This window comes from Paenibacillus germinis, from assembly GCF_013141785.1.
Taxonomy (GTDB): Bacteria; Bacillota; Bacilli; order Paenibacillales; family NBRC-103111; genus Paenibacillus_E; species Paenibacillus_E phytorum.
The window spans coordinates 115343-172103 of the sequence record NZ_WHOC01000198.1 but is presented as its reverse complement, the minus strand read 5'-3'; the positions used below and the strand labels follow the sequence as shown (position 1 = coordinate 172103).

Annotated in this window: 59 protein-coding genes and 1 riboswitch (1 of these 60 only partly in view); of the genes, 34 read left to right on the top strand and 25 right to left on the bottom strand. The window is 46.6% G+C overall.

Going from position 1 to position 56761, the window contains the following annotated elements; all coding sequences use genetic code 11:
* Positions 1 to 281 precede the first annotated feature (281 nt).
* The 3 genes from GC102_RS38660 (at position 282) to GC102_RS38650 (ending at position 1550) form a co-directional block, all read left to right on the top strand.
* Complete coding sequence (locus GC102_RS38660; protein ID WP_171694225.1) at positions 282 to 845, top strand: DUF1003 domain-containing protein; 564 nt, start codon at positions 282 to 284, stop codon at positions 843 to 845.
* Between the two features lie 103 nt (positions 846 to 948).
* Positions 949 to 1113 carry a DUF1328 domain-containing protein gene (locus GC102_RS38655; RefSeq protein WP_029196203.1) on the top strand — a complete coding sequence of 55 codons (165 nt, stop codon included), beginning with the start codon at positions 949 to 951 and terminating at the stop codon, positions 1111 to 1113.
* 56 nt (positions 1114 to 1169) lie between these two features.
* Entirely contained in the window at positions 1170 to 1550 is a 381-nt protein-coding gene (locus tag GC102_RS38650) for a YflT domain-containing protein (RefSeq protein WP_171694224.1), read from the top strand.
* Positions 1551 to 1678: 128 nt separating this feature from the next.
* On the opposite strand, the gene GC102_RS38645 is transcribed toward GC102_RS38650, so the two are convergent.
* Positions 1679 to 1879, bottom strand: coding sequence for a cold-shock protein (locus tag GC102_RS38645; protein WP_082562262.1), 201 nt, complete (start codon positions 1877 to 1879; stop codon positions 1679 to 1681).
* 65 nt (positions 1880 to 1944) lie between these two features.
* Positions 1945 to 2145 carry a cold-shock protein gene (locus GC102_RS38640; protein WP_029196201.1) on the bottom strand — a complete coding sequence of 67 codons (201 nt, stop codon included), beginning with the start codon at positions 2143 to 2145 and terminating at the stop codon, positions 1945 to 1947.
* A gap of 227 nt (positions 2146 to 2372) precedes the next feature.
* Positions 2373 to 2469: riboswitch (purine riboswitch) on the top strand.
* A gap of 60 nt (positions 2470 to 2529) precedes the next feature.
* Here GC102_RS38640 and GC102_RS38635 point away from each other — a divergent pair.
* Positions 2530 to 3885: an 8-oxoguanine deaminase gene (locus GC102_RS38635; RefSeq protein ID WP_171694223.1), complete on the top strand. Its 1356-nt coding sequence runs from the start codon at positions 2530 to 2532 to the stop codon at positions 3883 to 3885.
* A 64-nt stretch (positions 3886 to 3949) separates the two neighbouring features.
* Here the strand turns inward: GC102_RS38635 and GC102_RS38630 are convergent, their stop codons facing one another.
* The 3 genes from GC102_RS38630 to GC102_RS38620 form a co-directional block, all read right to left on the bottom strand.
* Positions 3950 to 5548: a copper amine oxidase N-terminal domain-containing protein gene (locus GC102_RS38630; protein ID WP_171694222.1), complete on the bottom strand. Its 1599-nt coding sequence runs from the start codon at positions 5546 to 5548 to the stop codon at positions 3950 to 3952.
* A gap of 177 nt (positions 5549 to 5725) precedes the next feature.
* Positions 5726 to 6112 carry a hypothetical protein gene (locus GC102_RS38625; RefSeq protein WP_171694221.1) on the bottom strand — a complete coding sequence of 129 codons (387 nt, stop codon included), beginning with the start codon at positions 6110 to 6112 and terminating at the stop codon, positions 5726 to 5728.
* A 122-nt stretch (positions 6113 to 6234) separates the two neighbouring features.
* A complete protein-coding gene (locus GC102_RS38620; protein WP_171694220.1) occupies positions 6235 to 7800 on the bottom strand; it encodes a copper amine oxidase N-terminal domain-containing protein in 1566 nt (521 codons plus the stop codon).
* Positions 7801 to 7998: 198 nt separating this feature from the next.
* On the opposite strand from GC102_RS38620, the gene GC102_RS38615 reads away from it, so the two are divergent.
* The 3 genes from GC102_RS38615 to GC102_RS38605 all read left to right on the top strand — a co-directional run bounded on the left by GC102_RS38615 (position 7999) and on the right by GC102_RS38605 (position 11698).
* The gene (locus GC102_RS38615) at positions 7999 to 8526 is read left to right on the top strand and encodes an NfeD family membrane protein (protein ID WP_171694219.1); all 528 of its coding nucleotides are present in this window, start codon (positions 7999 to 8001) and stop codon (positions 8524 to 8526) included.
* Between the two features lie 36 nt (positions 8527 to 8562).
* Positions 8563 to 10008 carry a flotillin family protein gene (locus tag GC102_RS38610; RefSeq protein WP_171694218.1) on the top strand — a complete coding sequence of 482 codons (1446 nt, stop codon included), beginning with the start codon at positions 8563 to 8565 and terminating at the stop codon, positions 10006 to 10008.
* Between the two features lie 1162 nt (positions 10009 to 11170).
* On the top strand, positions 11171 to 11698 hold the full coding sequence (locus GC102_RS38605; RefSeq protein ID WP_171694217.1) for a YfiT family bacillithiol transferase: 528 nt from the start codon (positions 11171 to 11173) through the stop codon (positions 11696 to 11698).
* A gap of 28 nt (positions 11699 to 11726) precedes the next feature.
* On the opposite strand, the gene GC102_RS38600 is transcribed toward GC102_RS38605, so the two are convergent.
* Together GC102_RS38600 and GC102_RS38595 are read right to left on the bottom strand one after the other, a co-directional pair.
* The gene (locus GC102_RS38600; protein ID WP_171694216.1) at positions 11727 to 13040 is read right to left on the bottom strand and encodes a hypothetical protein; all 1314 of its coding nucleotides are present in this window, start codon (positions 13038 to 13040) and stop codon (positions 11727 to 11729) included.
* Entirely contained in the window at positions 13027 to 13593 is a 567-nt protein-coding gene (locus GC102_RS38595) for an RNA polymerase sigma factor (RefSeq protein ID WP_171644405.1), read from the bottom strand. The genes GC102_RS38600 and GC102_RS38595 overlap by 14 nt, the downstream gene beginning before the upstream one ends.
* A 425-nt stretch (positions 13594 to 14018) precedes the next feature.
* On the opposite strand from GC102_RS38595, the gene GC102_RS38590 reads away from it, so the two are divergent.
* From GC102_RS38590 to msrC, 5 genes are all read left to right on the top strand, one after another.
* Positions 14019 to 14372, top strand: a complete 354-nt coding sequence (locus tag GC102_RS38590) for a methyl-accepting chemotaxis protein (RefSeq protein WP_171694215.1) — start codon at positions 14019 to 14021, stop codon at positions 14370 to 14372.
* A 132-nt stretch (positions 14373 to 14504) separates the two neighbouring features.
* Positions 14505 to 14954 (top strand): hypothetical protein, encoded by a 450-nt coding sequence (locus GC102_RS38585; RefSeq protein ID WP_171694214.1) that lies wholly within the window; start codon positions 14505 to 14507, stop codon positions 14952 to 14954.
* A 221-nt stretch (positions 14955 to 15175) separates the two neighbouring features.
* Positions 15176 to 16405, top strand: a complete 1230-nt coding sequence (locus GC102_RS38580) for an S-layer homology domain-containing protein (protein WP_171694213.1) — start codon at positions 15176 to 15178, stop codon at positions 16403 to 16405.
* 140 nt (positions 16406 to 16545) lie between these two features.
* Positions 16546 to 17238, top strand: a complete 693-nt coding sequence (gene araD, locus GC102_RS38575; RefSeq protein ID WP_312883504.1) for an L-ribulose-5-phosphate 4-epimerase — start codon at positions 16546 to 16548, stop codon at positions 17236 to 17238.
* Positions 17239 to 17875: 637 nt separating this feature from the next.
* Entirely contained in the window at positions 17876 to 18367 is a 492-nt protein-coding gene (msrC, locus tag GC102_RS38570; RefSeq protein ID WP_171694212.1) for a free L-methionine (R)-S-oxide reductase MsrC, read from the top strand.
* Here msrC and GC102_RS38565 read toward each other — a convergent pair.
* The 5 genes from GC102_RS38565 to GC102_RS38545 form a co-directional block, all read right to left on the bottom strand.
* Entirely contained in the window at positions 18360 to 18809 is a 450-nt protein-coding gene (locus GC102_RS38565; RefSeq protein ID WP_171694211.1) for a PilZ domain-containing protein, read from the bottom strand. The genes msrC and GC102_RS38565 overlap by 8 nt on opposite strands.
* Positions 18810 to 18902: 93 nt before the next feature.
* Positions 18903 to 19958: a polysaccharide deacetylase family protein gene (locus GC102_RS38560; protein WP_246321362.1), complete on the bottom strand. Its 1056-nt coding sequence runs from the start codon at positions 19956 to 19958 to the stop codon at positions 18903 to 18905.
* Positions 19959 to 20116: 158 nt separating this feature from the next.
* On the bottom strand, positions 20117 to 20389 hold the full coding sequence (locus GC102_RS38555; protein ID WP_171694210.1) for a response regulator transcription factor: 273 nt from the start codon (positions 20387 to 20389) through the stop codon (positions 20117 to 20119).
* A gap of 108 nt (positions 20390 to 20497) precedes the next feature.
* Positions 20498 to 21139 (bottom strand): thiamine diphosphokinase, encoded by a 642-nt coding sequence (locus tag GC102_RS38550; RefSeq protein ID WP_171644398.1) that lies wholly within the window; start codon positions 21137 to 21139, stop codon positions 20498 to 20500.
* A gap of 93 nt (positions 21140 to 21232) precedes the next feature.
* Positions 21233 to 21466, bottom strand: coding sequence for a hypothetical protein (locus GC102_RS38545; RefSeq protein ID WP_171694209.1), 234 nt, complete (start codon positions 21464 to 21466; stop codon positions 21233 to 21235).
* Positions 21467 to 21589: 123 nt separating this feature from the next.
* On the opposite strand from GC102_RS38545, the gene GC102_RS38540 reads away from it, so the two are divergent.
* A complete protein-coding gene (locus GC102_RS38540) occupies positions 21590 to 22330 on the top strand; it encodes a DUF554 domain-containing protein (RefSeq protein ID WP_171694208.1) in 741 nt (246 codons plus the stop codon).
* Here the strand turns inward: GC102_RS38540 and GC102_RS38535 are convergent.
* Positions 22327 to 23028, bottom strand: coding sequence for a response regulator (locus tag GC102_RS38535; protein ID WP_056833708.1), 702 nt, complete (start codon positions 23026 to 23028; stop codon positions 22327 to 22329). The genes GC102_RS38540 and GC102_RS38535 overlap by 4 nt on opposite strands.
* Positions 23029 to 23348: 320 nt before the next feature.
* On the opposite strand from GC102_RS38535, the gene GC102_RS38530 reads away from it, so the two are divergent.
* Together GC102_RS38530 and GC102_RS38525 are read left to right on the top strand one after the other, a co-directional pair.
* Positions 23349 to 24260: a sensor domain-containing diguanylate cyclase gene (locus GC102_RS38530; protein ID WP_171694207.1), complete on the top strand. Its 912-nt coding sequence runs from the start codon at positions 23349 to 23351 to the stop codon at positions 24258 to 24260.
* A gap of 129 nt (positions 24261 to 24389) precedes the next feature.
* A complete protein-coding gene (locus GC102_RS38525; RefSeq protein ID WP_171694206.1) occupies positions 24390 to 26030 on the top strand; it encodes a glycosyl hydrolase family 18 protein in 1641 nt (546 codons plus the stop codon).
* Between the two features lie 593 nt (positions 26031 to 26623).
* Here the strand turns inward: GC102_RS38525 and GC102_RS38520 are convergent.
* From GC102_RS38520 to GC102_RS38500, 5 genes are all read right to left on the bottom strand, one after another.
* On the bottom strand, positions 26624 to 27073 hold the full coding sequence (locus tag GC102_RS38520) for a spore germination protein GerPE (protein WP_171694205.1): 450 nt from the start codon (positions 27071 to 27073) through the stop codon (positions 26624 to 26626).
* Between the two features lie 3 nt (positions 27074 to 27076).
* Positions 27077 to 27259, bottom strand: a complete 183-nt coding sequence (locus GC102_RS38515) for a spore germination protein GerPD (protein ID WP_376769442.1) — start codon at positions 27257 to 27259, stop codon at positions 27077 to 27079.
* 3 nt (positions 27260 to 27262) lie between these two features.
* Positions 27263 to 28015 carry a spore germination protein GerPC gene (gene gerPC, locus GC102_RS38510; RefSeq protein ID WP_171694204.1) on the bottom strand — a complete coding sequence of 251 codons (753 nt, stop codon included), beginning with the start codon at positions 28013 to 28015 and terminating at the stop codon, positions 27263 to 27265.
* Positions 28016 to 28078: 63 nt separating this feature from the next.
* Positions 28079 to 28288, bottom strand: coding sequence for a spore germination protein GerPB (locus tag GC102_RS38505; protein ID WP_171694203.1), 210 nt, complete (start codon positions 28286 to 28288; stop codon positions 28079 to 28081).
* A 40-nt stretch (positions 28289 to 28328) separates the two neighbouring features.
* Positions 28329 to 28553, bottom strand: a complete 225-nt coding sequence (locus GC102_RS38500; RefSeq protein WP_171694202.1) for a spore germination protein — start codon at positions 28551 to 28553, stop codon at positions 28329 to 28331.
* A 130-nt stretch (positions 28554 to 28683) separates the two neighbouring features.
* Between GC102_RS38500 and GC102_RS38495 the strand changes: the two genes are divergently transcribed.
* Entirely contained in the window at positions 28684 to 29142 is a 459-nt protein-coding gene (locus GC102_RS38495; RefSeq protein WP_171694201.1) for an Hsp20/alpha crystallin family protein, read from the top strand.
* 95 nt (positions 29143 to 29237) lie between these two features.
* Here the strand turns inward: GC102_RS38495 and GC102_RS38490 are convergent, their stop codons facing one another.
* From GC102_RS38490 to GC102_RS38480, 3 genes are all read right to left on the bottom strand, one after another.
* Positions 29238 to 29756 carry a C40 family peptidase gene (locus GC102_RS38490; protein WP_171694200.1) on the bottom strand — a complete coding sequence of 173 codons (519 nt, stop codon included), beginning with the start codon at positions 29754 to 29756 and terminating at the stop codon, positions 29238 to 29240.
* Between the two features lie 222 nt (positions 29757 to 29978).
* Entirely contained in the window at positions 29979 to 31346 is a 1368-nt protein-coding gene (locus GC102_RS38485; RefSeq protein WP_171694199.1) for a sensor histidine kinase, read from the bottom strand.
* Positions 31343 to 32107 (bottom strand): response regulator transcription factor, encoded by a 765-nt coding sequence (locus GC102_RS38480; RefSeq protein ID WP_171694197.1) that lies wholly within the window; start codon positions 32105 to 32107, stop codon positions 31343 to 31345. Before GC102_RS38480 ends, GC102_RS38485 begins: the two co-directional genes overlap by 4 nt.
* 203 nt (positions 32108 to 32310) lie before the next feature.
* Here GC102_RS38480 and GC102_RS38475 point away from each other — a divergent pair, with 203 nt between their 5' ends.
* A complete protein-coding gene (locus tag GC102_RS38475) occupies positions 32311 to 32634 on the top strand; it encodes a hypothetical protein (protein WP_171644381.1) in 324 nt (107 codons plus the stop codon).
* An 82-nt stretch (positions 32635 to 32716) separates the two neighbouring features.
* Here the strand turns inward: GC102_RS38475 and GC102_RS38470 are convergent, their stop codons facing one another.
* Positions 32717 to 33682, bottom strand: a complete 966-nt coding sequence (locus GC102_RS38470; RefSeq protein ID WP_171644380.1) for an aldolase catalytic domain-containing protein — start codon at positions 33680 to 33682, stop codon at positions 32717 to 32719.
* Between the two features lie 185 nt (positions 33683 to 33867).
* Here GC102_RS38470 and GC102_RS38465 point away from each other — a divergent pair, with 185 nt between their 5' ends.
* The 7 genes from GC102_RS38465 to GC102_RS38435 all read left to right on the top strand — a co-directional run bounded on the left by GC102_RS38465 (position 33868) and on the right by GC102_RS38435 (position 39224).
* Positions 33868 to 34182, top strand: coding sequence for a flavin monoamine oxidase family protein (locus GC102_RS38465; protein ID WP_171694195.1), 315 nt, complete (start codon positions 33868 to 33870; stop codon positions 34180 to 34182).
* A gap of 50 nt (positions 34183 to 34232) precedes the next feature.
* Entirely contained in the window at positions 34233 to 34475 is a 243-nt protein-coding gene (locus GC102_RS38460; protein WP_171694194.1) for a hypothetical protein, read from the top strand.
* Entirely contained in the window at positions 34370 to 34597 is a 228-nt protein-coding gene (locus GC102_RS40845; RefSeq protein WP_171694271.1) for an FAD-dependent oxidoreductase, read from the top strand. The genes GC102_RS38460 and GC102_RS40845 overlap by 106 nt, the downstream gene beginning before the upstream one ends.
* A gap of 75 nt (positions 34598 to 34672) precedes the next feature.
* Positions 34673 to 35623 carry an inositol monophosphatase family protein gene (locus GC102_RS38450; RefSeq protein ID WP_171694192.1) on the top strand — a complete coding sequence of 317 codons (951 nt, stop codon included), beginning with the start codon at positions 34673 to 34675 and terminating at the stop codon, positions 35621 to 35623.
* Between the two features lie 65 nt (positions 35624 to 35688).
* Positions 35689 to 36105 (top strand): hypothetical protein, encoded by a 417-nt coding sequence (locus tag GC102_RS38445; RefSeq protein WP_171694191.1) that lies wholly within the window; start codon positions 35689 to 35691, stop codon positions 36103 to 36105.
* Between the two features lie 811 nt (positions 36106 to 36916).
* Positions 36917 to 37693 (top strand): hypothetical protein, encoded by a 777-nt coding sequence (locus GC102_RS38440; protein WP_171694190.1) that lies wholly within the window; start codon positions 36917 to 36919, stop codon positions 37691 to 37693.
* A 175-nt stretch (positions 37694 to 37868) separates the two neighbouring features.
* Positions 37869 to 39224, top strand: coding sequence for a dicarboxylate/amino acid:cation symporter (locus GC102_RS38435; RefSeq protein WP_171694189.1), 1356 nt, complete (start codon positions 37869 to 37871; stop codon positions 39222 to 39224).
* Positions 39225 to 39277: 53 nt separating this feature from the next.
* Here the strand turns inward: GC102_RS38435 and GC102_RS38430 are convergent, their stop codons facing one another.
* Positions 39278 to 40537, bottom strand: coding sequence for a BaiN/RdsA family NAD(P)/FAD-dependent oxidoreductase (locus GC102_RS38430; protein ID WP_171694188.1), 1260 nt, complete (start codon positions 40535 to 40537; stop codon positions 39278 to 39280).
* A gap of 269 nt (positions 40538 to 40806) precedes the next feature.
* Positions 40807 to 41703 carry an FAD:protein FMN transferase gene (locus GC102_RS38425; protein WP_171694186.1) on the bottom strand — a complete coding sequence of 299 codons (897 nt, stop codon included), beginning with the start codon at positions 41701 to 41703 and terminating at the stop codon, positions 40807 to 40809.
* A gap of 270 nt (positions 41704 to 41973) precedes the next feature.
* On the opposite strand from GC102_RS38425, the gene GC102_RS38420 reads away from it, so the two are divergent.
* The 10 genes from GC102_RS38420 to GC102_RS38375 all read left to right on the top strand — a co-directional run bounded on the left by GC102_RS38420 (position 41974) and on the right by GC102_RS38375 (position 56191).
* Positions 41974 to 43989 (top strand): glycosyltransferase family 39 protein, encoded by a 2016-nt coding sequence (locus GC102_RS38420; protein WP_312883506.1) that lies wholly within the window; start codon positions 41974 to 41976, stop codon positions 43987 to 43989.
* 28 nt (positions 43990 to 44017) lie between these two features.
* On the top strand, positions 44018 to 44986 hold the full coding sequence (locus GC102_RS38415) for a glycosyltransferase family 2 protein (protein WP_171694184.1): 969 nt from the start codon (positions 44018 to 44020) through the stop codon (positions 44984 to 44986).
* A gap of 14 nt (positions 44987 to 45000) precedes the next feature.
* A complete protein-coding gene (gene galU / locus GC102_RS38410) occupies positions 45001 to 45903 on the top strand; it encodes a UTP--glucose-1-phosphate uridylyltransferase GalU (protein ID WP_171694183.1) in 903 nt (300 codons plus the stop codon).
* A 164-nt stretch (positions 45904 to 46067) separates the two neighbouring features.
* Positions 46068 to 46751, top strand: coding sequence for a response regulator transcription factor (locus tag GC102_RS38405; RefSeq protein WP_171644367.1), 684 nt, complete (start codon positions 46068 to 46070; stop codon positions 46749 to 46751).
* Entirely contained in the window at positions 46748 to 48250 is a 1503-nt protein-coding gene (locus GC102_RS38400; protein WP_171694182.1) for a sensor histidine kinase, read from the top strand. The genes GC102_RS38405 and GC102_RS38400 overlap by 4 nt, the downstream gene beginning before the upstream one ends.
* A gap of 723 nt (positions 48251 to 48973) precedes the next feature.
* Positions 48974 to 50062, top strand: a complete 1089-nt coding sequence (locus GC102_RS38395) for a hypothetical protein (protein WP_171694181.1) — start codon at positions 48974 to 48976, stop codon at positions 50060 to 50062.
* A 344-nt stretch (positions 50063 to 50406) separates the two neighbouring features.
* Positions 50407 to 52035, top strand: coding sequence for an efflux RND transporter periplasmic adaptor subunit (locus GC102_RS40225; protein WP_281367752.1), 1629 nt, complete (start codon positions 50407 to 50409; stop codon positions 52033 to 52035).
* 35 nt (positions 52036 to 52070) lie between these two features.
* Complete coding sequence (locus tag GC102_RS38385; RefSeq protein WP_312883503.1) at positions 52071 to 52796, top strand: ABC transporter ATP-binding protein; 726 nt, start codon at positions 52071 to 52073, stop codon at positions 52794 to 52796.
* Positions 52793 to 53971 carry an ABC transporter permease gene (locus GC102_RS38380; protein WP_171694180.1) on the top strand — a complete coding sequence of 393 codons (1179 nt, stop codon included), beginning with the start codon at positions 52793 to 52795 and terminating at the stop codon, positions 53969 to 53971. Before GC102_RS38385 ends, GC102_RS38380 begins: the two co-directional genes overlap by 4 nt.
* 21 nt (positions 53972 to 53992) lie before the next feature.
* Positions 53993 to 56191, top strand: coding sequence for a hypothetical protein (locus GC102_RS38375; RefSeq protein WP_171694179.1), 2199 nt, complete (start codon positions 53993 to 53995; stop codon positions 56189 to 56191).
* 456 nt (positions 56192 to 56647) lie between these two features.
* Here the strand turns inward: GC102_RS38375 and GC102_RS38370 are convergent, their stop codons facing one another.
* On the bottom strand, positions 56648 to 56761 hold the final stretch of the coding sequence (locus tag GC102_RS38370; RefSeq protein WP_171694178.1) for a metallophosphoesterase family protein. Its footprint extends 873 nt past the window's final position; the window shows 114 of its 987 coding nt (coding positions 874–987); the start codon falls outside the window, past its right edge; the stop codon is at positions 56648 to 56650.

Below are 56761 nucleotides of genomic sequence, written 5' to 3'. Positions count from 1 at the left end.
GCTATTTCACGCTTCAGAGGTGTAAAAACTGCAAAAACACCAAAATAGCGTACATACGTTCCGCATAAGGGCTCAATATCAACATTTTAGCCGAAATAGCGTCTCCTCGTTCCCCAAGAGCCTCAGATCAGCAGTTTAGTACCTAAATTTTGAAACTACATTGATTTATGGATCTACAACCTCCAATAAAGGAGCACGTCCCATAGGGTTGTTTCATCAGCAGCGGGGAACGTTTAAATATAAAGCAGCTTGTACTTTAGAAGCAGAAAGAAGGGAAACGAATGGAAGAAGATATCGATGAGAAGAAATTTAAAGGTGATTGCACGCCTGAGCAGTTGTTTCAAGAACTGGATAACGATCCGAGCAGCAAGCTAGATAATGACCAGTTAGATCGCATAACGGCCATGGTGAATGAGTATCAAGGGAATATTAAGTCCCATTTGATTGAACAACAGGAGAAGAAGTCTTCAAGGGCTGATCGCCTTGCTGATCGAATTGCCTCTTTTGGCGGCAGTTGGACATTTATAGTGCTGTTTTGCGCTTTTTTGGGGATTTGGATGATCATTAATCTGATGAGCTTCGCATTTGATAAGCCGCCATTCATCCTGCTTAATTTGATTCTATCGTGCATTTCGGCTTTGCAGGCACCGGTTATTCTGATGAGTCAGAATCGTCAAGCGGCGCGAGATAAGCAGGAGGCGATCCTTGATTTCGCGATCAATTACCGAGCCGAACAAGAGAATATGGAGCTAAAGGCACTGCTCGAACGTCTAGATAAAAGGATGGAAAGAATTGAACAGATGTGCTTAACACGGCAATCTGAAAGAGAAGATAACAATGGATGAGATCCTATTTTTCAGCTGAAAAGTGTTTCATTACTAGGCGAAGTGGTTAATAGATAACATAGCAAGAACAACCCATATTCGATGAGAAGAGAGGGTGTTTCCTATGTTAGGTTGGGCAATTATGTTTCTAATCATTGCGCTTGTAGCCGGTGTTTTTGGATTTTTTGGGATTGTCTCGGCAGCGGTAGGGATTGCCAAAGTCTTATTCTTCGTATTCCTGATTATGTTCGTCGTATCCTTGATTTTCGGAAGACGAAGAGGCTTTTAGCAAAAGGTTCATACATCACTAACCCAATAAATAATAGCCAAAGAGGAGGAAATACCATGAATACTTATACCAGAGTGAGTGTGACATCGAATCTTCAAGAGGCACAGAATAAAGTGCAGCAATTGTACAGAGAAGGCTTTGAGCGAGAGCATATTTATGTGCTGACCCATAGTGCTGAAGGTACTGATTACGTCGCTAACTATACGGGCGCTGAGCAGATCACCATGGCGGAAGAGGGTGTGCTGACGTCGATCGCTAATCTGTTCCGTTCTCGCGGCGATGAGCTGCGTGCGAAGATGAGAGCACTCGGAGTGCCAGACGTGGAGGCCGGTCGTTTGGAAAGTGAGCTGGATAAAGGGAAAATCCTTGTTCTGGCCACCCCTTCAAACGAGGTTAGAGCATATAATGGCGAAGACTTTCAACGTACTATTTTATAAATAAAGGGGACTCCTTCCATCAAGGAGTCTCTTTGCTGTCTTCATTTAACAGTAAAAACAAAAACCCTAAACGCCTCCATTCGGAGACGCAAGGGTTTCTCGTGAAATCAATTGCTACCTTCTTGCATTCATCGCCTGCTGCTTGTGTTCGATAAGGTTGGGAGCATCTTTAAATCCTTGACCATGGATGAATTGCAAATTGGACATGCAGGACTATCAGCGAATGAAAAGTTATCTCTCATCCAGCATGAGCACTGTTCGGTGCTGCAGGTCCAGATGCTGGTTTGCTCCTCGGGGACAGGCTCCAACGATTTCTTTGAAAAGTACAATCGAACTCCTCCTTGTCATAGTAGACTCAGACTCGCAAGCAGTTAAAGCAATATGTGGTGAAGGACTACAGCTTGACTACATTTTCAGCTTGCGGTCCGCGGTTACCTTGAACAACTTCAAACTGTACGCTTTGGCCTTCATCCAAGCTTTTGAAGCCTTCCCCAGTAATAGCGCTGAAGTGAACGAAGACATCTTTGCCGCCTTCCATTTCAATGAAACCAAAACCTTTTTCTGCGTTAAACCATTTAACCGTGCCTGTTTCCATGTATACAAAAACCTCCAACAATAATTTGTGCCTGCGCTACTGTTTCCGAAGACCACGTAGATCCCGATAGCTTGTTAACGCAGCTTTGATAATATATCCATTTATAGGGGAGCTTATTCCATTTTTACTAAAAATTCATTTATCGAAAAATTTATCACAAAGTTGTTTGGTCGAAAAGTATTGACTTACCGCCATTCTCCGCTCTATACTGGTGCTAATTGTAAGCCGCAAGACACAACTTCATAGTTCGTATAACCTCGATAATTCGGTTCGGGGGCTCTACTGGGAACCTAAATCCTAACTACGAACACAATATATGCTCATATATTGTGTTTGTTGTTAGGATTTTTTTGGTTTCCTCATTTACGTTGAGGAGGAAGAGGAATGGGTTCATTGTTGATTCGTGGTGCAAAAGCAATTGTAACGGTGGATGCGGAGGATCGTGTGCTGGAACAGGCGAATATCTTGATTGAAGACAATCGGATAGTGAAGATGGGGAAGGACTTGTATGAGGCAGAACAGGTGATTGATGCGTCACAGATGTTCGTATATCCCGGTCTCATTAATGTGCATCATCATTTGTATCAAACGTTCACGCGGAATCTGCCGCAGGTGCAGAGGCTGGAGTTATTTGACTGGCTGCGTTATCTCTACGAAATTTGGAAAGGGATTACGCCGGACGCCGTGTACCATAGCTCGCTTACGGGGATTGCTGATCTGATGAAGAACGGTTGTACGACAGTTTTCGACCATCATTATGTGTTTCCACAGCAAAATAGTGCGCATTTTATAGATAAACAGTTCGAAGCCGCGGAGCGCCTTGGTATCCGTTTCGTTGCTTCGAGAGGATCCATGACGCTGGGCAAGGATCAGGGAGGACTGCCTCCCATGAGCGTTGTTCAGGACATAGAGACGATTTTAGCCGATAGTGAGAGGCTAATTGATCTCTACCATGATGCCAGCGCAGGTTCCATGCGGCAGGTAGTGCTCGCTCCGTGTTCGCCGTTCAGCGTATCCGCGGATATCATGCTTGAATCGGCAAAGCTCGCCAGGTCGAAGGGTGTGCGGCTGCACACGCATCTAGCTGAGACGAAGAACGAGGAAGCCTACACGCTCGAACGTTTCGGAATGAGGCCGTTGGCCTACATGGAAAGTCTCGGCTGGTTAGGCCCTGATGTGTGGTATGCGCATGGGATACATTTTAACGATGACGAAATGAAGCTGCTTGCACATACCCAAACAGGAATTGCGCATTGTCCGATTTCCAACATGAAGCTTTCGTCCGGCATTGCCAGGGTTCCCGAGATGCTTGCGATGGGGATTCCCGTTGGCTTAGCTGTTGATGGGAGCGCCTCAAACGATGGCTCGAATCTACTAGAGGAACTGCGCGTTTCGTATCTCTTGCACAGACTTCAGTCTAGCAGTCAGGCACCGACCGGATATGATCTCTTGAAGGTAGCAACCAGAGGCGGAGCAGAAATATTAGGAAGAAGCGACATTGGTTCGCTGGAGATTGGCAAGGCAGCAGACTTGTTCATGGTGCGTGTAGATCAAATTGATGCTGTAGGGACTCTGACTGATCCCAAGTCGTGGTTAGGTACGGTAGGACTCAAACGTCCGGTCGATTATACAATTGTGAATGGGAAGGTTGTCGTCGAGAACGGCAGACTGGTCGGAACGGATGAGGAGAAATTAGCTAGAGATTGTCAGGATTCATTCGAAAGATTCATTCAGCAATGAGAAAAGCTCGCTCCACACCAGTCATATAGACCGAATGAGAGCGAGCTCTTGGCTTAGGAGCAGGCTATTCTCTGGTAATGGTTACACTACCTGTTTTATCATCGAAACCAACCTTACAGCCAAGCTGCTCGGCTATAAAACGAAGCGGTACGAAAGTGGAGCCATTCTTCAGGATCGGGGCGCTTTCCAATTGGACAGATGATCCGTTAACGCTCGCTGTTTTACTGTTAAGTGTCAGAATAATCGTTTTGTCGCTAAGTTGGTCTTTCACTGTGATTTGATTTGAGGCTGCATTCCACTTCACTTCAGCTCCCAGTCTCTCCGAAATGAATCGAACGGGCACCATGGACACTTGATCGTCATTGATAAAAGGATGGGAGGAATCGAACTCGTAGTCGTCATCGTCCTGGCTCATCAGCAAGTGAATGTCTTGTTTGGCTATTTTCAAATCTTCTCTCAAAAAGGAATAGAACTTAGAGTCTTTGTTGAAAAAGGTTAGGAAGGAATCGTTGTTGGCTGATACCTCGCTCAGGTTCAATACCCCGCCAGAGGTATCAATTACACTTGCTGTAACAGGCTTATTGATATTCCAAATTTCACTCGTGTAAGTAAATTTAAGTGCACTGATTCCAGTACTAACCTCTGTGATGGGGAGAGTAAGTTCTGCATTTACTTTGCGAATCTGTTTATCGTTATCGATGAAGAAGTCTGTCTTAAGTACGGTTTTATCACTCAGTAATGCCTTCACTTGGGTGTCGGATACAGAAGAAAGTGTGTCTTGCATGTTTTTATCCCACTCATTGAGAGCTTTCCGAAGAAATTGCTGAATGGTTGTGTAAACAAACTCAACAGCTAACGTCTTGTTATCAAGGTAAGCCATCATAAGGTCTGGTAATTCAGAACTTAACCCACTCTTAGAAGGAGAAGCTTTCATTTCTTCTTTAATAATAGGCACCAATGCATCATAGAGCTGACCAATCAATTCCTTCATTCCCTTTTCATCAGCGAGGATGTTCGTTAGGAATGCTTTCAGAAGGCCTACGAGCTCATTGCCTTTAATCTCTATGTGGGCATTTTGCATAGAAAGTGTTTCACTATTCACAGGCTCGGATACGGAAGATACGGCGAAATGTTCCGGATTCGGAGCATTGGTTAAGAAGAATTTGAGCAATGCAGGCCATAATTCTTCTGCTTTCTTGAGTAACTGCTGCTGCATATCGGAAGATAGCGCGGCAGAAGATGAGCCAGCTAAGCCAGCTTGCGCCGCCATCAGATCAAAGAAAAGTGGTTTCTTAGCACCTTCAATATGTATAGTGAGCTTCGTCCCATTTACGCCCAGCTGGAAGGGAATAGATCCCTTGCTGTAAGTAAGAGCACCGTCTACAGAGATGTGCTGCTTATCTTGCATCTTAACGCTCTTCAGCTCTAAGTTCACATGATGCAAGACGTCAATCATCCGTTTCTCGTCAGCGGACAAGCCATCGGTGTTACCTGTGATGATGTCCATTTGAAGTGACCCTTTGGATTCGGCGGATTGAATGGAGGCACTATTTTGAATAGCTTGTCCCAAATCTAGCCCTTGAACAGCCTGACACCCCGTTAACACCAAAAGCATAATAACTAATGCAGTGGAAATCCACCAAGTCAATTTCTTTCTTTGCATCTACAAATCTACTCCTTAGATATAATAGCTAGTAAAAAATAGCAGTGATAGATTATACGCACAAAAAGAGGGGAAGATGTGCTTTGATTAGAAAAATTTTACAATGCTTTAACATTCGCTAATAGAAAAGCTCGCTTCTCAGAGGTCTTAATGACCTGATGAGAGCGAGCTTTTGTCTTAGGAAAGCAGTACAATAACCAATAGTTCGAAGAGGACAAGTGTCAGGATTTGGTTGTATTGAGCTGGCGTATAGATGGGTCTATGCTGACCATGAGGATGCCCATGCGGGTTCACTTGTAAGTATGCATGGTGCCCATCAACGTTAACCAAGACACCTTCATGCGTATGTCCTTCTAACGTTGTGACACGAATGGTGCGACCGATATGAGGGTGGAGTGCACCTAAGATTGTATCTCTTTTCTGCCTTAACATGTGCTGCCAGTTCGGATCTGCCTGAAAGAGAACATGATGCCCGTGATGACCAGGGTGACCAGGATGAACAGGGTGAACAGGATGAACAGGATGAACAGGATGACCAGGGTGATGCGATGGATTCGTATACATATGGTTTCGCTCCTTTTTCGTGCGGCTGCGCTTAGCAGCAGGCTTTTTGCCTAGGTTCACTACTAGACTATTCAGCCGCCCAAAAAAGGTGCTATCGACCACTTGCGTCTAATTCTAACTGGTTAGTCTCGTTTAATCGTGACTACACGGGTATCGTCATTGAAGGAGACTTTGCCTCCGAGCTGCTCCGCAATGAATCGAATCGGCACGAAGGTGGATCCGTTATGGAGCGTAGCCGCACTTTCTAACTGGGTAGAAGTGCCGTTCACACTTACGATTTTACTGTCTAGCTTCAGGACAATCGTCGCACCAGTTAACAAATCTTTAATGGTTACTTGCTGAAGATCCCCGTTCCAGCCAACCTCAGCGCCAAGCTTTTCGGAAATAAATCTCACAGGCACCATCGTTTTGTTATCTGAATTAATAAAAGGCTGTGGGGTATCGGATTCAGCCCCGGAAGCACCATCGTTCAACTTCAGATTGACTTCTTTTTTCGTTACTTTCAAATCTTCCTTGAGAAGCTTGTAAATGAGAGACTGCTTATCTAGGTTATTCAATAAGCTGTAGATAGAAGAAGCTTCAAGACCTACATTTAGCGCACCACCAGAAATGTTGATGGTATTCGCCGTGACCGGTTTATTGATATTCCACGTCTCACCTACATAAGACAGCTTGAGGGCAGCAATGCCTGAGCTCGTATTCGTAAGAGGAACATTCAACGCAAGGCTTTGCTTGCGAACTTGCTTATCAGCGTCTGTGTAAATATCTGCTTGAAGGGCTGATTTGCTGTTAAATAAATCCTGAATCGGTAGAATGCCCGGCTCGCCCGAAGCATCCCCGGCAATCATTTTATCCAAGGACGCAGCTGTTTTCTTCAGGAAATCTTGAACAGGTGGGTAGACAAGTCCAACAGCTAACTGTTTATTACTTAAAATCTTTAGAGAAAAGTCGGTAGACCCGCCCTTGATTTGCTCCTCAATAATAGGTGAAAGGGCATCGTACAATTGGCTGATCAGTTCTTTCAATCCAGCTTCATCAGCGAGAACATTACTAAGCAGCTTTGTGAGAAGGGTAGCCAGTTCCGTGCCGCTAAGCTCGATATGAGCTTTTTGCAGAGAGAGGGACTCGCCATTTACTTTGTCCGTGACAGGTGTGACAGATATGTTCGACGGATTAGGCGTATTAGCTAAAATAAGTCCAATAATCGCAGATTTAATATCTGCAATTTTGTTGCCGAACTGTTCTTGCACAGCTGCGGGTAACAGTTTAGTAAACGATAAATTAGAACCTCCTAAGACATCGAAAACAATCGGTTTCTTCGCGCCCTCGACACTCAAAATGAACTTGGTGCCCTGAGTTGCAAGTTTGAAAGGAATTGTACCTTTACTGTATGTAATCGTACCATCTGCCGAAAGGTGCTGTGCATCTTGTGTTTTCACATTGGTGAGTTCGATTTTCACGTTTTGCAGAGCGGTGAGTGCCTTCTGCTCCTCAGCGGATAGCTTAGAAGTGTCGCCGGGCACAAACTCGAGCTGCAAGGTGCCTTTGGATTCTGAGGACTTCACGGCCCAGTCATTCTGAATCGCCCCAGCAAGGTCTAATCCTTGCACAGCCTGGCAGCCTGATAAAGTAAACATCAATAGAACCATTGCGGCGGAGATCCACCAAGTCAATTTCTTTTTGTACATGTGATAATCTACTCCTTAGGTTTAATAAAAATAGTAAAAGACGTCCAATGATTATACGCGAAATAAAGCCGAAGGATTCGCTGTTAGGAGTATATTTTTTTGGACGAAACCTTTTATTGCCAAATTCGTCTATATTTATGAGGCGGACTGCGTACAAGGTGAATTTGCTAAAGCAAAACTCTTAGGAGGTAATTGTCTATGATGACGTTGTTTGCCATATGTTTCTTTGTAGGCCTTGTACTTACGGTGCTTGTTACGTTTTTTGGCGGTGATTTCTTTGAGTTTCATGCGGATCATGGGGCTGCCCATGGCCATGGTGGACCGTCTTTTTTTAACTTATCTTCCATTTTAGCTAGTTTGACGGTGTTTGGCGGCATTGGGTATATGCTGAATCAAGTTGGGATGACAAGTAGTTTGCTCATTCTGCTTATCGCAATCGGTGCTGGTCTCTTCGTAGGATGGCTCTTCTTCCTTCTCTACGCCAAAGTTATTTATAAGCATGACCACAGCATGAAAGAGAGCGATTTTGATCTGAGTGGTCAGTTAGGAAAGCTGTCTGTGCCGATTAATGGGAAGGGTACGGGCGAAATGATGTTTGTGATGCATGGCACTACGCGCTCCATCAGTGTTCGTTCTGAGAATGGGGAATCCATTCCGAAGGGGACGAAGGTCGTCGTTTTACGCATGAATAACGGAATTGCGACGGTAACGAGGTTTAGCCAATAATGCAGCTGCAATTAACTACTGGGAGGTTATGCGTTTATGTTGGGAATTTTGTATACGGTTGTTGCGATTGTTGTTGTCGTTTTTATCTTACTGGCTTCCATTGTGAGAGCGTACAAGAAAGTACCGCCGAATGAAGCGATGATTGTGTATGGTTTGGGTGGTAAAAGGGTGGTTCAAGGCGGAGGGACGTTCGTCATCCCTGGTTTTCAAAGCTTTAAAACAATTTCCATGATGCTCATGAGCTTCGATGTGAAGCCGGATCAACCTATGTTTTCCCAACAGGGGATACGGCTCAAGATTGAGGCGGTGGCTCAGATCAAGATTCAAAGTGATCCAATTGCGATTGGTACAGCCTCGGAGCAGTTTCTTGACCACACACTTTTAGAGCGAGAAATGATGATTTTGCATTCTGTAGAAGGGCATCTTCGTGGGTTGGTTGGACAATTGACCGTGGAAGCCATTCTTAAGAATCCGGATGAGCTGAACAGTAAAATGAGGGAAACGTGCTCGGAGGATTTGGATAAAATGGGGCTGAGCCTCATCTCCTTTGTTCTCAAACGAGTGGCCGACGATCAAGGATACATTGAGAACCTGGGCGTGCCGGAAGTGGAGCGTATCCGCAAAAGTGCTAGTATTGCCAGAGCTGAAGTGGAGCGGGATATCCAAATTCGTCAGGCAGATACGGAGAAAGAATCCGCGATTCGTCGAGCGGAAGCCCATCAGTTAAAGATTGAGGCGGAGAGCGCCGCATCGGCGAAGGAAGCACAGTACCGCAAAGAGCTCAGCATGAAGGAAGCGGAGTTCAAGCAAGAAACGACAAGCCGACAGGCTGAAGCGGATTTGGCTTATGAATTGAAGCAAAAGCAGATTCAACAGTCGCTCGTAACGGAACAGGTGAAAATCCGACAGATGGAAGCGGAGGCGAACAAGACAGTTCGCCAGATTGAAGTCGAGCTGAAGGAGAAGGAGCTCGAAGCGTCTGTCATTAAGCCGGCTGAAGCGGAGAAGCTAGCTGCCATTATGCGTGCCGAAGTCAATAAGCAGAGGCAAATTCTCGAGGCCGAGGCGGATGCGGAGTCGACAAGAAAACGCGGCGAAGCGACGGCCGAAGCGGAGCTCGCGAAAGGGAAGGCGAATGCGGAAGTCGTCCGCTTGGCGGGGCTTGCGGAGGCTGAAGCGTTGGAGAAGAAGGCGGAGGCTTACAAGCAGTATACGCAGGCGGCGGTTACGGTGGAGATTCTTCGCATACTGCCGGAATTAGCTGAGAAAATTGCGGCCCCGCTGAGCAATGTGGATAAAATTACGGTAATTTCACAAGATGGAACGACGTCAGGCGTGAATCGGATTACAGGCGATATTGCTAAAATGATCGCGCAAGTGCCGGAAATTACACAGACGCTAACGGGTAAAAGCGTGACAGATCTTGCGCGTGCATTTCTAGGCAAGGATAATGAACTTATTTTGAATAAGGAATCGGAATGACGTGAATGAACCATGTAAATGAGCAAAGTAAATGAGCAAGTCCTCAGCTTCTGGGCTGAGGATTTTTTTTGTTGTTGGATTGTGGTGAGGAAGTTGAGTTGAAGTAGCTGGCGAGTAAGCGATGTTTTGCAGCATTAACGTAGCCGATACGTGGTGGAGAGAGCGCATCAGGCGACTTTAGTGATGTTTTACATCGCTAAAGTGAGAGTTGACTAGCTAGCTGGTGAGTTAGCGATGTTTTGCAGCGTTAACGTAGCCGATACGTGGTGGAGAGAGCGCATCAGGCGACTTTAGTGATGTTTTACATCGCTAAAGTGAGAGTTGACTAGCTAGCTGGTGAGTTAGCGATGTTTTCTAGCGTTAACGTAGCCGATACGCGGTGGAGAGAGCGTATCCGGTGACTTTAGTGATGTTTTACATCGCTAAAGTGAGAGTTGACTAGCTAGCTGGTGAGTTAGCGATGTTTTCTAGCGTTAACGTAGCCGAAGGGTGGTGGAAAGAGGGCGTCCGGCGACTTTAGTGATGTTTTACATCGCTAAAGTGAGAGTTGACTAGCTAGCCGGTGAGTTAGCGATGTTTTCTAGCGTTAAAGTGGTCGATGGGTAGTGGAAAGAGTGCGTCCGGCGACTTTAGTGATGTTTTACATCGCTAAAGTGAGAGTTGACTAGCTAGCTGGTGAGTTAGCAATGTTTTGTAGCGTTAAAGTGGTCGATGGGTGGTGGAAAGAGAGCGTCCGGCGACTTTAGTGATGTTTTACATCGCTAAAGTGAGAGTTGACTAGCTAGCTGGCGAGTTAGCGATGTTTTGCAGCATTAACGTAGCCGATACGTGGTGGAGAGAGCGTATCCGGTGACTTTAGTGATGTTTTACATCGCTAAAGTGAGAGTTGACTAGCTAGCTGGTGAGTTAGCGATGTTTTGCAGCGTTAAAGTAGCCGAAGGGTGGTGGAATGAGTGCGTCCGGCGACTTTAGTGATGTTTTACATCGCTAAAGTGAGAGTTGACTAGCTAGCTGGTGAGTTAGCGATGTTTTGCAGCGTTAAAGTAGCCGAAGGGTGGTGGAAAGAGCGTATCCGACGCTTTGTAGGGCTTTACTTCAACATCGTGGGCAGCCTAGCAAAACTCCGCTATAATAGAGAAAAAGATGCTGGAGGTTTGGTCGTATGGATGAATTGCGCTACCCTATTGGATTGTTTGAACACGAAGGTGAAATTTCACGGGAGCAGTTGCAAGAGTGGATGGCTGACATCGAGTCGACGCCAAGTAGGCTGCGTGACGCGGTTGCTGGGCTGTCTGATGAGCAGCTGGACACGCCCTATCGCCCAGGTGGGTGGACGCTGCGACAAGTCGTGCATCACGTCGCAGACAGCCATATGAACAGCTACACAAGGTTTAAGCTGGCGCTGACAGAAGAAGAGCCGACGATCAGACCTTACTATGAGGATCGCTGGGCTGAGCTTAGCGATGGCAAGTCGGCTCCGGTGGAGTTGTCGCTTGCCTTGCTCGATGCATTGCACAGCCGCTGGATGATCGTTCTGCACGATATGCAGCATGAGCAGTTTGCACGTGCATTCGTACATCCAGAGTCAGGGAAGACGATTCGACTGGATTGGAACGTTGGCAATTACGCATGGCATGGTAATCATCATATTGCCCACATCTCGAGCTTGCGCGCTCGCAGGGGCTGGTAAACAACGAAAACCCGTTAAGTCACAGGACTTAGCGGGTTTTTCCAACTCTACCATTATCCATTTCGTCACTGATGCTCGATTCAGACTGATCATCATTCAAATACCGGCCTACTTTATCAATCCATTCTTGCACGTAGTGATCGGTTGCCCATTGCGCCATAACGAGTTTCTCGCCCGGCTGGAGGTCCAAGGTTAGTTGTGGATCATTCCCCGGCGCCTGCCCGTAAGGGTAGAACTTGAGTTTGCCGTTCTCGAAAATGACGATCATATCATTCATCGGGGATGTTAACGCATCGGTTGCTAACGGCCACGAGGACTGAATAGCGCTCCATGAGCAGCAAAGATCATCGTGATTGATGACTTTATCAGGCAGCTCGCGCGGGAAGTCGTGTAGAACGTAGCTATCAGGCGTCGTTGCACTAATTCGCGGCGTCTCAGCGACCTTGCCGACCCAGCGGCCTGGCTCACGCTGGACGGTCCAGCTTTGGCCTGTAATCTCACCAAGCAATTTGGCAGAGCTGCTCGGTACATTTGTAAGGATGCTGCTACTGTTGCCATATAAATCGGTGATCGAAATATGGTTCTTGTCCACCGGCTTGTTATAGAACTGCACAGTATGCCCTTCTTTTAATTGTGGAAGGGTACGAACCCAGATGCGTTCCGCTTGATAAGGGGCATTACCTCGCCAAGCCTCCTCCGATTCAGCGATGGAAACATATTGATTCCCAGCAAATAACAGGGTCTCCACGCGATTTAACTGTTCGTCAGCTTGATCGGGGAACACTTCAGGTTTCACGGGTTGATCAGCTAAATGAGCAGATAAATAGTGGATCTCGTCTGTTTTCGTTTTATGAACCAAGGAATCGATTTTCCAAAAATTTTGCTTATAAGGCATGAGAATTCCCGTGCCCTCGGACGTCTTCTGCAGTTGGCCGCGAACCGGCGCTATAAGCATGGTTCGATAGGTACTGTAACGAATGGGTCCTAAAGCATGCTGCGCCTCAGTATTGTTAGATTCACGCTCGGTCCTTAGCCCAATAAGCAGTGCGGTGCTTATTGGGGCAGGGGATGAACTAGTGGACGCTGCAGTCGTAACAGAAGTATCCATTGCAGGAGCTGCATCACTTTGCGTATGGATTGTATTCCATGGAAAGAGCAGTAACGCAGCAGCTATTGCACCGAGTCCGGCGAAACAGAGTAGGGGCTTTACCTTCGGCTTCGCTCGTTCCTTCCGCTCAATGGCTTCCTCGATTTCGCCTTGAAGCTTGGAAGTGAAGCCAGATTGTTTAAGCGGTCCTGATTCCAATTCCTTATGTAAATCATCCGGATCAGGAGTTTTCAAGCGCTTCACGCTCCTTCAAACTGATCACCTTGAGTCTGGCGTGGTGAAGTCGGGATTTAACGGTTCCCTCCGAGATGTTAAGGATGGCAGCCATTTCTTTTGTTGAGAGCTGATAGTGGGCATGCAAAATTAAGATTTCTCTGTATTTTGGAGACAGAGATATCACTTTTTTCCATATATCACTAGCATATAATTTCTCCATCGCTTCTGTTTCTGCCGATTGTGTTGTGCCTGCAGATTGAATGAAGCCAACAAGTGTAACTTTGCGCCAAAATGCTTTACGTAGGTAGTCATATGCGGTATTACGTGTAATGGTAAGCAGCCAGGTTTTGACCGAAGCTTCACCGCGGAATGTAGTAAGATTGCGATATACTTTCAAGAAAGCATCCTGCGTAATGTCATCAGCTAAATCTGAATTACGGCAAATGCTAAACGCATAATTCCATACGTCATTCCCATAAGTTTCCATTATATTGCGAAGAATCACTTTCTGATCCGTTGTTTCAGATACGTACTTTAAGTAATCAAATACATGGACACCGGTCGTCTCCATTCTCTCACCTCTCTGAATTAGACGTTACAAGTACAAAAAAGTTCGCATTTTTATAAAAAAAATCATGCTTTATAGGATTCGAAAGTGAACTGGCAGATGAGTCGGACTTCTACATGTAATTTGAAAAATAGCTATAGCTCGAAATCTGGAGGAGATTTGCTTCAAGGGAGAGAATCGAAGAGAGACATCATTTTTGCAGCTGTGGAAATGAATCTACAGGACAACTCTTAAGGCGGTGAGCTCTTGGTTTCTTTTATTCATTCAATACGCTTTAAGTTTCTGATAAGTTTTGTGGCTCTGATCTTGCTGTTTATGATTGCAGCTGGACTATCCTATCAAATGGTACAATCAACTAAGCTCAGTGTAAATGAACAAACGGCCAGTATGACCAACGAAAAGATTGCCTTATCTTTAAAGAAGACGCCTTGGCTTCTGTGACTTCTATGCAGGAGGTGAAGGACGAGGTGAAGCACGGTGTGCAGCTGATTATACAGTCAGGGGACATGTTTGGAGGGATCCTTCAAGCCATCGCCAATATCTCTGAACAGGTGCAGGATCTTTCCTCTGCCACGGAAGAAATGTCCGCAGGATCCCAGGAAGTGTCTGCTTCCATTGCGGAGATGGCTCATCTAGCCAAGCAATCGTCGCAGCAATCTCAAACTATTGTGTCACATACGAAAGAGCAAATGTACGCGATGGAAGCCATTGATAAATCGGTAATTAGTCTTAGTGAAACGGCGGAAGCCTTACAAAGTGTTGTTGGACGGTTTAAAGTGTAAGCACCCACATGTTTAAAGAGGCAGAGAAAGTAAACTCGTTCATGATGTGTCTTGACAATAGAAGGCCTTAACACGCAATATGAAGGTAGGACACTGGATGAAAGATCAGGTCCTTCGGAGAGGGAGAACACCATGAATTTCGTTGAGCATATAATGGATCATTTGCGGTCTGGACAAATTAAAAATTATCCGCAGCCGATTGCTCTGAACTTGGGCTTAGTTTATACAGTTAAACTGGAAGACAGGAAGACGAATTTAATTTGGCTGCCTTTCGAATTTACAGGTCTCGCTTACATTGATACGGGGCAACTAGTGAACGTACATCCCTACTATCGAGGCGTTATTATCGAGGAAATCGAACTCTCGCGCGGAACGGATCTACATAAGCCGCAAACGGAGGAAGCTTTCATTAAAGCTATATTTCAGAAAAGCTGGGAGATGCATCAACTGCTTCAGCAGGAAAAGTATGCGAGTTTGCAGGGGAGTGCTCCAGACTTCCTGACCAAAATGTTGTACATAACAGATTGGCTGCGCTATTATAATTCAGTTATAACAGTGGGTGCTGGGAAAAAGATCGGCTAAATAAGCCGTTTTTCATTGGAAAGTAAGGACTGTGTTTTCTACATGTGTAGAAAGCACGGTCCTTTTTTGTCCTATCCCTATGGCTATAGTCCCAAGGTGGATAGTTCTTGGCACCTTGAATCACTAGGCTTTAAGCCTGTTCTCAAAGCATTGTAGAAGGCTTATCCTAAAGACTGGTGTAAACGATGCCAAAAACTCATGGAGAAGCGGAGAGTAATAAGATGTTACAGCTCAATAAATGGCTTACAATTGCAACGGTATGTTGCGTAATGACGATAGGTGTCGTACAAGGGAAGAGTGAAGCGGCCGGTATGACGGACGTTCGAGGCCATTGGGCGGAGCAGACGATTAGTCAGATGGTGCAGCAGGGGTTACTAGACGGCTTTCCTGATGGGACTTTTCGACCAGATGATTCTGTGACTGCTGATCAATTTGTGAAAATTGTCCTGCTCGCTTTTACAGATAAATATCCGAATGGCGAGCGCAAATGGAAATCGAGCTTTATGCAAACGCTTAGTGCGAGCAACCAAAGTATTTTGCAGCAGGATTATCGGGATTTCACATTCAAACCGAACACAGTCGGATATTGGGCAAAACCTTATTTGGATTTGGCCAGTGATCTTCATTTTATAAGCAAAGGTCAGTTCAGTGACTATAAAGCGATGCTAAAACGCGAAGATGTCGCCGAAATTCTGTACTATTTACTCAAGGAAACCGAGTATTTGGAAGACGAAGTGTACAGTCTCAAAGCAGCTTCTCAATTCGGTGATCTTCAAAGTGCGACGGCCAGACAGCAGAAATTCATCGGCGAGGCCATGACGAAGGGAATCATGGAAGGCTACCCGAATGGTTACTTTGGCGTTGGGCGAACGGTTACCCGAGCTGAAGCGCTGCAAATCATTGCTCGTTTGCAGACGAAGTCGAAGCGCATCAGTGTGAACAGCGGAAGTGAAGCGTTCATTAAAGTCGTGCCTACGAAGGATGGCAGCTACAAGAAGCTTGTATTCCCCGATCAGCGAATGCTGCAAGCCTACGATGTGATGGAGGAAGCGGGCAAGCTGCGAGGTTCGAATTATGACCTTGAAGAAACAACGCTGCGACTATTCCGAGATGCCGAGGCCAAAGGGCTGGCGATGAGCGGTGCGACCGTCGATGTGCGCAACAGCAATGAAGTATCCTTATGGTTAGATCCGCAGTTTATAACCTATGGCGTGACTGTGCACCTAGAAAACGGGACACTAGCCCGCAATACGGAGAGCATCCGGAAGTTCACGGATTTCCTTTTTGGCTATGATGCAGACATTTTCTATCGCCAGTTCACTGATGCTTGTGAACGCGCAGCGGCTAAAGGTGTTCTCGAAACCACAACGAAACAAATCGGCAGCTACTCTGTTGAAACACGGTTAGAAGCAGATGGGAAAACGATCATTTTTTCAATTATTCATTCCTAAATATACATAGAACGTATGTACAAGCTGTACATACAAGTTGATCGATAAAAACTTTATATCACTGATATCTAGATTACATGTACGTACAAGTGTATAATATGAAATCATATGTACATTTTATCGGAAGGTGTTGATATCAGGTGCTGGAGAACTTGAAGCGTGCAGTGTTGGAAGCCAATTTGGATTTGCCAAAATATCGGCTTGTCACATTTACCTGGGGCAATGTTAGCGGGATTGATCGTGAGCGAGGCCTTGTTGTGATTAAACCTAGTGGCGTACCTTATGAGGAGTTAAGAGCGGAAGACCTGGTTGTCGTTGATCTGGAAGGGAAAATCGTTGAAGGCAAGCTGAAGCCTTCCTCGGATACACCGACACATCTTGCGCTATACCGTTCTTTCCCAACCATTGGCGGTATTGTGCACACACATTCAGCTTGGGCTACAAGCTGGGCACAGGCAGGAAGAGGCATCCCGGCACTTGGTACGACACATGCGGATTATTTCTACGGGGGAGTGCCTTGCACACGTCTAATGACAGAGAATGAGATTAATGGAGCCTACGAACTGGAAACCGGAAATGTCATTATCGAGACGTTCAAGGAATTGAAGTTGAATCCGGCGATGGTCCCAAGCGTGTTGGTGAATTGCCATGCACCTTTCAGTTGGGGCAAGGATCCTCACAATGCGGTTCATAATGCAGTTGTACTGGAAGAGGTAGCGAAGATTGCCTATCGTACTTACAACTTGAACCCCGCGGTAGAGTTAATGGACCAAACGCTGCTGGATCGGCACTTCCTGAGAAAGCACGGAGCGAACGCTTATTACGGGCAATAAGGATAAACGATTCCGTTGATGCGGAGCAAAGGATACGAGAAGGGCAGTTGGCGCACGATGCCGACTGTCTTTTTTGCTTTATAAGAATTTATCTATTTTTTGGGGCTAGGTGTAAACTGAGCATAGATGGGACTGCCTCGCTCGCAGAAAAGGGAACGAGAGGGTGCTATTTCACGCAAAGTAGCCCTTTGAGCGAGGGGAAGGGAACGGTGGGACGCTATTTCGCCATTTTAGGTGGAAATGGGTTCCATTTCGATGGAATAAGACCCTGTAGTTCCCCTACAGCTGCCGAACCCCGCTTTTCCCTAAATAGCGCCCTGAGGTTCCCCTAAAGAGGGATTATCTCAAACAATTAGGCTCATCCCGTAAGGCTGACGAAGTCGTTTTTTTTTTTTGTTTTGAGAGCGCGTTTTCTGAACCTAGTCGGCTAGCATATAATGTGAACGACGCATAAGCGTGAAAGCTCGGAAACCGAGCTCTCGGTCTGGTGTTGTCCGAAATAGGCTCGGAAACCGAGCCTATTCTCCACGCCTAAACGGCGGAAACGAACTAGCCCTTTTTTTGCATTTGGGTAGGAAGGTTATCTTTTGGTATGATAAGCAGGCAGGAATGATTTGGGGAAGAGGGATGATTAGAGATGTTTGCGAAATCAAGTTATGAGGGAACAAGAGAACATAATTATGCCTTGCTGATTCAGCAAGTTGAAGCTTTGATACATGATGAACCGAATCGCATTGCGAATTTGGCTAACGCCGCTGCGCTGCTCGGGCAGTTTCTGAGTGATGTGAATTGGGTAGGTTTTTATTTGTTAGATGAGACAAGTGAGAAGAAGGAGCTCGTACTAGGGCCGTTCCAAGGACTTCCGGCTTGTGTACGGATTCCACTGGGCAAAGGTGTTTGCGGTACAGCGGCTGAACGTCGGGAAACGGTACTTGTTCCAGATGTGGATGCATTTCCAGGTCACATTGCCTGTGATGCGGCATCTCAATCGGAGATCGTGATACCGATCGTAGTAGGGAATGAGCTCGTCGGGGTGCTGGATATTGATAGTCCTATCAAGAGCCGATTTGATGAGATCGATCAGCAGTATTTGGAGCAATTTGTGCAGAAGCTTGCAGCTGCTATGTAATCTCATAGGTGGTGGAGAAAATATCCTTCATATCCTCATCGGAACAGAAACTGCAGCTGGCCAGCATGTTGTTATGTTTTAAACGAGCACCTAATAAGATCAGATGACTAGTTAGCTGCTGTTCAATAATTGGATCTGCGATGCTGAATTCAATCCCGTATTCATAGAGGGATGGCTTCAGCATCGTTTTTCGTGTGAGGACACCTAATACTTTGATCTCTTGATGAAAAAGATGGAAAGTGAATTCCAGCAGCAAATTCATATCGATAGGAAGATTCAATGGGGTGTGAATACGTATACCGCCTGAGCTAATATCTCTTATCATAATCTTAGAATGTTTGGTGTCAGCGGCCTTGTTTTTGATACCAATGATTTTGAACAAGGCTGATAAAGGAATTTGAAGGTTGAGTCGGAAGCTGGAGCGCTTATTTGCTTGTGACATACTTACTGCTCCTCATGGTTGATAGGCCTATTATACTATATCGATGATTAATTTGAACTACCTTTCACTTGATGAATTTGAAAATAAAGCTGCCTAATCGTGTGCAGAAAGCTTGCGAATGAACGATTTCAGGCCTTCTTCTCCATTAATAAAAAGCCTTTTGAGCAGATAAGGGGACTGCTGGTTTGTCGCATTGCCTTGTTCAATCGTAAAAGCATAACGAAATCCATGATCCTTAAGAAGCTTCAACGTCGTTTTGTTATATTCGCCATAAGGGTAGCAATATACATCGGCTGTGGTTCCGAGCTTTTCCTCGATTTGTTTTCTGGCTTCTAAGATTTCGAAGGCTTGTTGATCCGCGGAAAGCTGGGGTAGATGAGGGTGTGTCATCCCATGAGGTTGAATGTCCCAGCCAGCTTCTTGCAATTTCTTGATCTGTTCCCAGCTCAGGTAACCTTCCTGATCGCTCATACCAGGTGATATGAAGAGGGTAGCCGGGAAGGAATATTTGGAAAGAAGAGGCATTGCTTGCTCATAATTATCGATATATCCGTCGTCAAAAGTTAGCAGAATTGGTTTCTCTGGAGCCACCTCGACGTCTTTTCCTTCGATAAGGCTAATAAAAGTAGTGAGAGAGACCGGGGTGTAACCGTGGTCGTGAAGATACATCAGCTGCTCTTCAAGCTTGGCTGGGGAAATAACGACAACATTCCCTGGATCAATCGTGACACTGTGGTAGTTGAGAACGGGTATGCTGATTTTGGACGGCAGAGGTGTTGGTCTTGTTGAAGACTGAACTGCCCCTTTAACTGCCAAAGCAGAAGGGGAAGCGGGAACGGGGACGTAAGTATCCATTGTAACCGTTGAGGCCGCAGGCAATTTGGGTTCCTCTTGGAGCGGAGGTTCTGGTGTTATTTCTAAGCTTGGAGCGGGCTTGTCCAGGACAAAAGTATAGTCCTCGACCGGAGCTTGGGATGGAGTTTCGACGATCTGAGCATCGACCTGATGAGGGATCAATGCCGGAGTTGGTGAGGATCCCTCTAATTGATACCCCGAGGAGTCAAGGCTGATGGAAACGAGTAGGAGAAGTATAGTAATTAGACCTGCTAGCACCGAATAAAAAAGGATTCTCTTTCTTTGGTAGTTCATAGGCACACCAACCATTTCTAGAGGAATAATCTATTACTCTATTTGTAAGCAAAGGTTGGGAGAAATATACCTATTTTAGCCAGTTAGAGAGATTCCCTCACATAAAAAACTGCTATCCAAACTGTCTCCAGTTCGAATAGCAGTATTTGGCGCGTGTGTTAAACCGCGTTGCTGATGATGGCAGCTAGAAGCTTGCGCATTGATCGAGTTCCGACTTTATCCATAATTTTATCAATATGGACTTTAACTGTTTTTTCGCTAATGTTGCAGTGATCAGCTATTTCTTTGTTACTGTAGCCGTGGAGCGCGATAAGACCTATAATTTCGGATTCTCGGTTCGTAAGTAAATGTAGGGCTGCAAATTGGGTTATGACGGATTGCACACTCTTATGATGAAGGTTCTTTACCGGATTCTCTTGCACATGCTGCATGCTTGAACGACCTCAATATCTTAATTAATGTATGGCGTACAGTTCATTGTACCAGAGTTATCCTCTATAGGATTCATATGAGATTGTCTAATTTTAAAATTTTTTGTTTTAATCTTTACTTTGGATAACAAGTAATAAGCCTGTTTGGAGTTCGATGAGGCCTTCCGATTCCTTAAGTACATTACTAATTCCAAGGGACTGTCCAATCTGAAGAGTCGCTTGCTGAAGCGGATATTGGAAACCATGCAGCGTAATGCCGGTTACTTCCAAACTAAGCGGCAGCAGTGATATATGTGTATAGCTCCCTCGTAATATACGAGTGGATTGGTTAATGACAATGATTTGGTTGTTGGCATCCACAATGGAACAGGAAACGCCTTGCTCTGTGCCTTTGCGTAGCAGATGTACATTGGCTAACGAATGATCAAAGCGTGTGCCTAGCGCGCCAAGGAGGACGATATGATCAGGCTGCTGATCCAGTGCCCAGTTAAAGGCCATTTCGGTGTCAGTTAAATCCTTGAAGACCGGATCGCAATCGATGAAAGTGAGACTGGAAGAGCGAATACGGCTCAACTCTTCGTCAGTGACAGAATCGAAATCACCGAGTGAAATATGCGGCGTATAGCCATGTTGAATCAGATATAGGGCACCACGGTCCGACCCTACGAGAACGTCATCTTCATGAATGTCTCCAAGTGCCCAATCTCCGAGTGTCCCTCCAGTTACAATGATAATTCGTTTTCCGTTCATGCTTGTTCCCCCAACGCTTGATATATCATCCCTTTAGTATATCATACGCAGGCAAAAAACCGAGCTACAATTCATTGCAGCCCGGTTCTATGATTAGGTTCTCGCGTCCACACGCTTGCGCATAGGGTTAAGCTCAGACTGGTCATGATCAATCACGGCTTCATCAGCGAAGCCCTTCATTTCCCAAGTCGTACGTCCCAAAACAAGATCGGCGGGAAACTCGTCGCCGCGCTTGAGCGTAACCTCTCGTCCTGCTTCATTGGCATAAATACCGTCCGTCTCAACGATGTCGCCAGTCATGGGATCCATCGATTTGTCATTAGACATGCTGTATTCCTCCTTTCCTGTTGCTTATTCATACCATTTCCAATGATGGAGGAAATTATGAGCGGAATCATGTAGAATGAGAAGGTTGTCACAGACTAGAAGGTAGAAAGGGAATGAATCTACATGGCTTTATGGGGGACGATTGTGAATGCAATCGCCATTATTATTGGGGGATTATTAGGAATGATGCTGCCACGCATCTCGGAAGGCATAAAAAGCACAGTTATGCAGGGCCTTGGGCTCGCCATTACTGTGCTGGGCATTACTATGGCATTAAAGTCGAATCAAATCGTACTAGTTATTATGAGCGTGGTTATTGGAGGTATCATTGGAGAACTGCTGCGAATCGAGTACAGGCTAGAGCAGCTTGGTGACTGGTTGCAGGCGCAACTTCGCAAAGGCTCTTCTGCTGCTCATCCTACAAGCAGTATCTCGCAAGGCTTCGTGACATGCACTTTGGTTTATTGCATTGGAGCTATGGCTATTCTGGGTCCATTGGATGGCGGCCTTAGGCATAATCATGATATTTTATATACCAAATCATTGCTGGACGGGTTCTTATCCATTATCTTCGCGTCTACTCTTGGGATAGGTGTGATTTTCTCGGCGGTGTCCGTGTTCGTGATGCAAGGGGGCATCGCTCTGGCAGCGACGTTCATTGCCATGGCATTCAGCCAGGCGTCTCTAGATGCTATGATCGTTCAAATTACAGCCGTGGGTGGCGTTCTGGTGATTGGCGTTGGCCTCAACATTCTCCAAATTAAAAAAATGAATGTAGCCAACATGCTTCCGGCACTTGTCATAGCGGCGGCAGCGGTTCCTCTGCAGCATTATTTTACCGTATGGTTTAGCCGACTGTTCTAAACAGCCGAACCGTTAAATTTGTATCCGACACCACGAACTGTAATAATGTAGCGAGGCTCTGCTGGGTTAGATTCAATTTTCTTACGCAGATTACTAATATGTACAATAAGTGTTCGTGGATCGCCCATGCTATCCAGGCTCCATATAAGTTCAAACAGATGCTCGATTTTGTATACTCGATTAGGGGTCTTAGCCATTAAGGAAAGCAAATCGAATTCTTTGGCCGATAACGATATGGTCTGTCCATTCACGCGAACGATGTGGCTAACCAGATCGATTTCGAGGCCAGGGAATTTCACCAACTGAGGATCATCCTGATGCTGCTCTCGAATGGAATTTCGACGTAAATGAGCTTTGACTCTAGCGACGAGCTGACTAGGGCTGAAAGGCTTCGTCATATAATCATCGCCACCCATGCTTAATCCGAGAATAATATCAATATCCTCGCTCTTGCAGGAGATGAACAGGATCGGCGTATTGCTCGTTTTGCGAAGCTGTCGGCAAACTTCTATACCATCAAGTCCTGGCAATAGAATGTCCAGAATAATAAGATCGGGCTTATGTTCCTTCACGATCTCAAATACATCGTGACCGTTATTGGCGCTGATGACTTTATAGCCTTCCCGCGCTAGGTAGAGTTGAATCAATTGGACAATTTCTTGCTCGTCATCAACAACTAAAATAGTTTCTCCTGCCATACTAGAAATCCTCCTCAGTAACGGAACAGCTTGGTAGAAAGAACGGTGTTCCCGCTCTAACATGTTACCTTCATTATAGAACGATTCTCCTAGATATTTCTATCCTTTTATTGACAGATAAAGAGATTTGGTACGGTTCTTACTCCAAAGTAGGTAATTTGATCTGCCTCTACATCCCAGTAAATGTGAAAAGTGTATGAGAAGAGTCATATTTCGACTTCAATTGACGAAAAATTTGGATGAACTTAATTGAATCTTTATGTTCCCATGCTAATCTACCTAAGTCTCTAAGTAGAAAGCACGAGAGGGGCTGCGGAGTAATGAGTCATAAGGCTGATGCGGATATCGCCAAACATTCATCGTTACAGAAGGATACATTCGTACGCCAATTCATCGAGCAAGCTTGGGATCTGTTTAGCATATTTGATGTTTATGGAAATTTGACCTACGCCTCCAAGAATTTTAGTGAGGTGATAGGATTTATACCTAGTGACTTTCAGCAAGTGGTGGACTTTATCGATTCGGAATATGGTATGGATTTACATAAAATGTTTATCAAAACCTTGCAAACTTGCAGCTGCAGTAAGTTAGAATTTCGAACGAGAAGTGCAAGTAAGAATATCATCTGGTTCGAGTGCACCGCGATTCCAATTCGTAACGACGAGGGTGTTCTAGCCGAGATTTCTTTCGTTCTAACGGATATCACGCTGCGCAAAAATCAAGAGAGCCGTCTTATTGCCATGGCTTATCATGATCCTCTGACAGGTTTGCCTAATCGGCGAATGTTTAAGGAGCATCTGCAGCAAATGCTTTTGCAAGCCAATCGAACGAAGAGACCGTTTGGACTTTTATACGTAGACATAGATGATTTCAAAGTGATAAATGATACGATGGGCCATGATGTAGGAGATGCATTCCTGCAGGAATTTACTCACCGCATCAAAGGATGTCTCCGTGAGGTTGATATGTTCGCCCGTATGGGAGGCGACGAGTTCACCATTTTATTACCCGCGGTGGTTTGTAAGGAACACGTGGAAAGCGTCGCCCGGCGCATCATTCAGTGTTTTGAACAGCCATGGGACATACAGGGGCAGCAGTTTCACGCAACAGTCAGTATGGGAATTACGCTGTACCGCTCGGATGAAAGCGATGCGACTAGTATGATGAAAGAAGTAGATATTGCCCTATACAAAGTGAAGGGCAAAGGCCGTAACCACTACCAGTTTTATTAGAAACCGTTACTCGGAGCTGTATGCTCTAAGTAACGGTTTTTTGGTATCACCAATATTTACCGTGGCACATTCAATTTCTTTCTAGCAGAATAGAGGAAGCAGCTAGATGCTAGAAATGGGAGGTGGCCGATGAATAAAACCAAAAATCGATGGAAGAAATTCGTGATTATACTAGCCGCAGCGGGGCTTTTGACAATAGCAACAAGCTCAGAACCTAGTGTTAAGGCTGAAGCTAGCTCGTCTCAAGGGAAATTTACGATGTCTTATCTCTTCTTTGGCAATTCAAATGCCTATACCTCACAAGTGGATAAAAGCGGTCAAACACTCGATGTTATCTCGCCTAGCTATTTTCATATCCATGCAGATGGTAGTTTGCAATTATCTGATTCTCTACAGGACTCTTTCATTACCGACATGCACCAGCGAGGGAAGAAGGTTGTCCCTTTTCTTAGTAACGATTTTGATAGGACCCTGGGTGAGAAAGCCATTGATAATCGAGAAGCGCTTGTGAATCAAATTGTTGAGGCTATCAAGGACCATAAGTTGGACGGCATCAATATGGATATCGAAAATGTGGATGCAGCTTACCGTGATAAATATACGGATATGGTCAAAATGCTGCGCGATAAACTCCCGAGCGGGATGGAAGTATCAGTAGCTGTAGCAGCGAATCCTACAGGGGCAACGAAAAGCTGGATTGCTTTGTATGATTACAAGGCATTAGCCGCGGTGAGTGATTACTTAATGGTCATGGCTTATGATGAAAGCTATCCAGGAGATCCGACCCCGGGACCTGTGGCAAGTTTACCCTTTGTCGAGAAATCGATTCAATATGCAGTAGCGCAAGCACCAGCTAATAAAATAGTTCTTGGTGTTCCGTTCTACGGGCGGTACTGGAATCAAGACGCTGCCGCTAATGGTTCAGGTGTATCCGCTCAGACGCTAATGAAGCTGATTGAAACTTATAAAGGGACTGTGCGGTATGATGCTGCTAGCCAATCACCGGTAGCTACTTTCACGATAAGTCCAACCGATGCAGCGTCTAGCGTATATGGCAATAAGCTCGGCCCCGGCGACTACACCGTGTGGTTCGAGAACGAACAGTCGCTCAAAGAAAAGCTGGAATTGGTAGGCAAGTATAACTTGAAAGGGACTGGAAGTTGGAGCCTGAATCAGGAGACGACGGATACATGGGATTACTATAGCTTATGGTCAGATGGTTTTTACTTCGCCGACATGCAGAAGCATTGGGCGCAAGCTAACGTGCTAGCCGCTGCGAACCGAGGCTGGATGCTCGGCATAGCCTCTGACCGGTTCGCGCCGGACGCGGCGCTCACACGAGCTGAAGCCGCGACGATTATCGTGCGCGTGCTTGGCTTGAAGGGCGAGGCGGTAGCAATCGGCGCCTCGTTCAGTGATGTCCCTGCCACCCACTGGGCGTGGCAGGATATCCGGCTCGCGCAGCAGAGCGGGCTGATCCAAGGGATCAGCAGCGATCGCTTCGCGCCGGATCGGGTCATGACGCGGGAGCAGATGAGTGTGCTGCTGTCCCGCGCTTTGCAGTTGACTTCGCAGGCTGGCGGCGGAGCCGCTGCGAAGGGTTTCACCGACGTGCCGGCAGGAAGCTGGTCGGCGGGGGCCATCGCTGCGATGAGCAGCAATGGCCTTGTCGACGGCTTCGCGGACGGCACGTTCCGCCCGCGTGCGTCACTGACGCGCGGAGAGATGGCGGCGCTGCTCAGCCGCGCCCAGCCGCTGCTCACGAAGTGAGCCGGCTCTAGCAGAGAACCGCACCCTACTCCGGCTTGCAGAGTGGGGTGCGGTTCTTTGTTTTGCTTATCCGCAGCCGCTGGCGCTTAGGTTACTGCCTTGCCTCGCTGCTAATTCTGGGTTGTCACCAGATAGCGACGCCAATGTAAGGATCAGCAAAGAAGCAATAGCGCCTCCGACCCAATTACCAGCGTTCCCAGTAATACTCGCTCCCCGCGGCTAAGAACAAATTTGATTTAAGCCATTCAGCAGTTTTGTGAAGGGTTACGGGTCATGGTAGTTAACAATGTTGTAATTACTACAACAATTCGCACGCCAAAAGGCTATTTTGCAGCTTGAAGTTGCATTTCGTACAACAATTCTAACCCTTTTCTTGCGAAATCGCCTGAATAGGGCAAAATTGTTGTACATTATGCAACATTGAAGGAGAGAGGTGGTATATAGGCCGCAAATGTTGCACATTATGCAACATTGAATTGGAGTGGTGGGATATAAGTTTCTACAACATCTTTAATCTTCAACCGAGAATGTGGATTTATTCATCCCATTATTCCTTCATTCATCCTTCATTCATTCCTCGACAGTCTCCTAAGTTACCGCTGGGGAGTTGCTTCGAAGAAACCAATGCCTTCTTCTTTGCCCAGTTTGACGAAGGTTGTCTTTTCTTTGGGCCCGGGTTTATCTGTGACGAATTGACGGATATTTTTGATGTGGGCTTCGGCACTGGTAATACGATTACTGCCGATCTGCAGCATAGCGGAAGAGGAAACACCAATTATCCGGATATTCTGCACACGAATAAATGAGCCTAAGTTATCCACACACATTGTGAAGGGTTCCGGTGGCTGGGGGATGGGAAAGGGTCTTTGAAAAAAGGGATAAGCCTTGAAGCTTCCCTCATTCCCATAATAGAAGGGAACTTCGCGCTGGACAGCGAAGACTCTTGTTTTTAGGGCTGTGTTGATGTTATCGCCAACATGCATGATACTGCTCGAGCCTAAGTCATTGATATAGACATTGCCAACGATGGATAAGCGAACCATGGGTCATTTCTCCGCTGGAAGAGGTACGAATGGTGAAATGATGACCGATTCGGGAGGCGTGTCGAACATGGAGGACAATGAAATGACTTCTGTATCGCCAATGAGAAATATCGAGGAACTGGCTACCCCGACGATTCTCACGTCACCTACGAAAAGTTGCTTGTTTTCCACATGCAAGTTCAGCATATTTTAGCCTTCCTTCCTTGGTAAACTGGATATGTAACTCTCAATTGCACTGAATATGTCTTGTTTTGTTTTCTCAAAGATGCTGGTTGTAACGGCCTCCATCGGTTCTTTGAAACCAACACCGCGGTACTGATTGACATAATGCTGAATGCGGGTGTCTAACTGTTTACGGATATCATCGATAATGAGGGCTTTATAATCCTCGTCTAGTGGATACTGATATTTGTTTTCCAGATTGTTCATATCGGCATGAACGCCATATTGCAAATATTGTTCTATCCCGCTAGAGACCTCCTGCTGAATGCCAAAACCAGAGGTACTTCCTTTCTCCGGATCTTGACCTTGATGCCCCGTCCTTTGTCCCTGATCTTGCCCTTCTGGTCTCTGCCCTATTCCTTCCCATGAACTTATCCCTTGCCCTTGACTTTGTCCTTGCCCCTTCCCCTGAAAAAATGCACTCGCATCAGCTCCAGCATATTTGCCCATCGAGGCACCATTCACTGAGAGGTCATCGATATTGTCAAGTAAGCTGGGGCTGATACCGATTGTTAAGGTCCCGTCTAGCTTTTCGACTTTGAGTTGATCGAATTTATATTCAATTTTATCGATGTGGACGCCCTTCTGATTTTTCAAGGCGTTAAGGTCCGTTTGCAGTTTGGTTACCGTTTGTTCAAGCGTATCGATTCGCTGTTTTTGCGTTTCAATATAGGCGGAGACCTGCTGGGCCCATTGCTGCCAAGTAATACAATTATGCATCTAGGAAAGGCACCTCCTTCCGGCTTCAATCAGTTGTAACCTTGTGACTACTAATAACAAAGTCTATGTTGGCGGTGGTAAAGGAACTAGAGAGACTGGGTTCGTTGTGCTTGCCCCAAGCTGTGGAGCGGATTCAACGAAGCCGCCTGTATTGTAAAGATTGGATAATGATCGGATAGATCCGGCGGTGCCAATTTGCAGAACGGAGGAGTTAGCCACTGAGTCCACTTTTAAATGCTGAATCATAATGGTCTGATGGATGGTCCAGTTCATTTTGGATGAACACCTCGCTCAGGTTAATAAATGAATTGCTTTAAATGATTACTCCGCTGGCATTGTTTTCGATAAGGTCGGAATCGTTGGTTACGGTGGTGCTATAGGCATTATAGATGCGAGGGAAATCCCCGGTATTAAATGAGCCTGCTCCGGCAAAAGTTTTGGAGGAGCTATTAGGTGCGATGATAAAGGAATCGCCGAAGTGGACGACGGAGCTCGGCCCCACGCTGATGATTTTGACATTCCCTACGATAGATGGCATAGTCGATCCCCCTTGCGCTTATCACAACTATAGTATATGAGGGTATTCGCCTAGAGGTGCCCTGTTTTTCATTTGGGTGTCACATCAGGGAGTAGGCACATATACTGCTAGTGAAAATGAGGTGATGGGCTTGAGCGGGTTTAATCGCCATCCTTGGCTAAAGTGGGAGCAAGTTGAGAAGTTCCTTGGGCAGAAGCTGCCTTTCGGTGAAAAAGGGCAGACCTTTCTAGATAATATGACGTGGGCCGAGGGATATGTACAGGACATGCTGAAAAAAGCGATGCCGGGTTTGGATGCCAATCTCTCTTCCCAAGGATATGCGGGCTCAGAAATCTTTGAGACGCATGAACATGTCATTATTAAAGTGAAAATTGCCAAAGATGAAAATCCAAGAGCGCTTCAGGTGTTTGTGAAATCCAATCAGATTAAGCTGACCGGCTTTCTCAGCGGCAAGAACCGAATCATTAAGCTACCGACCCTTGTGCAGCCAAGGACGGCTAGAGTGAGCTACAAACAACGTCTGCTGGAGATCAAGGTGCGCAAACGAGGCTTAAGAGAGAACTATGTTGAGGCGTACATCCGTTACTAGCGAGTCAGGAGGGTGGAATACATTGATGGCCTGCAGACTCCTAGGTGAAAAACAAAAACCCTCAAGCCATATGGCTGAGGGTTATCCTTGTTTGACTATAGGACGCGGCGAGCGGTCATGTAACGGGACGACCAAGTTCCGCTGTTAATGTTAGTAATACGGACTCCGCCTGCACCGTATGTTTGCAGCAGGTTGCCGTTACCCATATAAATGGCTACATGGTTAATGACGCCAGGTTTGCCTGGAATAGAGAAAAACACGAGATCGCCTGTGCGAAGGTTGCTTCTGGAAACATAGCTTCCGACATGGGATTGTTGTTTAGAGGTCCGCGGCAGGTTTACGCCAACCCGCTTGAACACATATTGAGTGAAGGAAGAGCAGTCAAATGTTCGTGTTTGACCCGCTTTAGCACCGAATTGATAAGGTCTTCCCAAATAGTTTTTACCGATCGAAATGACTTGACTGCCGCGAGAAGTTGCTGTGATTGAGGCATCAATGGCTTCCGCTGCCCCAGCTTGATGAGGCGCGCTCACCATTCCTGCAGAAAGTCCTATGGAAACGGTCAATGCCGCTATGACTAGTTTCTTATACCACATTGGTTGTTGGTTTTTCATCTGGTTTGCCTCCTTAGATTTTTCGTAAGCCTATGCTGAGTTTTCAAAGAAAACTTGATTTGCATGACTCTTCTATTGAGTTAACTTGAGTGTTCGTCCACCTAAGCCCAAGTATACCAGATGAAATTCCACCTAACATTTACCTTGTAACCCTGAGATCAGTGGTATGAAAGGTGTTAAGGTGAATTCTGAGAATATGATGAGAATCCCATTATAATGTTTTTATTGACACATTTTTGGCAGCGTAATCAATGCGGTAGTACCTTGACCTAAGCAGCTTTTGATCTGAATGGTCCCCTCATGCTTCTGAACGATATGCTCCGCAATAGCCAGTCCCAGACCCACTCCGCCTTGCTTGCGATTCCTTGCTTTATCCGTCCGATAGAAGCGGTCAAAAAGGTGCGGTAAGTCACTTTCCGCAATGCCAATACCTTGATCTATGACTTCGATAGTGACCCACTTGCTCTCTGTGACGCCGATTTTCAACACGACCGTTTGCTGGCTGTATTTGAGTGCATTATCTAGCAAAATAATGAGAAGCTGCCTGATCTTATAGGGATCTCCGTTCATAGGAAGCTCTTTCAGGTCTTGCTCGATCTGCACCTCAATCTCTCTGCTAGAGGTAACTCTAAGCGAGGCTGCGGTTTGCTGGGCAATCGGAAGGAGATCGAAGGTGCTCTTTTGTTCACAGTCTTCTCGCTCTTTATCGGTAAGAGAAAGCAGATTTTGCGTGAGAATCTTCAGCTGGGCTGATTCGGAGATGATGGCTTCGAGCGCTTCTTCACGCAGCTTATCATCTCGGAAAGCCCATCTTCGCAATAAGCTAGCGTAGCTCTCAATGATCGTGAGCGGCGTGCGCAGCTCGTGTGAGGCATCCGCAAGGAATTGCTCCTGCTTTTGAAACATTTCCTGCAGTCTATCAATCATTCTATTAAATGTTGCGCCAAGCATGATTAGCTCATCATTTGTGAGCTTTTCAGGCATGGGGATGTGCCTAAATGAGCCGCTTTTTTCAATGTTTTGCATAGTGGTAACTAACTGCTGAAGCGGACGAAAGAGCACATTCGTGTAGAAATAACCCCCAAGGAGAGCTAGTATCAACGCACCTGTGGAAGTTAATAAAAGAATAGAGATGAGCATGCGGGAGTATTCGCCCAACCTTCGCAAGTTGCGTCCAATTTCTAAAATAGCCACCTGATGACCTTCTTTGTACACAGGCATTTTCACGAATATAAAAATTCCGTCGGGCGCCGATTCTATGATGACTGTTTCTTTGTCTACATAATCGGCAGAATAGCTGAGCAGCTTGGGGTCGGAATAGATTTGGTAAACAACCTTTGAATCGGGAGCAATATAACGTACCATTTCTTGCGGAATGAGGAGCTCTTCCATCTGCGAGTTATTCTGCCAAAACTCAGGATGATTAGGCAAATCCTTCAGAATGAGGGTGCGGGCTTTTTCTTTCAGCAGCTCGACTTCGCCCTTGGTTGTAACTCGAATGAACATATAGTAGACAAAAATGAAGCTGAAAAAAAGGATCAACATCAGTCCTGCAGAAACCCACAGTGTGATCTTCAGCTTAAGGCTCATGAGGGGGTCTGCCCGTCTTTGGGGACAGCTTCACCAGTTGAATCGTCCGCCTCTTTGCTTGAGGAAGGATCAACTTTCAGCAAGTAGCCGATACCGCGTATCGTCTGAATGAGCTTGGAAGAGAAGGGCTTGTCCACCTTTTGCCGCAAATATCGGATATACACGTCAACCACGTTCGTATCTCCTACAAAATCATATCCCCAAACCTCCGAAATGATCTGCTCCCGCGACATCACTTCGTCCTGGTGTTGAATCAAGAAGCGCAGTAAATCAAACTCCGTAGGCGTTAATTCGATCGGTGTACCTTCTCGGGTAACGGCTCTACTCTTTAAATCCATGCTTAGATCATCCACTTTCAGCAAATGAGGCTGCTCTGCTGACTGGTCCTGCAAGCTTCTTTGGCGAAGTAGACTGCGAATACGGGCGAGCAGCTCGATCGTGGCAAAAGGCTTCGTCACATAGTCGTTAGCGCCTTGGTCAAGTCCGCTGACACGGTCCGGGACAGCATCGCGTGCCGTCAGCAGGATGATGGGAAGGGTAGCGTTTACCTGCCGTATGCGGCGAAGCACCTCTAGACCGCTGAGTTCCGGCAGCATGACGTCAAGTAGGATAAGCTCCCAGTTCTCCGACTCGTCTAAGGCTGCATTCAGTCCAGAGCGCCCATCTGCTCTTATATGTACCTCATAGCCCTCATGCTCCAGCTCCAGCTGAAGCACCCTGGCAATGCGTTCTTCGTCCTCAATTAGCAATATGCGGCTCATGGCGGATAGATTTCACTCCTAACGGCTCGCTGATGGTCAGCGGTGTCGATTCGTTCTTTATTTTCTCTATTCGGTACATTTACATACATATGTGAAAAGCCCAGTCTTTAGGGGAGTGTCTCGTTAGCGTTCATTAGCCTAGTCCGCGTTCATCCTTTGTGACATAAAATAACGTATAGAAGACTGATAAAGGAGTAGGACAAATGAGTATATCTCCGAAAAAGAAGTTACGAATCAAATCCAACCAGAAAGTAGCGATTTTACTGCAAGACCATGATGCTACCGCAAGAGTCTATGTGGAGATTCAAGGGGAGCTCAAATCGCGAGAGGTTATGGTTGAGGCTCTAAAACGGTTAGAAGACGGATTGATCTACGCAGACGAGAATTGTACGGAGTTAATCGAGAGTGAGTATATTGAGGTTTTCCCTAAAAAAACCCCGTATCGCCGTGAAGAAGAGGACTTTATCTTTCTTATTGACCGTGCGTATGCAGAGGACTACGTCGTCTCAGCCAAAATCATCAAATAAATATGAAAAACCCCTTATCGATAGATCTGAGGCCGAAGCCTTCAAGAACTGTCAATAAGGGGTCTTTTTCAATTTAAAAATATTAGTTTTTATTAACAATTGGAGCTGTCTCTACGGAAGTCAAACGGTCATAGAAATCTACAAAGTTATTTCTTTCATCTGAGCTAAGCTGAGCCATAGCTGTACGCGGATGCTCATCAAGCGCTCCTACGATCATGTAAGGAATGAGATAGCCCCAATCCCATTTTTGACGCATAGTAATCATGTGTTTCTCGATAATTTCTAGTACGGGACGAATGTCGTAACGTGCTCCTTTTAAATAGCTAAGAAGTAGCTCCGTCGTACAGTTCCCTGCTGCGCGGCCCATTCCATAAACGGAGGAATCAAGGAAGGTCACGCCTTTGGAAGCACCGGCAATTGTGTTTGCGAAAGCAAGCTGCAAGTTGTTGTGCATATGTAAGCCAAGTTCTTTCTCAGGAAGCAGACGTTGGAACTTCGTTACGAGGTAGTCAATGTCTTTATGATCCATGCTGCCGTAGGAGTCTACGATATAGACAACGTCAACAGGGCTTTTATTGATTTCTTCGAAAGCTTCAACTAGTTCATTTTCCATAACGTGGGAAAGCGCCATAATGTTAATTGACGTTTCGTAGCCCATGCTATTAAACTTTTGAACAAGCTCAAGGCCTTTATCAACGTCTTTGATGTAACAAGCAACGCGGATCAGGTCAAGTAAGCTGTCTTCACGAGGTAAAATGTCGTTCTCATCGACACGGCCGATATCTACGAGAGCAGATAGTTTCGTATCGGTCTTTTTGGTAATAACGTCACGAAGGAAGGATTCATTCAAGAATCTCCAAGGACCGGATGCTCCGCCTTTAAGCAGTTTTTCCGAGTTTTTATAACCAATTTCCATATATTCTACACCGGCTGCACTTAAGCCGCGATACATGTCTTTGACAAATTCCACGCTAAAATCCCAATCGTTCACTAAACCGCCGTCCCGAATCGTACAATCCAAAATCTTGTGTTGATGCTGCTTAACCATACTCGTATTGCCCCTTTCGACTGCTTATATCGCTTCTGATTTTGCTATATTATCACTTATCTTGAGGTAACTTGTCAATGAATGTCACTTAATAAACATGAGTCAGATCCTTCGAACGTAAAGGAAACTTATCCTTCTAAGTATAGACGCGTGTGCGTTTGAATAAGATGGCGGTAGTATTCGATATGCCGACGAAGGAGGCCGGACATCACGTTACCGTTCTTGAAGCGAGCGAAAGAGTTGGCGGGCGCATTCGAACGATACGGAGACCCTTTACCGAAGGGCAATATTTTGAAGCGGGAGCTATGCGGTTTCCCGAAACACATTACCTCGTTAATGCCTACATCCATAAATTCGGCCTGCCAATCCGTGCATTTATCAATGAAACACCAAATGACCTCATTTATGTCAACGGAATTAAAACCCGTGTTCATCAATATGAACGAATTGGCCTTTGTTCGTCAAAGAGTTCGATAAATATTCACTGTACAACTTTTTGAAATTGTACCCCTATGAGCCATGCACCACATTCTCAAGCGGAGCGATCGAAATGATGGGGGTACTTCTCGATTTGGTGAGCACAATGAACGATGCTTTCACAGGAACCATCCTGCAGAAGCTTGCTGCCTGGGGAGAGGATATCCGATTTCACGAGATTCCGGGTGGTAATGAGCTGCTGCCGCGGGCATTTCTTACCGTGAATTTATTAGCGGTGTCTCTTTTGATTGGAGTAAAGATCCTCAATCTCTTGGCTGTTTCGCTATGTATACGCCACAACAGGCGACAGAGCTAGGCCCCTACATTGCCCTCCCCGAGGGGAGGGTTCATTTTGCTGGCGATCATACGTCAGCTATGAGCGGCTGGGTTGAAGGCGCGATTGAGTCCGGTATTAGAAGTAGCGTACAATGTAAATGAGCTTCCTATTAATGGATACGGATTTTAAAATTTGGCCAAGATGTAGCTCCATATGGTCTCGGGGGAGAATGCCTTATGAATCGAAACGAGTGGTCATCAGCGAAAGAGGTTGCCGTGAAAGCCGCATGGAAAGCAGGGGAGCTCGCAAGAGAACGATTCGGGGGTAAATTGGATATTCAGCACAAGGATGATCGCGGAGATTTGGTCACCGAAGTGGACGTTCAAGCGGATCGTTTGATTGTGGAAGAAATCATGGCGGTGTTTCCGAGTCATCGTATATATAGTGAAGAAGCAGGTGAAGGAGGGGCGGCCAGCGATTGGGTATGGCATGTCGATCCTCTAGATGGAACGAATAATTTCGCCTTGGGGATACCGCTTTATGGGGTTTGCATCTCTTTGAGCTATCAGGGGCAAATTGTCCTAGGGGTAATCCATGATTCGGCTCTAGGGTTAAATTATGTTGCTGTTAAGGGCGAAGGCGCGTGGCAGGAGGATTTTAAGCTTGAGGCGAAGCCGAAGGGTCCGTTGGTAAAGTCCACAATTTCATGGATTCAAGGCCATGGGGTTGGCAAGGACGATCACAAAGCGTTGGGACTAAGACATCATCTAGAGCATTCGGTTAAAAGAGTGCTGCGCTTGTGGGCACCGTCTTTGACTTGGGCAATGCTGGCCAGAGGCGACTTGCATGGTGTCGTGCTGTACAACTCCGAAGGTGAGGATTTGTACGCGGGCTTGCTGATCGCGCAGGAGGCTGGCGTGAAGGTGACGGATTTCTCGGGTAATCCGGTGGCTATGCTTGGGGGCTCGGGTGCAGGGGTGAGTGCGAGTGCGAGTGCGAGTGCGAGTGCGAGTGCAAGTGCAAGTGCAAATGCAAATGCAAATGCAAATGCAAGTACAAATGCAGGTGTAAGTACAAGCTCCGTAGTGGGGTTAGAGATGGCACAGGCGGTTTACTTGGTGGCTGCTGTGCCGGAATATCATGCAGAGCTGCTGGCATTCGTACAGAAAGCCATCAAAGTAGAATAATGTGGGAACAATATGCAGATGATAATGGCATACTTTGCATGTTGAGGAAGAAAGGATGCTATGCGATGAAGAGCTTTGTTCCTATATTTTTTGAATTTGAAAAGGAGCGGGATGCACTCCTTGCGCTTGATACGCTGGACGAGCTCGGCTACAAGCCGGAACTCCTGGGCGGAGATATGTCCACGGTGCACATCCATCTTGATGCACAGGAGATAACATCTGCGCTAGAAATTGCACAGTCGCACGGCGGGCGCTTAGTGGATCGCCCGCAGGCTGAGTCAGAACCAGCGATATACAACATGGCGTATGATCTGGAGGGTTCCATCCGCATTCCGGCCCACACCGTGAATGAGGATTGGTCCGAGAGCTACGCTGAGGCGAACGTATTGCCCGTAAACGACGCAGTGCCGAGCGAGGAAGAGGCGGCCTTTGATCCGTCTGCTGACGATTACAACCATTTCAGCGCCGGTATCCGGATGTGAAATGGAGCAGGGGAGGCGGCGCGCAAGCTGCGCTAGCGTGAGCGAATTCTGGCGCGAGTGAGCCAAGCTTGTGGAGCGCTGCGCTAGCTAGCTAAGGGCAAGCTAGCGAGGGGTGAAGCCCGCGCGTGGCACACGAACCCAGCGCGAAAACCGCGTGAGGCGCGCGAAAGCGGAGGGAGCGTGAAGCCAGTGTGAGGCACGCGGAAGCAGAGTCATAGCGATGAAAAACATCGCTATCTCGCGCCCGCGACCGAGCAACCCCGCCATAAGGATGAAAATCATCGTTATGGTAAACCAGCTTCGCCTACCCTCAAAAATCCCGCATGTCCACTCATCTGTGGACGCTCCCAAGCACTAACCCGAACGGGTTAGTGCTTTTTTGGGGTGAATTAGGAAAGTAAGTTGTACTGCGTACAACAATTTCCTTGATTTCTTCTGGGCAAGCTAAGGATTGTTGTATTTTGCACAACAATTTTTCCTTTTTATAGGATATAGAGCCACTTATGGCTGGAACTGTTGTATTTTTTACAACATTCGCGTGGAAAACGTGGATTAGCTTGCCTATTGTTGTACAACGTACAACATTCCATGGATTGGCAAGCGTCGTGGGTGCAATTTGTTTTGCATCAACCTTGCAAACACTTTCGCCCAAGGACTAAAGTAAGCCGATTATTTTAGTCTATTTATTTTCATTTTCCACTCCTTCCTAGGCATGCGCCTTTTTATTGTAGATACCACAGAATTCGTAACCTTTACCATCATTTCCGCGTCTGGTGAAATAAGGAAGTAAATTTGTGGAGGAGTGATTCGGATGAGACGCATGGTGGAGATTATTTTGGTGGCAGCAATAATAAGTGTGATGACCGGATGCATGGATGAGCAAACAAAAGGTGCCACGGGAACAAACAGCAGCAGTCCACAACCGACTTCAATGATCCCTCCTACAGCATCTCCAGCACCATCAACGCCAATTTCCCCAACACCAGCACTCACGCCAGCTCCAACTGTACAAGTGCCTCTCCCTACTTCTACTCCTAGTATCAAACCAAGTCCAACTTCGTACGCCAAAGAAGCCGACGCGAAAAAAGCAATCGAAAGCCGAGCCAATGAAACGATACAAGCGCTGAAGGAACAAGATCTGAAAAAGCTCGCAGAACTGATCCATCCGAAGAAAGGTGTACAATTTTCGCCGTACTCCTATATTCATGTGTCGAGTGATGTCCAAGTTCTAGGCAGCGGGCTTACAACCCTTTGGGCAAATACCAGTACGACACACTGGGGTGATTACGACGGTTCAGGTGACCCCATTGATCTCACTTTTCCCGACTATTGGGATAAATTCGTATATAACGAAGATTTTGCAGCCGCACCACAAATAAGTTATAACATTATTCTTGGCAGAGGGAATATGATTAATAATGTATTCAGTGTATATCCGACGACTTCAGCGATTACGGTGGAGTATCATTATCCCGGTCTAGATCCGCAGTTCCAGGGGATGGATTGGACCAGTCTTAGGCTTGTTTACGAGAACTCAGGCACTCAGTGGTATTTAGTTGCTATTGTGCATGACCAGCATACGATGTAATTCCATTTTCCAATTTAAATTAAACGTCTAAAAGCCGTATTAAACCTCGATATTTACGTGGAATAGTTCGGTTTTTTCGTACTTTTTAAAATAAATCATTGACAGGTTCCGTCGAATGTCATATTCTTATCCCATAAAACCGAGTAACATCGTAGGAATTAAGGAGATGATTCTAGTGAATAACAATTTAGTGACTGCATTTCAATCCAACTGGGTCAGCCTAGTCGTATCAATTATCATTATCGGGGTCCTCGTCTTATTGGCGAAAAAAAGAGTAAGCTTTGGTAACCGTGTTTTCATTGGTTTAGGACTTGGTTTAGTAGCAGGGGTAGCTTTTAATCAACTGGGGCTTCAATTTAAAAGTGTTAGTACGATCGGAACGATCTATGTAAATTTGATCAAAATGCTCGTTATGCCGTTAGTACTTATTCTAGTCATAAACAGTATTTCATCGTTATCCAGTCTAGGTCAGCTGCGTAAACTGGGTTTGAAAACGATCGGTTGGTTCTTGCTAACAACAGGGATCGCGGCGGTGATCGGTTTGGTTGTCGCCTTGGCATTTGATCCGGGTAACGGAATTGCACAGGCTGTGCCGAAAGATTTTAAAGCAAGAGAAATTCCTACGTTTTCACAAGTTATTCTGGACTTGGTACCTTCCAATCCAATTAACGATATGGCGACTGGGAAAGTTGTACCGGTTCTGATCTTCGCGATTTTTGTTGCTGTAGCCATTGTACATGTCGGCTCGAAAAAGCCGGAAAGTGTAGCAGCCGTTAAATCGTTTATTACATCAGCAACAGCTGTGATCCACCAAGTAGTTAAGTATGTTATTCGTCTGACACCTTATGGGGTGTACGCGTTAATCGCAGCGATGGCTGCCAAATATGGTTTGGATACTCTTGCTCCTCTGGCTAAAATTATCCTTACTTCTTATGTAGCTTTGATCATCCACTTCGTGTTGATCTTCGGTGGTTTGGTTCTTTTCGTGGCAAAAGTAAACCCTATTAAGTTCTTCAAAAAGGCTTATCCGACAATTGCTGTCGCATTCACAACACGAAGCAGCTATGCAACGCTGCCTGTGAATTTGGAAGTAATTACGAAGCGCCTTCGCGTATCACCGCGTATTGCCAGCTTCGTGGCACCGCTTGGGGCAACGATGAACTTCAATGGTTGCGGCGGGGTTTGGCCGGCGGTTGTGGCTATTTTCGTAGCAAAGGTCTACAATCTTCCGCTTGGCGTTCCTGAATACCTGATTCTTATCTTAGTTAGTGTGGTTTCCTCTATTGGTGTGGCCGGCGTTCCAGGTCCAGCTGCGATTTCGACAACAGTTGTACTTACAGCTTTAGGCTTACCTTTGGAAGGTATGGGTCTTGTGCTTGGCGTTGAGGCGCTGATCGACATGGGTCGTACAGCGGTTAATGCTACAGGTACAACAGTTACGGCATTGCTCGTGGCTGAGTCTGAGGGAGAATTCGATCGTGCAGCATTTGATCGTGACGAAGAAGATGACCTCGATGTGGCTACAGCATAATCAATGAACAAAAGGAAGAAGGACCTGCATCTTAGGATGCGGGTCCTTCTTTTTTATGCCTGCTGAGCAGCATTTTTGCCAGCCATGTAGCCAGTAGAAAATGCCGCGGTAATGTTATAACCGCCCGTATAGCCGTGAATATCGAGGATCTCACCGCAGAAATAAAGCCCATTCACCAGCTTAGACTGCATCGTGCTCGGATCGACTTCTTTAAGCTGAACGCCGCCGCCTGTGACGAAGGCTTCTTCTATGGAGAGTGTCCCTTTGACGATAACAGGGAAGGCTTTCATCAATTTGCACAGCTCGAGCCATTTTTGCTTCGGGATATTATCGTACGTAAGCTGATCATCTAAGCCAGACTTCTCGAGCATGATCGGGATTAATCGATCGGATAAAAGAGTCTTAAGGACGTTTTTGATCGCTTTCTTGGCGTCCGCTTTGGCGAGAGCCATGCTTTGGTTGTAAACGTCGTCCGTGCTTTGATCCGGGAAGAGGTCCACAGTGAGCAGGACTTCCTTGAGCTCTGACTTGTTGAGCTCTTTTACGACGAATTGACTGCAGCGCAGCGCAATCGGCCCTGACAAACCAAAATGTGTAAATAACATATCGCCGCGGTGTGAAATGATCGATTTCCCTTTGGCGTTCCACACGCTGAGTGTCACGTCCCGCAAGGAAAGTCCTTGCAGCTCACGGCTGCGGATAAAAGCTTCCTTCGAGGTTAACGGAACCTCGGTAGGGAAGAGCTGCGTGATGGTGTGCCCACCAGCTTCGGCCCAAGCATAACCGTCTCCTGTTGAGCCGGTATGCGGGACAGAGCATCCGCCGGAAGCAATGATGACAGCTCTGCTGTTCATCGTTTCGCCGGAATGCAGACGAACGCCTTGGACGCTGCCGTCCTTGTATAAGACCTGTTTGACCGGACTATTCGTCCGGATCTCAACACCTTGCCTGCGAACTTGGCCGATCAACGCGTCTACGACGGTTTTGGCTTTGTCGCTGATGGGAAACATTCGACCGTTGTCTTCTTCCTTCAGGCGGATGCCGAGATTTTCAAAGAAATCAATGATATCCTTGTTGCTGAAATGAGTTAAAGCACTATATAAGAAGCGCCCGTTGCCTGGAATATGCTTGATCAATTCATCCATGTCTTTGTTGTTCGTTACGTTGCATCTGCCGCCGCCGGATATCCCGAGCTTACGCCCCAGCTTGTCCCCTTTATCCACCAAAAGCACCTTCGCGCCATCCATACTCGCGGCAATGCTGGCCATGAGACCAGCGGAACCTCCGCCAATTACAATTACATCATATGTCATTCGAATAAAGCCCCTACATCGCATATTTTGACACCATCATAGCATGCAAGGCGTGTCTAGTTCAAAGTAGGAGGACAGTCAGATCTCGGATTATATGAGTTTTAACAGGAAATACAGTAAAGATGCACACAGGTTGTGGATAACATGTTGATAAATCATGCTTTTTTGTGAATAAATTGTAAGGGTTCTGTGGATAAAGGGCGATTGAATGTGGATAAATGGCTGAATCGGAAAAGTATTGTCTCAGGCCTGTGTTTAATCGTAATACCTCAGGACACCATGTCCTGAAAGTGATAATGGTCAATGTGCATGTCCAGCCATCTTCTATTCAGAGATGCTTCTTTACCAAAGTAGTGCAGCTCCTGGTTCGTGGAGAGCACAATAGCTTCGCAAATGGAGGTGCGCTTGGCAAGCAGTGCTAGCCCTTCTTCGACGCCGAGTGTACACAGTGTTCTTGCCCAAACTTGGCACTCAACCATATCTTGGCCAGTAATGGTGCACTGCACGATATCGCTGCCGGGTGTGGACATTTTATCCTCAAATGGACTGTAAGTAGACAGGGAGCCCTCCGGCATGGCGATGGCGCCCAGTTTGGCGTTCGCGTTCCAAGGGTTTTGAATGCCAATGACCCAAGGGTCAAGATTCGTAGAGCCGCGCCCCCATACCGTGATATCCCCTCCAGCTAAGATGAGGCCTTGATCGAGCGACATGCTCTTCTGCATATATTCAGCTAGCCGTTTAATGGACCAGCTTTTTTCTATCCCTCTTAAATCGATGTTTGAATGACTGGGAAGCTTGATTGATTTCATAGCCGGATCTATTTCCCACTCTAATGAGGCAGAAGCTTTCCCAGGGCCCATTGACGTCCCTTTTTGTAGGAGAGGGTTATAGTTCCCCGCGGTTATTTTTTGATATGCCTCAGCTAGAAAAAGCACCTCTAACATCGTAGTAGAAACCATACAATTTTCACCGGCTAATGTATTCAGAAGCCTGATTTCACTGTCGGCGAGATAAGGGCTGAAACGCTTTTCCACACTTCGAAACCAATCGATAGCCAGCTTCTTAATGAGAGTACTTTCTTTCTCTTCACAGTGGAGCAGCATCTCGATATTAGACTCCATAGTTTGTAAATGAAACGGATGCAAGTACTGTGTGATACGCTCCATAAGGTTTTCCTCATTTCTTTCGTGTCCTGAAGGTTATGAACCTATTATAGAAGCGTTAACTGAGATTCAATTGATAATTAGCTGAAAGATTACTGAAAAATCAAGCCAGGCGCTGAACTAGAAAGCTGCGGTCTGGCTTATTCAGCAATGTCTCAGAATGCTTTCAAGAAACGCTCAGTGCGCATTCAGCTGTAATTCAGCATGGGTGGGTAAAGTTGTACCTGTAAACGAGGGACACGGATGACTTAAAGGGGAGTGCTAGAGAAGATGATTACACCAAAAAGCAAAAAAATCGATTATATCCTCGTAGCGATAGCATTATTAGCGGGTTTTCTGAACATGTTTAACATTTGGCAGGATCAGACAGTGAATGGGTATTACACCGCGGCTGTAACAAGTATGCTGCAAAGCTTTCATAACTTTTTCTTTGCTTCCTTCGATCCGGCCGGATATGTGACGGTGGATAAGCCGCCGATGACGTTTTGGATCCAGACGATAAGCGCGTATGTATTCGGGGTGCATGGTTGGAGTGTGATTTTGCCTCAAGCGTTGGCAGGTGTTGGTTCGGTGCTGTTGATGTACTTCCTTATCAAACCTACGTTTGGCAAAATGTCAGCTCGATTGGCCAGCCTTGCCTTTGCTTGTACCCCGATCGCCGCGGCGGTTAGTCGTACGAATAATGTGGACAGTATGCTGGTTTTCACGCTTGTACTAGCCACATGGATGCTATTTCGTGGTATTCGCGGCAATAAGTGGGGGTGGGTTGTAGCGGCTTTTGGCATAATTGGTGTGGCTTTTAATATGAAAATGCTTCAAGCCTACATGGTCATTCCGGCTTTCTATTTGTTCTACTTATTCGTAAGTAAAGTGAATTGGAAAAGCAAGCTAAAGGTGCTTACAGGCGCTTCGGCTGCACTTATCGCCTTATCGATATCATGGGCAGTCATCGTAGATTCGATCCCGGCGGACAAACGTCCTTATATGGGGAGCAGTCAGACGAACTCAGTGCTGGAGCTGGCCTTTGGCTATAACGGTGTATCCCGTCTGACAGGTAATCAAGGACCAGGTGGGGGCGGAGATGGCGCGAGACCGGACGGTTCCGGTGCGATGCAGGACGGACAAGGCGGTCTTGGAGGATTCCCGGATGGCGGTGGACCCGATGGAGCTCCAGGTGGTAAAGGCGGTGGCGGTGGTGCATTCAATACCGGAACGGCAGGGCCTCTGCGATTGTTCCAATCGGCACTTTCCGGTCAAATTAGCTGGCTCATTCCTTTCGCAGCTTTTGGCGTTCTCGCGCTGTTAATAGGTATTCGCAGAAAAAAACCGATGACTGCCAAACAGTTTGAAACTTTATTCTGGTTAGCATGGCTGCTCCCGGCAGCAGCGTTCTTCAGTGTTGCAGGCTTTTTCCATCAGTACTATTTGATTATGTTGGCCGCGCCAATCTCGGCATTGGTGGGAGCTGGTTGGACCGAGCTTTGGAACCTTTACCGGGAGAGAGCCGGTTGGAAAATGTGGCTGTTACCCGCAGCAATCGCGGTGACGACAGCTTTCGAACTGTACATTATCACGCCTTATAATGGTCAAATTGGAGCAGGATTGGCGATCGGTGTAGGCGCAGCCGGAGCGGCTGCTGTCCTGGTCCTTGTGCTCACTGCTAAGAAAGAGAAAATCGCTCATACGGCGGCTATTCTCGGATTGTTGGTCTTGCTTGCAGCGCCGCTGTATTGGGCTGCGACACCGCTCCTTTATGGTGGAAACAGTATGCTTCCTGAAGCTGGACCGAATTTGAAGCAAAGCTCAGGAATGGGCGGTTCCCGCATGGGGGGACCCGGCGAAGTGAATACGAAATTGTTAGATTACGTGACCAAAAACAACACAGGGGAGACATATTTGTTCGCTGTCTCTAGAGCGACGGAAGCTTCTTCTTATATTATAAAAACCGGCAAAGCGGTGATGGCGATGGGCGGATTCTCAGGCTCTGACCCGATTCTCACGGTAGATAAGCTGAAAGAAATGGTTCAAAACAAAGAAATTAAATACTTCCTGATTTCTTCTGGCGGCTTTGGTGGCGGCGGCGGTACCAGCTCGGAATTAACGACTTGGATCAAAGAGCACAGTACCGAGGTTCCGAAGAGTGAGTACCAGTCGGAGACTGCTCAAACACAGCAAGGTGAGCAAGATCAAGTCTCAACGCAAGATGGTCGGGACGGACAAGACAGACCTATGGGCGGTGGCATGAATGGCTCCGGAACGCTCTACGAAATCAATGTTGATTCCCTATAATTCAAGCAAAAATGAAGGAGGAAACACTATGACTGAGTATGTACGATATTCTGTTGTCATTCCTGTGTTCAATGAGGAAGCTGTTATTCAAGAAACGTATCAGCGGCTGAAGCAAGTGATGAATCGAACCGACTCTTCATATGAGCTGTTGTTCGTCAACGACGGAAGTCGCGACCATACAGCCGCGATCCTCCAAGGCATCAGTGAAACAGACGAACGCGTTAAACTCATTAATTTCTCCCGGAATTTCGGTCATCAGATCGCCATTACAGCGGGTATGGATTATGCAAACGGAGATGCGGTTGTCGTCATTGACGCCGATCTCCAAGATCCGCCCGAGCTCATTCTGGAGATGATTGCGAAGTGGAAAGAAGGCTATGACGTCGTCTACGCCAAGCGTACGAAGCGCAAGGGTGAGACCTTCTTCAAGAAACAGACGGCGCATTTGTTCTACCGCATCTTGCAGGCATCTACGGATATTGCCATCCCTGTGGATACAGGCGATTTCCGCCTTATGGACCGCAAGGTTTGCGATGAGATGAGCCGGTTAACGGAGAAAAACCGCTTCGTCCGCGGGCTTGTTTCTTGGGTCGGCTTCCGCCAAACAGCCGTCGAATATGTGCGAGATGAGCGTGCCGCCGGGGAAACCAAGTATCCACTCAAGAAAATGCTCAAGCTGTCCATGGACGGTATCACTTCTTTTTCCATCAAACCATTGAAGTTGGCTACTTATCTCGGAGGTATGCTTTCTATTTCTGGCCTGGCTTACTTAGTGGTTATCATTTATCTTAAACTATTCACAGAAAACGCTGTGGCTGGCTGGAACGGAATTGCCATTATGCAGCTCTTCTTCAGCGGCTTTATCCTGATCATTCTTGGCCTAGTCGGTGAATACATTGGACGCATTTACGATGAATCCAAAGGCCGCCCTTTATATATCGTTCGCGATTGTTACGGCATGAAGAAAAAAGAACGAAGAATCAAGAGAATCGTATGAAGGAGTGGTATAAAATGAAAATTAAAAAAGCCGTCATACCAGCAGCAGGTCTTGGTACAAGAATATTACCAGCGACGAAAGCGCAGCCAAAAGAAATGCTCCCCATTGTCGATAAGCCGGCCATCCAATACATTGTCGAAGAGGCTGTACAGGCCGGAATTGAAAACATCTTGATCGTTACAGGTCGCAATAAAAAGTCCATTGAAGACCATTTTGATAAGTCGGTCGAGCTGGAGCAGACGCTTTTTGAGAAAGAGAAGCTGGAGCTGCTGAGCGAAATTCAAAGCATTTCGAACATGGCTAATATCCATTATATTCGCCAAAAGGAGCCGCTTGGGCTGGGTCATGCCATTCTTTGTGCCGAGCCTTTTATCGGGGACGAACCTTTCGCTGTACTGCTTGGGGATGACATTATGAATTCCGAAACTTCCGCTTTGCTGGAGATGATGCAAGTTTTTGAAGCGACGAACAAGCAGGTTGTCGGTGTGCAGCAAGTTCCACAAGCTGACGTAGGTAAATATGGGATCATCGCGGCAGGCACGCAGCATAATCGTACGTATCAAGTTAGCGACTTGGTGGAAAAGCCTTCTCCGAATAACGCACCATCGAACATGGCGATTATGGGCAGGTATATTTTGAAACCATCCATATTCGAAGTGCTGCAAACAATTGAACGAGGAGCGGGGAATGAGTATCAGCTGACGGACGCTCTGCGCAAGATGTGTCTGCAGGAAGGACTGATGGCGCTTGAACTCAAGGGAGATCGCTACGACATCGGAGATAAATTCGGATACATGAAGGCGATTGTGGAGCTGGGGCTTCAAAGAGAGGAGCTTCGCCCGCAGCTGCTGGCGTATCTGGATATTCTTTTGCAGAAAGAATTGGGGAAGGAGAAGCTGCGAAAGCGAGTTGTGTAACGAATAGGCTTGGATAAAAAGTCGGGTCCGCTCAGGGTCCGGCTTATTCGTTTGGAAGTTGAACATTCAGCAACCTTTCAGCAACCGCTCAGATTGCTTTTAGGGAGGATATGGGATACTGACTGTAGAAAACGTGTACAATGAACTTCGGGGGGACTAAAACTATGCGCCAATTAAAAGGTATCAAAATTCTGCTCGTTGATGACGAGCCTCATATTCTAGAATTTCTGGAGTTAGGTTTAACGAATGAAGGGTTTGAAGTGATGACGGCACAGGACGGGATTAGTGCGATCACAGCATGCAATAAGTTTCAGCCGCATATCGCTATTCTGGACGTGATGATGCCGGGGATGGACGGATTCGAAGTTTGTCGAATGATTAAGAAGACAGAAAATGTCGCAGTTATCATGCTGACGGCTAAGGATGAAGTCGATGACAGGGTCAAGGGACTTACGCTTGGTGCCGATGATTATATGATTAAGCCGTTCAGCTTTGAGGAGCTGCTTGCCCGCATCTATGCGCGAATTCGCAATCATTTCCCGAACTTGTTCGGTGAAGTGATCATTGGACCGCTTCGCATGGATGATCGACGTAAAGAGATTAGCTTGAATGATAAGGTTTTGGAGCTATCCCCAACGGAATACGAACTGCTCAAATTTATGTCGATTAACCATGGACTTGTGTTAAGTAAATCGATGATTCTCGATAAAGTATGGGGCTATGACTTCGGTGGCGAAGAGAACATCGTCGAGGTGTACATTCGCTCCTTACGTGATAAGCTAGGCGATAAAGAACATAAGTTAATCCGCACGATTCGCGGCGCCGGGTATCGGATGGATTTAACATGAAAAGGCGGGGCCGGTTTGCCGAGCATTTTGTTACCGGTTCGCTGAAATTCCAGTTACTCTCGCGGTCTTTGTTAGTGATGTCTGTGTTGTTGCTGCTGATTGGTGTATTCCAATATATTTTCATGCAGCAATTTCTGTATAAGAACAAGGCGGAAACGATTCGCAACCAACTTGCGACGTTACCTCCCAATACGTGGCAGCGAGCAGGGGAATCTCCAGATCGAGGCCAGAATCCTTTTATGTCCAGACGAGACACTAATGGTGGTAACCGTTCGGACAATACGGGAGGAGAGTTTCCCCGAATTTTCGTTCCTGATTTATCCATTGCTTTGATCGATAGTGAAGGGACTTATAAGCAGTTGTCTTCAGAAAATGTAACGTCCCCTATGCAGCTAACGAAGGAAGAATATCAGGAATTATTGAAATCGAAAGAGAAGCTGATCTACCGAATCGTGAAGGATAAGGATGGCAATGAACAGTTGATTGCCTTTCATCAAATTCGCGAGAGATCCCAAGGCGTACAAGGACTTATTCAGGCGAGCACGAGTACAGCACCGATCAAAGATTTGCTGCTCCGTCAGTTGTTCACCTTTCTACTGTTGTCCATGACAGCATTGGTTGTAGGGCTGCTTGGATTTCTGCCCGTGTTAAGGCGGACGTTGGTGCCACTTTCTAATATGGTGGATACGGTGAAACAAATCGATTCAGGTAATCTGGGTGAGCGGTTCCCTGCGCATCAGGGGCAGGTGGAGATTGACCGGTTATCGACTTCTTTCAATAGTATGCTAGAGCGATTGGAGTTTTCTTTTGAGGCGGAAAAAGAGGCAAAAGAGCAAATGCGCCGCTTCGCTGCGGATGCCTCGCACGAGCTTCGTACACCGCTGACCTCCATTCATGGCTTTCTGGAAGTGCTGCTTCGCGGAGCGTATCAACAACCGGAGCAATTGCTGAAAGCGCTGAAGAGCATGCACGGCGAATCCGTGCGTATTAATAAGCTAGTTGAAGACCTCCTGCTGCTTGCTCGGTTAGATCGCACGCCATCTTTTCAGAAATCGGAAGGGCTGCTCGATGAGATGCTGCATGAGATGGAGCCCCAGCTTCGTCTACTGGCAGGAGACAGAAAAGTTACTTTTACGCTGGAGCCCCAGATCCGTTGTCTGTATGATCCAGATAAAATTAAGCAGGTCATTCTCAACTTGTTTCACAACGCAGTTCAGCATACGCATCCTTTAACCGGTGAACTAGGGCTTTCATTAGCAAAGACAGACTCAGGTGTGGAAATAGCTGTTCATGACAATGGGCCAGGTATTGCACCTGAACATCTCCCTCATTTGTTTGATCGGTTCTACCGAATCGATTCCTCAAGGGCGCGAAGGAGCGGCGGTGCAGGGTTGGGATTGTCCATCACCCGTTCCATTGTGGAGCTGCATGGCGGAACGATTGAGGTTTATAGTACAGTAGGTGAAGGTAGTACATTTAAAGTGCTGCTGTTTCCATAGAATGAGAGGAGCCTTATCTCGACGTGATGTCGGGGTGGGGCTTTTTTTTATCTTTAGACCGTTTTTAGCCAGAGTAATGCTCACACAATTGAAAATAAGAGCCCCCAGAAGCTTCTATTTCGCCAAAAGGTGGCTAATGGTGGGAAATAAGAGTTCCAGAGACTCTTATTTGTTGCCGAACACGGTGTATGTGGTTATTCCGCGCAAATAAGAGCTCCCAGAAGCTGCTATTTCGCTAAAAACTGGCTAATGGTGGGGAATAAGAGTCTTCAGAGACTCTTATTTGGTGCTGAACACGGTGTGTGTGGTTATTCCGCGCAAATAGGAGCCTCCAGAAGCTTCTATTTCGCCAAAAGGTGGCTAATGGTGGGAAATAAGAGTCTCCAAAGACTCTTATTTGGTGTCGAACACAGTGTGTGTGGATTATTCCGCGCAAATAAGAGCCCCCAGAAGCTTCTATTTCGCCAAAAGGTGGCTAATGGTGGGGAATAAGAGTCTCCAGAGACTCTTATTTGGTTTCGGGGTAAGCGAGGGTAGCTGGTCGATGATACCAAGCCAAACTACATCTACGAGCCGTCGTATGGCATTTTCCACTTTCAGCCAACCCTCAGAAATCTCTCAACCAATCTTCAGTTTACACTCAGATGAGATTCAGGTTAGGCGTCTATACTTGGTTTTGTAAGGAAGAAACAAAAAATATAAAGAAAAAGGTGGAAACAAATTATGAAAAACATCGGCAGAAAAATTCTTACAGGTTCATTGGTAGCTTCTTTTGTACTCGGAGTTGGTTTTGTTGGAGCCTTACATAATCAAGCATTTGCAGATACAGTGACAGGTACGTCAACGAGCACATCAACTCAAAATGCAGGACCTGGAGGCAAAGGTCGTGGAGATTTCGGAGATCGTGGTGGCTTCAAGGGTGCGAACGTGGTCAAAGAAACAGCAACAATCCTGGGCGTTGAGGAAAGCGTCGTACAAGACGCATTGAAAGCGGACAAAACATTGGCTGCATTTGCAGAGGAAAAGGGACTTGCGAAAGCAGACTATTTGCAAAAGCTAGTCGCAGCAGAGACCGCTTCGATTACAGCTGATGTAACAACGGGCAAAATTACACAAGCACAAGCAGATAATGTTCTCAAAGGTCTAACTGATCAATTGACAAAGCGTATTGATGCGATTGGATTCAAAGGTGGATTCCCTGGCGGAGAAGGCGGTCGCGGTGGCATGGGCAAAGGTCACGGTGGCAATCTGGTAGAGCAAACAGCAACAATTCTTAGCGTGGAGCAAAGTGTTGTGCAGGATGCTTTGAAAGCTGGTAAAACATTATCGGCTTTTGCAGTGGAAAAAGGTTTAACGGAAGCAGACTACGTGGCTAAGTTAGTTGCCGCAGAAACAACAGCGATCAACGCTGAGGTTACAGCTGGGAAGATTACGCAAGCGCAAGCAGACCAAATATTGACTGGCTTGTCCGACCGATTGACGAAACAAGTACAAAGCACGCGTCCTGAAGGTGGTCGGGATGGTAGAGGCGGCGGTCATGGCGGCCCTGGTGGTGGGCTATTCGGGAACCCTGAGGTGCTGACGCAAATTCTGGGCATCACGCAAGATGAGCTGAGAACGGAACTAGAAGCGGGCAAATCGATCTTGGATGTTGCTACAGCTAAAGGCATCAGTGAAGATGATCTCGTTAGCAAAATCAAAGACGGAATGACGGATTCTATTAAGAAGCATGTTAAGCAAAAAGGCACTGATCGTAAGCGCCCAGTAGGCACACCGTCATCAAATACAACAACACCAACTGCAACGAGCTAAAAATGAATTGAAGGAAGCTGCTCGCTATGCGGGCGGCTTTTTTCTGTGTGAGTGAGATAGCCAATGAGTCTTGGCCGCTAGATACAATTTGAGCTCATATCGTCCAGCCATCAATCACCGAGTAATCACATGCGCGACCTAATCTTTTTCAGCAAACGCTCAGCCTGTGTTCAACTTATATTCAGCCTACGCTCAGACAGGTTTCAGCCACCCCAATTACACTAAGTCCAGTAGGGATTGTCATAGCCTGGGCGGTGGATAGTCTGGGTAACTGGGAGAGGGGCATAAAGGATGAAATTAGGTCGGAAGAAGAGATGGATCATTGTGGCTTTAGCTGCCATTCTATGGGAGCGGGAACATACTATTACGTACATAACAAGGCGCAACCAGCGTCTGCAGCAACACAGCAAACAACGATGAAAGTGACCAAAGGGGCGATATCCTCAACGGTATCAGGAACTTCTCAGCTGGATGCCAAGGACAAGCAAAATATTGTGATCCCCATAGATGGTATCATCAAAACGATGAATTTGACGCAAAATCAGGCGGTCAAGAAAGGCGATGTGCTAGTCGAGCTGTCAGTGCCTTCAACGGAAACGACTCTCAAGGAAGCACAGGTCAGCTTGCAGCAGCTTGAGAAGGAGCTTGCAGAGCTACAGGACCAACAAAATCATATGAGTGTTACAGCTTTAATGTCTGGCAAGATTACATTAGCAGCCAATCTTGATGTAGGCAGTCAAGTCAATAAAACAACGAAGATCGGCACGATTTCAGATACATCGCAGTTTAAAGTGAAGCTGCCATTCTCCCTGCAAGAAGCTGTGCAGCTGAAAAAGGGTGATCCTGTAGAGCTTAGCGTCGATGGCTATTTACTATCCAAAGTCGGAGCGGTGGATACGATTGGTCGTGAAATTAAAGCAGATGCTAACGGCAACAAAGTGGTTACGGTGGAGGTTCTGGTTACTAATGATGGGACGCTTTCGGCGGGCCTTAAGGTAAAGGGAAGCATCGGCAGCGGCGATGGTAAAATCGACTCCTCCGAGCAAGTGGCGCTTGAGTATGTACGCACAACTCCAATTTTCGCCGAGGCAAGCGGTACGATTAAAAGCATGAAATTTAAAGATAGTGAAACGGTGAAACAGGGTGATTTGATCGCCACCTTATTCAATGACGATCTTCAAAACAATATTATTAGCAAGCAATCAGCCATCGAAAGTCAAAAAATCCGTGTGAACGATGCGGAGCAAAAGGTTAATCAATTAACGATCAAAGCGCCGTTCGATGGCGTGTTCTCGGCTGATTTTGCCAATAGTAAAAATAATGTGCTTCGCAATTATCCAGCAGGTGCGCAGATTAATGCCAACACAACGTTGGGAGCCGTAGCGAGCCTCAGTACGATGCAGCTGGCTATTGCCGTAGATGAGCTTGATTTAACAAGCGTCAAGGTAGGACAGAAGGTGACCGTGAAGGTTGATGCAATCTCAGGCAAGACGTTCCAGGGTGAAGTGACTTCCGTTTCCAATGTAGGAACAACGACGAATGGGGTTACAACGTATGATGCTGTTGTAGCGATTCCGAATACCGATCAGAATGATTTGAAATATGCGATGACGGCGACGGCTGAGATCTTTATACAAGATAAGAAAGATATTCTCGTGCTTCCGATCCAAGTGGTGACAACAACCAGAGGAAAGTCTACTGTTTCGCTGAAGAAAGCGGACGGAACCGTCGAAGAGCAGCACGAAATCAAAGTGGGTATTCGCAGCAAGACGCAGGTTGAGGTGGTAAGTGGTTTGAACGCAGGCGACGAGGTCGTGATGCCGGTGCGCAGAGCGACAACGACGAATCAACAGCAGCAAGGTTTCCCTGGGGGTGCAGGTGGTTTTCAGGGTGGCGCAGGTGGTAACTTCCCTGGTGGAGCTGGCGGCACGGGCGGTGGCGGAACGCAAAATGGTGGAGGCACGGGCCGCTAGCCGTGAGCCAGCCCCTACGGAGAGGAGTGATTCGGGTGAATATCATTGAACTAAACGAGGTAACGAAGAGTTATGCTCGGGGTGCAGAAGAATTGCAAATTTTGCGCGGCATTACCCTACATATTGCAGAAGGAGATTTTGTTGCCATCATTGGTCCCAGTGGATCGGGAAAGTCAACGTTAATGAATACAATCGGGCTTTTGGATAGTCCAACCTCTGGCTCCTATACGTTAGACGGCGTAGCAACAGAGAAGATGTCAGACAACGGACTTGCTGAGCTGCGCAATCGGAAAATTGGCTTTATTTTTCAACAGTTCAACCTGCTGCCCAGACTTACTGCGACGGAGAACGTAGAGCTCCCGATGATTTATGCAGGCATTCCAGCCAAACAGCGGAGAGAACAGGCGCAGCGGATGCTGGAGAAGCTGGGGATGGGTGAGCGAGGACATCACAAGCCAAGTGAACTGTCTGGCGGGCAGCAGCAGCGGGTAGCTATTGCCAGAGCTTTGGCCATATCACCGTCATTAATTCTAGCAGATGAGCCGACAGGTGCACTGGATTCGAAGACTGGCATTGAGGTGCTGGAATTGATTAAGGAGCTGAATCAGCAAGGCAACACCATTGTTTTGATCACCCATGATCATCACATTGCGGACAATGCCAAACGCGTCGTGACACTACGTGACGGAGAAATCATTAGCGATCAGAGAAACGAAATGCTGCCAACACCTGAACGTAAGTTAGAGGGGGCGCTTTCATGAGAATTTGGGAGCTTTTCCAAATGGCGATAGCCACGGTGCGTTCGAATCCGCTTCGTACGGTGCTGACCATGCTTGGCGTTATCATTGGCGTTAGCTCAGTCATTACGCTAGTTTCGATAGGTCAAGGCACGTCCAAGGCGATTGAAAAGCAGTACGAAGGACTGGGAACGAACCTGCTGACAGTTAACCTGATGGGCAACGGACGCGCCACGCAGCTGAATTATGATGAGGTTATGCAGCTTGAAAATACATCGGGAATCAGTGCAATTGCGCCAACGATGACTAGAAATAGTACCAGTATCAAATACGACCGGACAACAGAGACCTACAATGTCATTGGGACTAATGATCGCTACCTAAGTTTACAAAAGGGGACAGTCGCCAGCGGCCGCTTCTTAGCTCAAGCCGATCTGGACTTCCGCAATCACGTTGCGGTCATAGGCAGTGATGTGGCCAAGCAGTTTTTCGGTACGGATGACCCGATTGACGAAGAAATTAATGTGAACGGATATATGTACACGATAATCGGTGTGCTCAAAACGAAAGGCTCCAATACAAGCGGAACGTCGCTCGATAGCTCGGTTTTTGTGCCTCTCCCTACCATGAGCAGGGATTTTAAACTGGGCAACATTCGGACGGCATATGTCGAAGCGGCTTCTGGCGATGAGGTAACCCGGGTACAAAGAACGTTAGAAACGTATTTATTTAATAAATTTAAAAGTACAACGGGATACAACATTTTGAATTCATCCGAATTAATTAGCGCTAGACAGACGGCATCCAGCACACTGACCAATCAGCTAGTCGCGGTAGCGGCGATATCCCTCCTGGTAGGCGGGATCGGTATCATGAACATCATGCTTGTAACCGTAAGTGAGCGCACCCGGGAGATTGGGATTCGTAAATCGATTGGCGCGAAGCGAAGAAACATTTTGCTGCAGTTCCTAGTTGAAGCTACGCTGATTAGCGGCATGGGTGGGTTGATCGGATTGATTTTGGGGGTCGGGTTATCTCTAGCGTGGCCTTATATAAACCCTAGTCAACAAACGAGTTTATCCATAAATGTAGGACTTTACGCATTCTTATTCTCGGCCTTAGTTGGTGTTATTTTCGGGTTATATCCAGCTAATAAAGCATCGAAATTAAAACCTATCGACGCACTGCGTTTTGATTAGGTACACAGGAGGTATGAAAATATGATTCGCAAATTATCATCAATTTCACTCAAACAGACAGGTTTTGCCCTACTGTTGACTGGCAGCTTTGCAGCTGCATCGTGGATGGCTCCCGCTGCTCACGCGGCTTCCGAAGCGATTTATATCTCGAATTCCTCTTATTTTACATTAAACCAAGCGGCGCTTTCGTCCTCTTCTCTTCAGTTTTCCGTTCTTTTACATAACGGGGAAAGCCAACCGATAGATTTTAACCAATATGGGGTACGGGTTACGGATCAAGCAGGACATAGCTACACGGCGAAATTAAGCGAGAAAAAGAGTGCGAGTGTTCTCCCTGGACAGGATCAAAGCTTCCGATTCTACGCTAACCTGCCAGCAGGTGAAACGGCCGCTCAACTAAAAGTTGATGTGTTCCGCTGGGATTTCGTCAAAGCTGATTTTATGAATCATCTAGGCGATCTTCCTGTTTCCTCGGTCGTGCAGGAGGGACAAGTAAAGGTGCCTGAGCAAATTATTAATTTGCATGCACTCGACAGTACGCTCTCAAATGACGCATCCGTTGCTTTTCAATTGGGCCAAAGCGTCCGCGTAACAGAGAATGGGAAATGGTACATGTACACGCAAGTTTCAGCTAAAAACTTAGGCTCGAGCAGCGTTAAGCTGCCTTCCGGTCTACAAGTTAGACTCGTGGATGCTAACGGACTGAAATATACCTCTACGGTTGCTAGCGGTTCCGATACAACGTTTCTACCGAATCAATCGGATACGATGACGCTCAAAACACTCGTTTCCAGACAAATGCCGACCAGTGGTCTCACGCTGGAATATTATTACTTGAATCAAAGCGAGGATGTCTCGCTTGGTACGCTAAGTCTGAACGCTTCGCTTCAAACAACAGCGCTTGGCGCCAAACAAGTTTATGCTGGGCAGCAGGAGGGCGAGCAGGTCACCGTGAAGGCGAATACGTCGACGTATTCGATTCAAGCCGACGGTGTTCATGTGCAGACCGTTGTCACGCTCAGCAATGATGGCGAGGCGATTGCCTCCGTGCCATCCTTCTCTGCTTCTTATCAGTTCGGCGATGCCGGCACATCCGTGACATCGACCGATAACGCCGCCCGCAGCGGATACTTGGCTCCAAAGGAGACGGCTTCGTATTACTTCAACGCTACCCTGCCAACAGGAGTTGATCCGAATGCGGCTCAGCTGGTGCTGTGGCAGACGGCTAGTTCGGGTAGCAGCTCAGGAACTGGCTCGACAACAAGTACATCGAGCGGCGGCACAGCTTCGGGTACAGCAACAACAGGCTCAGGGGCGGGGGCCACTGCAAGCTCGACATCTACGTCTAGCAGTAGTGGAGCTGCAGCGACCGGTCAAATGCCTGTTGCCGTTTTCCTGCTTAAGGGAGCAAGTGAAGCACAAAGCGGCTATACAACAGCTGTGAATTATGAGTTTGGCAGTAAGCTGATTTTCAACAACAATTCTGTTGTTAATAAAAATCTAGACGTCGCCTTAGTCGAGCTGCATGCTCACGAGAACGACGATCTAGGCTACAAAACAGCCGTAGCCAAATACAAAATCACGAATAACGGAACAAGCACCATTGCCCTTCCCGAGCTTCAAAATGAGCTGATCGACAGCAAAGGCAATACCTACACAGGCACTCGCCAAAGCGCTGTTGCGACTCAAATTACACCGGGAAGTTCTTATGTGGTGAGCTATTCCTACCTGCTTCCGAATAAAGCACAATCCGATGATGAGACATTCGCATTGAATGTTTATGACGATAAGTCAGTATCCGAGGGTAATGTGTCTGTCGGAACCTATCGGGTAGCGCTGCAGAAAGAGACAGAAAGCGATACGCTTGCCTTGTATCCTTTCTCACTCAAAGTGAACGACAGCTCGATAAGCTGGCTTTATAGCAGCGGGACTTACTCTTACCAGCTTAATCTTGATCTGGACATTGCCCATGAAGATCAGGTGATTATCGATTCGAACTTCTCCAAAATTGAGTTCGATATGGTCGATTCCCTAGGCCGCATTGTTGGCACTCAAACAGCAACACTGACGGGGACGGGGAAATTAACGAGCGGCAAGCAAAAAATTGTCGTCACCGGTTTGAAAAATGAGCAAGTTGATTCCGGCGTGGTCGTCAATATGTACGAAGTGATTGAGACACCGAATGGGACGGCTAAGCGCCTTATTAAACAATTTCATTAGGATTGATGGGAACTGAATTCGTATAAAAAGATTAAATCGAAAAGGACTAAAATGCAAAAAGACTGCCAGACATTGGGCTATTTCTAGCCTTGTCGGGCAGTTTTTTTTCAACGACTGACCAATCAACATACAACTGTTGAGTAAGGAAATGGGGGGCGAAATCAACTTCAGGTTCATCTTTCCCAACTAAAGGACTGGAGCGACGTTAATCCCCGAAAAAGATTGAATTTGAAAATCTAATGGACCCGACAGCCCTTAATCTACTTCATATTATGAAAATAAGATAGATTGAAACCGAATAACGGCGCTGAAGTCCGTAAGCTCGGAATCATCGCTCCAAATAGGTAGTTAACGGCATCCAGGTCCGTTAAACGTCTATTTCCGGTTGGTTTCATTAACTGTGTGCGTTAATTGGTCCGTCGTAGTTTTTTTGGCGGATGCGGAGACGGCGGATGCCTATTTCACGTCGTATCCTTTGGCGATGGATGGTTCAATCCATCGCTTTTTGAAGTGTTCGCGGCGCATGATCACCACACGGTCTTTGTAGACGTCCACGACGAGACTCTGGCT

Bases quoted from the DNA above. Each gene is read 5' to 3' on its own strand.
- GC102_RS38660 (WP_171694225.1), top strand. From the start codon at position 282: ATGGAAGAAGATATCGATGAGAAGAAATTTAAAGGTGATTGCACGCCT.
- GC102_RS38655 (WP_029196203.1), top strand. From the start codon at position 949: ATGTTAGGTTGGGCAATTATGTTTCTAATCATTGCGCTTGTAGCCGGT.
- GC102_RS38650 (WP_171694224.1), top strand. From the start codon at position 1,170: ATGAATACTTATACCAGAGTGAGTGTGACATCGAATCTTCAAGAGGCA.
- GC102_RS38640 (WP_029196201.1), bottom strand. From the start codon at position 2,145: ATGGAAACAGGCACGGTTAAATGGTTTAACGCAGAAAAAGGTTTTGGT.
- GC102_RS38635 (WP_171694223.1), top strand. From the start codon at position 2,530: ATGGGTTCATTGTTGATTCGTGGTGCAAAAGCAATTGTAACGGTGGAT.
- GC102_RS38630 (WP_171694222.1), bottom strand. From the start codon at position 5,548: ATGCAAAGAAAGAAATTGACTTGGTGGATTTCCACTGCATTAGTTATT.
- GC102_RS38625 (WP_171694221.1), bottom strand. From the start codon at position 6,112: ATGTATACGAATCCATCGCATCACCCTGGTCATCCTGTTCATCCTGTT.
- GC102_RS38620 (WP_171694220.1), bottom strand. From the start codon at position 7,800: ATGTACAAAAAGAAATTGACTTGGTGGATCTCCGCCGCAATGGTTCTA.
- GC102_RS38615 (WP_171694219.1), top strand. From the start codon at position 7,999: ATGATGACGTTGTTTGCCATATGTTTCTTTGTAGGCCTTGTACTTACG.
- GC102_RS38610 (WP_171694218.1), top strand. From the start codon at position 8,563: ATGTTGGGAATTTTGTATACGGTTGTTGCGATTGTTGTTGTCGTTTTT.
- GC102_RS38605 (WP_171694217.1), top strand. From the start codon at position 11,171: ATGGATGAATTGCGCTACCCTATTGGATTGTTTGAACACGAAGGTGAA.
- GC102_RS38595 (WP_171644405.1), bottom strand. From the start codon at position 13,593: ATGGAGACGACCGGTGTCCATGTATTTGATTACTTAAAGTACGTATCT.
- GC102_RS38585 (WP_171694214.1), top strand. From the start codon at position 14,505: ATGAATTTCGTTGAGCATATAATGGATCATTTGCGGTCTGGACAAATT.
- GC102_RS38580 (WP_171694213.1), top strand. From the start codon at position 15,176: ATGTTACAGCTCAATAAATGGCTTACAATTGCAACGGTATGTTGCGTA.
- msrC (WP_171694212.1), top strand. From the start codon at position 17,876: ATGTTTGCGAAATCAAGTTATGAGGGAACAAGAGAACATAATTATGCC.
- GC102_RS38565 (WP_171694211.1), bottom strand. From the start codon at position 18,809: ATGTCACAAGCAAATAAGCGCTCCAGCTTCCGACTCAACCTTCAAATT.
- GC102_RS38560 (WP_246321362.1), bottom strand. From the start codon at position 19,958: ATGAACTACCAAAGAAAGAGAATCCTTTTTTATTCGGTGCTAGCAGGT.
- GC102_RS38555 (WP_171694210.1), bottom strand. From the start codon at position 20,389: ATGCAGCATGTGCAAGAGAATCCGGTAAAGAACCTTCATCATAAGAGT.
- GC102_RS38550 (WP_171644398.1), bottom strand. From the start codon at position 21,139: ATGAACGGAAAACGAATTATCATTGTAACTGGAGGGACACTCGGAGAT.
- GC102_RS38545 (WP_171694209.1), bottom strand. From the start codon at position 21,466: ATGTCTAATGACAAATCGATGGATCCCATGACTGGCGACATCGTTGAG.
- GC102_RS38540 (WP_171694208.1), top strand. From the start codon at position 21,590: ATGGCTTTATGGGGGACGATTGTGAATGCAATCGCCATTATTATTGGG.
- GC102_RS38535 (WP_056833708.1), bottom strand. From the start codon at position 23,028: ATGGCAGGAGAAACTATTTTAGTTGTTGATGACGAGCAAGAAATTGTC.
- GC102_RS38530 (WP_171694207.1), top strand. From the start codon at position 23,349: ATGAGTCATAAGGCTGATGCGGATATCGCCAAACATTCATCGTTACAG.
- GC102_RS38525 (WP_171694206.1), top strand. From the start codon at position 24,390: ATGAATAAAACCAAAAATCGATGGAAGAAATTCGTGATTATACTAGCC.
- GC102_RS38520 (WP_171694205.1), bottom strand. From the start codon at position 27,073: ATGGTTCGCTTATCCATCGTTGGCAATGTCTATATCAATGACTTAGGC.
- GC102_RS38515 (WP_376769442.1), bottom strand. From the start codon at position 27,259: ATGCTGAACTTGCATGTGGAAAACAAGCAACTTTTCGTAGGTGACGTG.
- gerPC (WP_171694204.1), bottom strand. From the start codon at position 28,015: ATGCATAATTGTATTACTTGGCAGCAATGGGCCCAGCAGGTCTCCGCC.
- GC102_RS38505 (WP_171694203.1), bottom strand. From the start codon at position 28,288: ATGAACTGGACCATCCATCAGACCATTATGATTCAGCATTTAAAAGTG.
- GC102_RS38500 (WP_171694202.1), bottom strand. From the start codon at position 28,553: ATGCCATCTATCGTAGGGAATGTCAAAATCATCAGCGTGGGGCCGAGC.
- GC102_RS38490 (WP_171694200.1), bottom strand. From the start codon at position 29,756: ATGAAAAACCAACAACCAATGTGGTATAAGAAACTAGTCATAGCGGCA.
- GC102_RS38485 (WP_171694199.1), bottom strand. From the start codon at position 31,346: ATGAGCCTTAAGCTGAAGATCACACTGTGGGTTTCTGCAGGACTGATG.
- GC102_RS38480 (WP_171694197.1), bottom strand. From the start codon at position 32,107: ATGAGCCGCATATTGCTAATTGAGGACGAAGAACGCATTGCCAGGGTG.
- GC102_RS38475 (WP_171644381.1), top strand. From the start codon at position 32,311: ATGAGTATATCTCCGAAAAAGAAGTTACGAATCAAATCCAACCAGAAA.
- GC102_RS38470 (WP_171644380.1), bottom strand. From the start codon at position 33,682: ATGGTTAAGCAGCATCAACACAAGATTTTGGATTGTACGATTCGGGAC.
- GC102_RS38465 (WP_171694195.1), top strand. From the start codon at position 33,868: ATGCCGACGAAGGAGGCCGGACATCACGTTACCGTTCTTGAAGCGAGC.
- GC102_RS38460 (WP_171694194.1), top strand. From the start codon at position 34,233: ATGATGGGGGTACTTCTCGATTTGGTGAGCACAATGAACGATGCTTTC.
- GC102_RS38450 (WP_171694192.1), top strand. From the start codon at position 34,673: ATGAATCGAAACGAGTGGTCATCAGCGAAAGAGGTTGCCGTGAAAGCC.
- GC102_RS38445 (WP_171694191.1), top strand. From the start codon at position 35,689: ATGAAGAGCTTTGTTCCTATATTTTTTGAATTTGAAAAGGAGCGGGAT.
- GC102_RS38440 (WP_171694190.1), top strand. From the start codon at position 36,917: ATGAGACGCATGGTGGAGATTATTTTGGTGGCAGCAATAATAAGTGTG.
- GC102_RS38430 (WP_171694188.1), bottom strand. From the start codon at position 40,537: ATGACATATGATGTAATTGTAATTGGCGGAGGTTCCGCTGGTCTCATG.
- GC102_RS38425 (WP_171694186.1), bottom strand. From the start codon at position 41,703: ATGGAGCGTATCACACAGTACTTGCATCCGTTTCATTTACAAACTATG.
- GC102_RS38415 (WP_171694184.1), top strand. From the start codon at position 44,018: ATGACTGAGTATGTACGATATTCTGTTGTCATTCCTGTGTTCAATGAG.
- galU (WP_171694183.1), top strand. From the start codon at position 45,001: ATGAAAATTAAAAAAGCCGTCATACCAGCAGCAGGTCTTGGTACAAGA.
- GC102_RS38405 (WP_171644367.1), top strand. From the start codon at position 46,068: ATGCGCCAATTAAAAGGTATCAAAATTCTGCTCGTTGATGACGAGCCT.
- GC102_RS38400 (WP_171694182.1), top strand. From the start codon at position 46,748: ATGAAAAGGCGGGGCCGGTTTGCCGAGCATTTTGTTACCGGTTCGCTG.
- GC102_RS38395 (WP_171694181.1), top strand. From the start codon at position 48,974: ATGAAAAACATCGGCAGAAAAATTCTTACAGGTTCATTGGTAGCTTCT.
- GC102_RS40225 (WP_281367752.1), top strand. From the start codon at position 50,407: ATGGGAGCGGGAACATACTATTACGTACATAACAAGGCGCAACCAGCG.
- GC102_RS38380 (WP_171694180.1), top strand. From the start codon at position 52,793: ATGAGAATTTGGGAGCTTTTCCAAATGGCGATAGCCACGGTGCGTTCG.
- GC102_RS38375 (WP_171694179.1), top strand. From the start codon at position 53,993: ATGATTCGCAAATTATCATCAATTTCACTCAAACAGACAGGTTTTGCC.